The sequence below is a fragment of the Bacillus sp. CGMCC 1.16541 genome (genome assembly GCF_003184905.1).
Lineage (GTDB): Bacteria > Bacillota > Bacilli > Bacillales > Bacillaceae_H > Priestia.
In genome coordinates this window covers 1-57,671 of the sequence record NZ_KZ821209.1, presented here as the reverse complement: position 1 = coordinate 57,671, position 57,671 = coordinate 1, and the positions used below count along the sequence as shown (strand labels likewise).

Annotated in this window: 61 protein-coding genes, 1 pseudogene and 1 riboswitch; of the genes and pseudogenes, 21 read left to right on the top strand and 41 right to left on the bottom strand. The window is 36.9% G+C overall.

Translation table 11 applies throughout. From position 1 onward, the window contains the following. Nucleotides 1-176: 176 nt before the first annotated feature. Nucleotides 177-1,724 (bottom strand): AbgT family transporter, encoded by a 1,548-nt coding sequence (locus tag DIS06_RS03755; RefSeq protein WP_110111932.1) that lies wholly within the window; start codon nucleotides 1,722-1,724, stop codon nucleotides 177-179. Nucleotides 1,725-2,057: 333 nt separating this feature from the next. On the opposite strand from DIS06_RS03755, the gene DIS06_RS03750 reads away from it, so the two are divergent. Beyond that, nucleotides 2,058-3,830, top strand: a complete 1,773-nt coding sequence (locus DIS06_RS03750; protein WP_110111931.1) for a solute:sodium symporter family transporter — start codon at nucleotides 2,058-2,060, stop codon at nucleotides 3,828-3,830. A 61-nt stretch (nucleotides 3,831-3,891) separates the two neighbouring features. Here DIS06_RS03750 and DIS06_RS03745 read toward each other — a convergent pair whose 3' ends face one another. After that, nucleotides 3,892-4,650 carry an SDR family NAD(P)-dependent oxidoreductase gene (locus tag DIS06_RS03745; RefSeq protein WP_110111930.1) on the bottom strand — a complete coding sequence of 253 codons (759 nt, stop codon included), beginning with the start codon at nucleotides 4,648-4,650 and terminating at the stop codon, nucleotides 3,892-3,894. A 137-nt stretch (nucleotides 4,651-4,787) separates the two neighbouring features. Between DIS06_RS03745 and DIS06_RS03740 the strand changes: the two genes are divergently transcribed. Next, nucleotides 4,788-6,146 carry an MATE family efflux transporter gene (locus DIS06_RS03740; protein WP_110111929.1) on the top strand — a complete coding sequence of 453 codons (1,359 nt, stop codon included), beginning with the start codon at nucleotides 4,788-4,790 and terminating at the stop codon, nucleotides 6,144-6,146. Nucleotides 6,147-6,200: 54 nt separating this feature from the next. Here DIS06_RS03740 and DIS06_RS03735 read toward each other — a convergent pair whose 3' ends face one another. After that, nucleotides 6,201-6,485 (bottom strand): AbrB/MazE/SpoVT family DNA-binding domain-containing protein, encoded by a 285-nt coding sequence (locus tag DIS06_RS03735; protein ID WP_110111928.1) that lies wholly within the window; start codon nucleotides 6,483-6,485, stop codon nucleotides 6,201-6,203. A 347-nt stretch (nucleotides 6,486-6,832) separates the two neighbouring features. Between DIS06_RS03735 and DIS06_RS03730 the strand changes: the two genes are divergently transcribed. Continuing rightward, the gene (locus DIS06_RS03730; protein ID WP_110111927.1) at nucleotides 6,833-7,417 is read left to right on the top strand and encodes a biotin transporter BioY; all 585 of its coding nucleotides are present in this window, start codon (nucleotides 6,833-6,835) and stop codon (nucleotides 7,415-7,417) included. Between the two features lie 41 nt (nucleotides 7,418-7,458). Here the strand turns inward: DIS06_RS03730 and DIS06_RS03725 are convergent, their stop codons facing one another. After that, nucleotides 7,459-7,839, bottom strand: coding sequence for a replication termination protein (locus tag DIS06_RS03725; RefSeq protein WP_110111926.1), 381 nt, complete (start codon nucleotides 7,837-7,839; stop codon nucleotides 7,459-7,461). A gap of 215 nt (nucleotides 7,840-8,054) precedes the next feature. Here DIS06_RS03725 and DIS06_RS03720 point away from each other — a divergent pair, with 215 nt between their 5' ends. The 3 genes from DIS06_RS03720 (at nucleotide 8,055) to DIS06_RS03710 (ending at nucleotide 11,424) form a co-directional block, all read left to right on the top strand. Then, on the top strand, nucleotides 8,055-8,492 hold the full coding sequence (locus DIS06_RS03720; protein ID WP_110111925.1) for an Hsp20/alpha crystallin family protein: 438 nt from the start codon (nucleotides 8,055-8,057) through the stop codon (nucleotides 8,490-8,492). A 542-nt stretch (nucleotides 8,493-9,034) separates the two neighbouring features. After that, a complete protein-coding gene (locus DIS06_RS03715) occupies nucleotides 9,035-10,345 on the top strand; it encodes a YjiH family protein (RefSeq protein ID WP_481746839.1) in 1,311 nt (436 codons plus the stop codon). A gap of 116 nt (nucleotides 10,346-10,461) precedes the next feature. Continuing rightward, the gene (locus DIS06_RS03710) at nucleotides 10,462-11,424 is read left to right on the top strand and encodes a bile acid:sodium symporter family protein (protein WP_110111923.1); all 963 of its coding nucleotides are present in this window, start codon (nucleotides 10,462-10,464) and stop codon (nucleotides 11,422-11,424) included. Between the two features lie 43 nt (nucleotides 11,425-11,467). On the opposite strand, the gene DIS06_RS03705 is transcribed toward DIS06_RS03710, so the two are convergent. Continuing rightward, entirely contained in the window at nucleotides 11,468-12,673 is a 1,206-nt protein-coding gene (locus DIS06_RS03705; RefSeq protein WP_110111922.1) for an MFS transporter, read from the bottom strand. Nucleotides 12,674-12,956: 283 nt separating this feature from the next. On the opposite strand from DIS06_RS03705, the gene DIS06_RS03700 reads away from it, so the two are divergent. The 5 genes from DIS06_RS03700 to DIS06_RS03680 all read left to right on the top strand — a co-directional run bounded on the left by DIS06_RS03700 (nucleotide 12,957) and on the right by DIS06_RS03680 (nucleotide 18,712). After that, on the top strand, nucleotides 12,957-13,682 hold the full coding sequence (locus DIS06_RS03700; RefSeq protein ID WP_162595865.1) for a class I SAM-dependent methyltransferase: 726 nt from the start codon (nucleotides 12,957-12,959) through the stop codon (nucleotides 13,680-13,682). 69 nt (nucleotides 13,683-13,751) lie between these two features. After that, nucleotides 13,752-14,015: a hypothetical protein gene (locus tag DIS06_RS03695; RefSeq protein ID WP_110111920.1), complete on the top strand. Its 264-nt coding sequence runs from the start codon at nucleotides 13,752-13,754 to the stop codon at nucleotides 14,013-14,015. Between the two features lie 324 nt (nucleotides 14,016-14,339). Further along, nucleotides 14,340-16,772 carry a S8 family peptidase gene (locus DIS06_RS03690; RefSeq protein WP_110111919.1) on the top strand — a complete coding sequence of 811 codons (2,433 nt, stop codon included), beginning with the start codon at nucleotides 14,340-14,342 and terminating at the stop codon, nucleotides 16,770-16,772. Between the two features lie 184 nt (nucleotides 16,773-16,956). Next, complete coding sequence (locus DIS06_RS03685) at nucleotides 16,957-17,355, top strand: thiol-disulfide oxidoreductase DCC family protein (protein ID WP_110111918.1); 399 nt, start codon at nucleotides 16,957-16,959, stop codon at nucleotides 17,353-17,355. A gap of 70 nt (nucleotides 17,356-17,425) precedes the next feature. Next, a complete protein-coding gene (locus DIS06_RS03680) occupies nucleotides 17,426-18,712 on the top strand; it encodes an S-layer homology domain-containing protein (RefSeq protein WP_110111917.1) in 1,287 nt (428 codons plus the stop codon). 66 nt (nucleotides 18,713-18,778) lie between these two features. Here DIS06_RS03680 and proC read toward each other — a convergent pair whose 3' ends face one another. Genes proC through DIS06_RS03660 form a run of 4 tightly spaced genes read right to left on the bottom strand, consistent with a single transcriptional unit; the run spans nucleotide 18,779 to nucleotide 21,540 of the window. Then, entirely contained in the window at nucleotides 18,779-19,573 is a 795-nt protein-coding gene (gene proC / locus DIS06_RS03675; protein WP_110111950.1) for a pyrroline-5-carboxylate reductase, read from the bottom strand. A gap of 5 nt (nucleotides 19,574-19,578) precedes the next feature. Next, entirely contained in the window at nucleotides 19,579-20,241 is a 663-nt protein-coding gene (gene bshB2 / locus DIS06_RS03670) for a bacillithiol biosynthesis deacetylase BshB2 (RefSeq protein WP_110111916.1), read from the bottom strand. 18 nt (nucleotides 20,242-20,259) lie between these two features. Further along, complete coding sequence (locus DIS06_RS03665; RefSeq protein ID WP_110111915.1) at nucleotides 20,260-20,607, bottom strand: YojF family protein; 348 nt, start codon at nucleotides 20,605-20,607, stop codon at nucleotides 20,260-20,262. A gap of 45 nt (nucleotides 20,608-20,652) precedes the next feature. Beyond that, complete coding sequence (locus tag DIS06_RS03660; protein ID WP_110111914.1) at nucleotides 20,653-21,540, bottom strand: 5'-3' exonuclease; 888 nt, start codon at nucleotides 21,538-21,540, stop codon at nucleotides 20,653-20,655. A gap of 359 nt (nucleotides 21,541-21,899) precedes the next feature. On the opposite strand from DIS06_RS03660, the gene DIS06_RS03655 reads away from it, so the two are divergent. Beyond that, on the top strand, nucleotides 21,900-22,121 hold the full coding sequence (locus tag DIS06_RS03655; RefSeq protein WP_239421837.1) for a hypothetical protein: 222 nt from the start codon (nucleotides 21,900-21,902) through the stop codon (nucleotides 22,119-22,121). 81 nt (nucleotides 22,122-22,202) lie between these two features. Here DIS06_RS03655 and panE read toward each other — a convergent pair whose 3' ends face one another. Then, on the bottom strand, nucleotides 22,203-23,117 hold the full coding sequence (gene panE / locus DIS06_RS03650; RefSeq protein WP_110111912.1) for a 2-dehydropantoate 2-reductase: 915 nt from the start codon (nucleotides 23,115-23,117) through the stop codon (nucleotides 22,203-22,205). A 186-nt stretch (nucleotides 23,118-23,303) separates the two neighbouring features. On the opposite strand from panE, the gene DIS06_RS03645 reads away from it, so the two are divergent. Then, the gene (locus DIS06_RS03645; RefSeq protein ID WP_110111911.1) at nucleotides 23,304-24,227 is read left to right on the top strand and encodes a CobW family GTP-binding protein; all 924 of its coding nucleotides are present in this window, start codon (nucleotides 23,304-23,306) and stop codon (nucleotides 24,225-24,227) included. A 53-nt stretch (nucleotides 24,228-24,280) separates the two neighbouring features. Here DIS06_RS03645 and DIS06_RS20310 read toward each other — a convergent pair whose 3' ends face one another. Further along, nucleotides 24,281-24,436, bottom strand: coding sequence for a hypothetical protein (locus tag DIS06_RS20310; protein ID WP_204166744.1), 156 nt, complete (start codon nucleotides 24,434-24,436; stop codon nucleotides 24,281-24,283). A gap of 202 nt (nucleotides 24,437-24,638) precedes the next feature. On the opposite strand from DIS06_RS20310, the gene DIS06_RS03640 reads away from it, so the two are divergent. Beyond that, complete coding sequence (locus tag DIS06_RS03640) at nucleotides 24,639-24,965, top strand: MerR family transcriptional regulator (RefSeq protein WP_110111910.1); 327 nt, start codon at nucleotides 24,639-24,641, stop codon at nucleotides 24,963-24,965. An 85-nt stretch (nucleotides 24,966-25,050) separates the two neighbouring features. Beyond that, complete coding sequence (locus tag DIS06_RS03635) at nucleotides 25,051-25,386, top strand: hypothetical protein (protein WP_110111909.1); 336 nt, start codon at nucleotides 25,051-25,053, stop codon at nucleotides 25,384-25,386. Nucleotides 25,387-25,402: 16 nt separating this feature from the next. On the opposite strand, the gene rarD is transcribed toward DIS06_RS03635, so the two are convergent. The 15 genes and pseudogenes from rarD to DIS06_RS03560 form a co-directional block, all read right to left on the bottom strand. Then, nucleotides 25,403-26,332, bottom strand: coding sequence for an EamA family transporter RarD (gene rarD, locus DIS06_RS03630; protein ID WP_110111949.1), 930 nt, complete (start codon nucleotides 26,330-26,332; stop codon nucleotides 25,403-25,405). Nucleotides 26,333-26,657: 325 nt separating this feature from the next. Beyond that, entirely contained in the window at nucleotides 26,658-27,386 is a 729-nt protein-coding gene (locus DIS06_RS03625) for an ATPase (protein ID WP_110111908.1), read from the bottom strand. Continuing rightward, a complete protein-coding gene (locus tag DIS06_RS03620; protein WP_110111907.1) occupies nucleotides 27,373-27,960 on the bottom strand; it encodes a cob(I)yrinic acid a,c-diamide adenosyltransferase in 588 nt (195 codons plus the stop codon). The genes DIS06_RS03625 and DIS06_RS03620 overlap by 14 nt, the downstream gene beginning before the upstream one ends. After that, entirely contained in the window at nucleotides 27,957-28,382 is a 426-nt protein-coding gene (locus DIS06_RS03615) for a bifunctional adenosylcobinamide kinase/adenosylcobinamide-phosphate guanylyltransferase (RefSeq protein ID WP_110111948.1), read from the bottom strand. The genes DIS06_RS03620 and DIS06_RS03615 overlap by 4 nt, the downstream gene beginning before the upstream one ends. Then, complete coding sequence (locus tag DIS06_RS03610) at nucleotides 28,334-28,960, bottom strand: histidine phosphatase family protein (RefSeq protein ID WP_110111906.1); 627 nt, start codon at nucleotides 28,958-28,960, stop codon at nucleotides 28,334-28,336. The genes DIS06_RS03615 and DIS06_RS03610 overlap by 49 nt, the downstream gene beginning before the upstream one ends. Then, nucleotides 28,918-29,691: an adenosylcobinamide-GDP ribazoletransferase gene (locus DIS06_RS03605; protein WP_110111905.1), complete on the bottom strand. Its 774-nt coding sequence runs from the start codon at nucleotides 29,689-29,691 to the stop codon at nucleotides 28,918-28,920. The genes DIS06_RS03610 and DIS06_RS03605 overlap by 43 nt, the downstream gene beginning before the upstream one ends. Further along, complete coding sequence (locus tag DIS06_RS03600) at nucleotides 29,691-30,251, bottom strand: bifunctional adenosylcobinamide kinase/adenosylcobinamide-phosphate guanylyltransferase (RefSeq protein ID WP_110111904.1); 561 nt, start codon at nucleotides 30,249-30,251, stop codon at nucleotides 29,691-29,693. Before DIS06_RS03600 ends, DIS06_RS03605 begins: the two co-directional genes overlap by 1 nt. After that, complete coding sequence (cobD, locus tag DIS06_RS03595; RefSeq protein ID WP_110111903.1) at nucleotides 30,245-31,324, bottom strand: threonine-phosphate decarboxylase CobD; 1,080 nt, start codon at nucleotides 31,322-31,324, stop codon at nucleotides 30,245-30,247. Before cobD ends, DIS06_RS03600 begins: the two co-directional genes overlap by 7 nt. Further along, on the bottom strand, nucleotides 31,299-32,285 hold the full coding sequence (gene cbiB, locus DIS06_RS03590) for an adenosylcobinamide-phosphate synthase CbiB (protein ID WP_481746838.1): 987 nt from the start codon (nucleotides 32,283-32,285) through the stop codon (nucleotides 31,299-31,301). Before cbiB ends, cobD begins: the two co-directional genes overlap by 26 nt. Continuing rightward, nucleotides 32,285-32,986 (bottom strand): adenosylcobinamide amidohydrolase, encoded by a 702-nt coding sequence (locus tag DIS06_RS03585; RefSeq protein ID WP_239421835.1) that lies wholly within the window; start codon nucleotides 32,984-32,986, stop codon nucleotides 32,285-32,287. Before DIS06_RS03585 ends, cbiB begins: the two co-directional genes overlap by 1 nt. A 4-nt stretch (nucleotides 32,987-32,990) precedes the next feature. Further along, nucleotides 32,991-33,959, bottom strand: a complete 969-nt coding sequence (locus tag DIS06_RS03580; RefSeq protein ID WP_110111901.1) for a helical backbone metal receptor — start codon at nucleotides 33,957-33,959, stop codon at nucleotides 32,991-32,993. 280 nt (nucleotides 33,960-34,239) lie between these two features. Then, a riboswitch (cobalamin riboswitch) is annotated at nucleotides 34,240-34,430 on the bottom strand. A gap of 251 nt (nucleotides 34,431-34,681) precedes the next feature. Beyond that, nucleotides 34,682-35,002 carry a thioredoxin family protein gene (locus tag DIS06_RS03575; RefSeq protein ID WP_110111900.1) on the bottom strand — a complete coding sequence of 107 codons (321 nt, stop codon included), beginning with the start codon at nucleotides 35,000-35,002 and terminating at the stop codon, nucleotides 34,682-34,684. Between the two features lie 69 nt (nucleotides 35,003-35,071). Then, nucleotides 35,072-36,583: pseudogene (gntK, locus tag DIS06_RS03570) on the bottom strand (gluconokinase). A 212-nt stretch (nucleotides 36,584-36,795) separates the two neighbouring features. Next, a complete protein-coding gene (locus DIS06_RS03565; RefSeq protein WP_110111899.1) occupies nucleotides 36,796-37,491 on the bottom strand; it encodes a copper homeostasis protein CutC in 696 nt (231 codons plus the stop codon). Between the two features lie 335 nt (nucleotides 37,492-37,826). Continuing rightward, nucleotides 37,827-38,561, bottom strand: coding sequence for a polyadenylate binding domain-containing protein (locus DIS06_RS03560; protein WP_110111898.1), 735 nt, complete (start codon nucleotides 38,559-38,561; stop codon nucleotides 37,827-37,829). 965 nt (nucleotides 38,562-39,526) lie between these two features. On the opposite strand from DIS06_RS03560, the gene DIS06_RS03550 reads away from it, so the two are divergent. Further along, complete coding sequence (locus DIS06_RS03550; protein WP_110111896.1) at nucleotides 39,527-40,999, top strand: cryptochrome/photolyase family protein; 1,473 nt, start codon at nucleotides 39,527-39,529, stop codon at nucleotides 40,997-40,999. 136 nt (nucleotides 41,000-41,135) lie between these two features. Here the strand turns inward: DIS06_RS03550 and DIS06_RS03545 are convergent, their stop codons facing one another. After that, complete coding sequence (locus DIS06_RS03545; RefSeq protein WP_239421833.1) at nucleotides 41,136-41,840, bottom strand: DUF421 domain-containing protein; 705 nt, start codon at nucleotides 41,838-41,840, stop codon at nucleotides 41,136-41,138. A gap of 291 nt (nucleotides 41,841-42,131) precedes the next feature. Between DIS06_RS03545 and DIS06_RS03540 the strand changes: the two genes are divergently transcribed. Then, nucleotides 42,132-43,340 carry an ATP-binding protein gene (locus tag DIS06_RS03540; RefSeq protein ID WP_110111894.1) on the top strand — a complete coding sequence of 403 codons (1,209 nt, stop codon included), beginning with the start codon at nucleotides 42,132-42,134 and terminating at the stop codon, nucleotides 43,338-43,340. An 80-nt stretch (nucleotides 43,341-43,420) separates the two neighbouring features. Here DIS06_RS03540 and DIS06_RS03535 read toward each other — a convergent pair whose 3' ends face one another. Together DIS06_RS03535 and DIS06_RS20305 are read right to left on the bottom strand one after the other, a co-directional pair. Next, nucleotides 43,421-43,909 (bottom strand): metal-dependent hydrolase, encoded by a 489-nt coding sequence (locus tag DIS06_RS03535; protein WP_110111893.1) that lies wholly within the window; start codon nucleotides 43,907-43,909, stop codon nucleotides 43,421-43,423. Between the two features lie 205 nt (nucleotides 43,910-44,114). Then, nucleotides 44,115-44,282: a hypothetical protein gene (locus DIS06_RS20305; RefSeq protein WP_204166743.1), complete on the bottom strand. Its 168-nt coding sequence runs from the start codon at nucleotides 44,280-44,282 to the stop codon at nucleotides 44,115-44,117. 169 nt (nucleotides 44,283-44,451) lie between these two features. Here DIS06_RS20305 and DIS06_RS03530 point away from each other — a divergent pair, with 169 nt between their 5' ends. Together DIS06_RS03530 and DIS06_RS03525 are read left to right on the top strand one after the other, a co-directional pair. Further along, nucleotides 44,452-44,691 (top strand): hypothetical protein, encoded by a 240-nt coding sequence (locus DIS06_RS03530; RefSeq protein ID WP_110111892.1) that lies wholly within the window; start codon nucleotides 44,452-44,454, stop codon nucleotides 44,689-44,691. 278 nt (nucleotides 44,692-44,969) lie between these two features. Next, a complete protein-coding gene (locus DIS06_RS03525; protein WP_110111891.1) occupies nucleotides 44,970-45,395 on the top strand; it encodes a DUF2621 domain-containing protein in 426 nt (141 codons plus the stop codon). Between the two features lie 79 nt (nucleotides 45,396-45,474). Here the strand turns inward: DIS06_RS03525 and DIS06_RS03520 are convergent, their stop codons facing one another. The 4 genes from DIS06_RS03520 to DIS06_RS03505 form a co-directional block, all read right to left on the bottom strand. After that, nucleotides 45,475-45,957, bottom strand: coding sequence for a CcdC family protein (locus DIS06_RS03520; protein ID WP_110111890.1), 483 nt, complete (start codon nucleotides 45,955-45,957; stop codon nucleotides 45,475-45,477). A 147-nt stretch (nucleotides 45,958-46,104) separates the two neighbouring features. After that, nucleotides 46,105-46,662 carry a DUF2179 domain-containing protein gene (locus tag DIS06_RS03515; RefSeq protein WP_110111889.1) on the bottom strand — a complete coding sequence of 186 codons (558 nt, stop codon included), beginning with the start codon at nucleotides 46,660-46,662 and terminating at the stop codon, nucleotides 46,105-46,107. A gap of 120 nt (nucleotides 46,663-46,782) precedes the next feature. Continuing rightward, nucleotides 46,783-47,142 (bottom strand): response regulator, encoded by a 360-nt coding sequence (locus DIS06_RS03510; protein WP_110111888.1) that lies wholly within the window; start codon nucleotides 47,140-47,142, stop codon nucleotides 46,783-46,785. Between the two features lie 248 nt (nucleotides 47,143-47,390). Beyond that, nucleotides 47,391-48,098 carry a cytochrome c biogenesis CcdA family protein gene (locus DIS06_RS03505; RefSeq protein WP_110111887.1) on the bottom strand — a complete coding sequence of 236 codons (708 nt, stop codon included), beginning with the start codon at nucleotides 48,096-48,098 and terminating at the stop codon, nucleotides 47,391-47,393. Between the two features lie 119 nt (nucleotides 48,099-48,217). Here DIS06_RS03505 and DIS06_RS03500 point away from each other — a divergent pair, with 119 nt between their 5' ends. Then, nucleotides 48,218-48,388: an aspartyl-phosphate phosphatase Spo0E family protein gene (locus tag DIS06_RS03500; RefSeq protein ID WP_110111886.1), complete on the top strand. Its 171-nt coding sequence runs from the start codon at nucleotides 48,218-48,220 to the stop codon at nucleotides 48,386-48,388. 60 nt (nucleotides 48,389-48,448) lie between these two features. On the opposite strand, the gene DIS06_RS03495 is transcribed toward DIS06_RS03500, so the two are convergent. The 8 genes from DIS06_RS03495 to yneA form a co-directional block, all read right to left on the bottom strand. Then, entirely contained in the window at nucleotides 48,449-50,239 is a 1,791-nt protein-coding gene (locus DIS06_RS03495; protein WP_110111885.1) for an ABC transporter ATP-binding protein, read from the bottom strand. Beyond that, a complete protein-coding gene (locus DIS06_RS03490; protein WP_110111884.1) occupies nucleotides 50,236-51,993 on the bottom strand; it encodes an ABC transporter transmembrane domain-containing protein in 1,758 nt (585 codons plus the stop codon). Before DIS06_RS03490 ends, DIS06_RS03495 begins: the two co-directional genes overlap by 4 nt. Before the next feature lie 85 nt (nucleotides 51,994-52,078). Beyond that, entirely contained in the window at nucleotides 52,079-52,291 is a 213-nt protein-coding gene (locus DIS06_RS03485; RefSeq protein WP_110111883.1) for a YneF family protein, read from the bottom strand. Nucleotides 52,292-52,381: 90 nt separating this feature from the next. Next, the gene (gene sirA, locus DIS06_RS03480; protein ID WP_162595864.1) at nucleotides 52,382-52,822 is read right to left on the bottom strand and encodes a sporulation inhibitor of replication protein SirA; all 441 of its coding nucleotides are present in this window, start codon (nucleotides 52,820-52,822) and stop codon (nucleotides 52,382-52,384) included. A 334-nt stretch (nucleotides 52,823-53,156) separates the two neighbouring features. Further along, nucleotides 53,157-55,160: a transketolase gene (tkt, locus tag DIS06_RS03475; protein WP_110111881.1), complete on the bottom strand. Its 2,004-nt coding sequence runs from the start codon at nucleotides 55,158-55,160 to the stop codon at nucleotides 53,157-53,159. Nucleotides 55,161-55,336: 176 nt separating this feature from the next. Then, nucleotides 55,337-55,567 carry a DUF896 domain-containing protein gene (locus DIS06_RS03470; RefSeq protein ID WP_110111880.1) on the bottom strand — a complete coding sequence of 77 codons (231 nt, stop codon included), beginning with the start codon at nucleotides 55,565-55,567 and terminating at the stop codon, nucleotides 55,337-55,339. A 69-nt stretch (nucleotides 55,568-55,636) separates the two neighbouring features. Next, the gene (locus DIS06_RS03465) at nucleotides 55,637-56,287 is read right to left on the bottom strand and encodes a YneB family resolvase-like protein (RefSeq protein WP_110111879.1); all 651 of its coding nucleotides are present in this window, start codon (nucleotides 56,285-56,287) and stop codon (nucleotides 55,637-55,639) included. 13 nt (nucleotides 56,288-56,300) lie between these two features. Continuing rightward, nucleotides 56,301-56,639 carry a cell division suppressor protein YneA gene (gene yneA, locus DIS06_RS03460; protein WP_162595863.1) on the bottom strand — a complete coding sequence of 113 codons (339 nt, stop codon included), beginning with the start codon at nucleotides 56,637-56,639 and terminating at the stop codon, nucleotides 56,301-56,303. A 143-nt stretch (nucleotides 56,640-56,782) separates the two neighbouring features. On the opposite strand from yneA, the gene lexA reads away from it, so the two are divergent. Next, complete coding sequence (gene lexA / locus DIS06_RS03455) at nucleotides 56,783-57,406, top strand: transcriptional repressor LexA (protein WP_110111946.1); 624 nt, start codon at nucleotides 56,783-56,785, stop codon at nucleotides 57,404-57,406. Nucleotides 57,407-57,671 lie beyond the last annotated feature (265 nt).

The window sequence follows — 57,671 nt, the reverse complement described above, 5'->3', positions numbered from 1 at the left end:
ACCATTAGATAACAAAATGGTGAGGCAGGTTTTTGTACTTTTTTTATAGATGGTATATCTCATATTAGAATTATCGTTCCCTTGTAACGAGCAGCTCACCTCACGCTCCATGGAAAGAGAGCCATCTGAAGGGGAAGTTCCCAAACCTCGGCTCCTTTACACGTGACAATTCCCTTTTACAAACGAATATAATGTCCTGGACCTAACGGTAAACCGAGGAAGTACCAGATTGAGAACAAAATAGTCCAGAAAATAAAGTAAGCAATGGAGTACGGCAATAACGCTGAAATAAGTGTACCTACACCTAAATTTTTATCATATTTCTTCGCAAACGTAAGGACAATTCCAAAATAAGCAAGCATCGGTGTAATTGGATTTGTAATCGAATCACCAATTCGATACGCCATTTGAGTAAACGCTGGACTATAACCGACTAACATGAACATCGGAACGAAAATAGGACTTAAAATGGCCCACTTTGCTGATGAGCTAGCAATCAACAAATTAATGACACCACAAAGAACAATAAACCCTAGCAATAAAGGTAAGCCCGTTAAACCGATTGCTTGTAAAAGTTCGGCTCCTTTAATGGCAATGATTGACCCTAAGTTACTCCACTCAAAATAGGTAATCATTTGTGCGGAAATAAACGCTAATACAATGTAATAGCCCATTCCAGACATCGCTTTTGTTAAATGTTGCGACACATCTTTGTCTGATTTTAAGACATTTGCTCCAATTCCATATGCAAGTGCTGGAATAAAGAACGCAAAGAACATAATTGGAACAAGTCCATCCATAAATGGCGAATCTAACAATCCTCCATTTTCAGGATGACGCAATAGTGCATCTTTGGGTAATGTCGCAGCAAGCAACAACACAAGATAGACTGTAAAGGATACCCCCGCCCATTTAAGGCCCTTTTTCTCTCCGTTTGTTAAATCCGTTGTTTCTCCTTCTGTATTGACAGGACCTTCATATAAACCAAAGCGCGGTTCAACAATTTTTTTCGTCACAAATACCGTAACCGGAATTAATACAAAAGTTGAAGCAACTAAAAAGTAATAGTTCATCGCTGGGTTTGCTTTATATGACTTGTCAATAAACTGCGCACTTGATTCTGTAAAACCTGCAATCATTACATCGAGCATCGCTAAAATTAAATTAGCACTAAACCCTCCGGCAACCGCTGCATACGTCATAGTTAACCCAACAATTGGATGTTTACCAATTGATAAAAAAACTAATGCCGCAATTGGTGGTAGCACGATCATCGCTGCATCCGCGGCTGAATTACCTAACACTCCAATCAATACAATTGAAGGTAAAATAAGCTTTGTCGGTGCGATTGACACCATCTTCTTTAACAACGCGGATACAAGACCTGTTGATTCCGCGAGCCCTACCCCTAACATTACAACAAGTACTAATCCAAGTGGTGGAAAGGACATAAAGTTGTTAACCATCTCTGATAAAATTTTCACAAGTCCATCGCGACTTAGTAAGTTCACAGCTTCAATCTTTTCTTTTGTTGCGGGATTAATCGCTGACACTCCAAGCTTTCCTGCAATAAAAGAACTGATCAAAATAAGCACTGTTAAAATGAAGAAAAGTGTAATAACATCCGGAAGCTTATTTCCAGCTTTCTCAATAAAATCTAGAAAGTATTGAAAAATACTTCTCCTTTGCTTTGGCTTCGATATTTCTGTATTTGGTGTTGACATGATGATTCACGTCTCCTTTCTCTATATTGTTTGTATGATTTCTAACCCTCCCTATTTTCAGAATGTTTTACAAATATAATAAAGAATCAATTATTTGTAAAGGTATTTCCGATAATTTTTACACTATTTAAACAATAACTCTAGTTCTAATTCCTTATTTTTCTTTTACAAATGTTTACTCTATCAGTGGACGGGTACTTCATTTTCAGGAAGCACTAGTGACCTTAAACGTTTTCGGTATGTACCTATAAAAGAACAGTTTAGTCATTTGTATCGAAATATTCTTAATTAATAAATACTATCTCAAACCATTAACGAAAGTGAGGAAAAAGCATGAATTCAGTCAGCATTTGGTTCACTCTATTATCTTGTGCATGCTTCATGGGACTTGTAGGTTGGGTTTCTTATCAAAAAACAAAAGGTGAAGTAAACGATTCAACCGGATATTTCCTTGCTGGCCGAGGATTAACAGGAGGGTTTATTGCAGGATCTCTTTTGTTAACAAACTTGTCTGCTGAACAATTAATTGGATTAAACGGACAAGCGTATCGAACAAATTTATCAAATATGGCTTGGGAAGTAACGGCATTGTTCGCGATTGTCGTGATGGCGATTTATTTATTACCAAAATACTTAGGTGGAAGCTTTACCACCTTACCTGAATTTTTTAGTACTCGTTTTGATGAAGGAGTGCGACGTTACACAGTCATTTTATTTATGCTTGGATACATTTTCGTAACCATTCCCTCTATGCTTTACTCTGGTGCACTTGCCGTCTTGCAACTTTTTGATATTCCGAGCCTACTCGGAATTAGTTATACACAATCGGTTTGGCTCGTCATTTGGATCATTGGAATTATTGGCGCAATTTACGCCATCTGTGGAGGATTAAAAGCGGTGGCCGTGTCAGATACCATTAACGGAATCGGTTTACTCATTATCGGAATTCTTGTTCCCATTTTAGGTTTTATTGCTTTAGGAAATGGAAACTTAGTAGACGGCATGAAAACAATTGCAACGAATCATCCTGAAAAGCTAAATGGCATTGGAACCAAGCAAGACTCTGTTCCGATTGGCACGATTTTTACAGGAATGATTTTTGCTAACTTGTTTTATTGGGCGTCTAATCAATATGTCATTCAGCGCACATTAGGAGCAAAAAACTTAGCAGAAGGTCAAAAAGGGGTGCTCATTTCAGGATTTTATAAACTGTTAGTACCTGTTTTTATGATGATTCCTGGTGTCATTGCGTTTCATCTTTACGGAGATTCCTTACAAACCGTTGACTTGGCTTATCCCACTTTAATTGCTGATGTGTTACCAACGTATTTGTCAGGATTTTTCTTAGCTGTTCTATTAGGAGCCGTGTTTAGCTCATTTAATTCATTGTTAAATAGTGCAGCGACGATGTTTGCACTTGATATTTACAAATCACAAGTAAATCGTGATGCATCGGATAAACGCCTTATTTTAGTAAGTAAATATTTCGGCTCAGTGGTAGCTCTTATTACATTATTTATTTCACCCCTACTCATGCAAGCACCCGATGGTTTATGGGATTTAATTCGTAAGTTCACAGGATTTTTCAACATTCCAATTATCGCTATTTTACTCGTTGGTGTGTTCTCAAAGTTTGTTCCATCAATTGCAGCTAAAGTGGTCATTCTCTTTCATATTATTACGTATTACATGCTCGTATGGGGTACAAATCACTTATTTAATTTTACAGTCGACATTCATTTCATCCATCTTTATGCGATTCTCTTTTTTGTAGAAGTTGCCATTATGCTCTTAATTGGAAAAGTAAAGCCGAGATCTACCCCTTATGTTTTCAAAGCGAATCCATCTGTTAATATGACACCATGGAAATATACCTTACCAACAGCAATTGTGCTTTTAGCGCTTGTTGCACTTACGTACATTGTATTTTCCCCTATCGGTGTTGCTTATGAACGAGCCATTGTCTCACCGATGTTTGGTTATGCAGTAGGGGCACTTATTGTCCTAACAGGGGTACTCATTTATTTCTCTTTGAAACAATGGCATAAAAAATACGCAACACTTATTCAAAAACAATCCATTTCTTCAATAAAAGTGGTTTCCTAACAATAAAGCTATGTCAGTAAACTCTCCATCTGACATAGCTTCATTTTATAAAAAAGCCTTATTAAAAATTCATGCGAGATTGTCCACCATCTACATTTAAGCTCGCACCAACAACCCAAGATGCTTGTTCAGATGCGATAAACACAACTGCATTCGCGACTTCTTCTACCGTACCAAAGCGACCTGCTGGAATATTCTCTTTTACAAATTTCTTCATTTTCTCTGGATTCTCTTCGATTCGCTTTTGCCAATTCCCTGTTGCGTGCAAAATACTTCCTGGCGCTACACTATTGACACGAACACCAAATAAAATCATTTCATCGGCAAATGATTTTGTAAAACTAATGAGCGCTGCTTTTGCATTGTTATATGTTACTTTCCCTCCACTTTCACGGCCAAAAATAGACGTTACATTAACAATGCTACCGTAGCCTTTCTTTTTCATTTCTTCTCCAGCTAACTTACTTAAGTGAACCGCTGATATGTAGTTTAACTCCATTGCTTCAGAAAAAGTCGCCATGTCTGTTTCGAGTGCACTACTTCCATTACTTCCACCTGCATTATTGATTAGTATATCAATGCGACCAAATTCTGTTACGAAACGTTCAATGAGATTGATTCGTTCTTGTTCATTCGTTACATCTACTTCGTAAGTCGATACACCGTCTAACTGCTCACGCGCTTCTTGTAATGCTTCTTTTCCACGAGCTGCAATTGCTACATTCGCTCCTTCTTTTAAAAAAGCCGCTGCAATTCCTTTACCAATTCCTTTCGATCCACCTGTCACTAATACGTTTTTTCCTTTTAACTGTAAATCCATTTAATACCCCACCTTTCACACTTTATCTTACAATATTTTTTTCTTTACACAAAATAGGTTGTTACACAGGACAAATACATGTACTTCCGATATAATGCTACTTATTGTAAAAAAGATTTGAGATCGAGGGATAATCAATGAAACAAACATTCACAAAACAAGAAAAGGTAAAGCAATTCTTAATTATTCTAGTACCTATCTTAATTACACAGCTCGGTATGTTTTCAATGAACTTTTTTGACACGATGATGTCGAGTCGTGTAAGCGCAAATAACCTAGCAGGGGTAGCGATTGGGTCGAGTTTGTGGATGCCCGTTTTCACAGGGCTTAGCGGTATTTTAATGGGCATTACACCGATTGTGGCGCAACTAATTGGCGCAAACAATCGCAAGAACGTTCCATTTTCGGTTGTTCAAGGTATGTATGTTGGAGTTTTCATGTCACTCCTGATTTTAATTATTGGCTCTTTTGTGCTACAACCCATTTTAGATAAGATGAGTCTTGATCCTACAGTTGCGCTTATTGCTCGAGACTATTTAATCGCCTTATCAATTGGAATTGTTCCTCTGTTCATTTACACGGTTTTACGTAATTTTATTGATGCATTAGGTCAAACTCGTACAACGATGTTTATTACGTTACTTTCTTTACCAATTAATGTGTTGTTAAACTATGTATTTATCTTCGGAAAGCTTGGCGTTCCTCAATTTGGAGGCGTCGGTGCTGGCTATGCGACAGCCATTACCTACTGGTGCTTATTAATCATTACCCTTTGGATTATTGTCCGTCGAGAGCCGTTTTCGTCCTATCGTATTTTCAAAAGACTTTATACCGTTTCACTCTCTACTTGGAAAGAACTTTTACTGATTGGGGTTCCAATTGGATTAGCTATTTTCTTTGAAACAAGCATTTTCGCAGCCGTGACGCTGCTCATGAGTGCTTACGACACGATTACGATTGCGGCCCATCAAGTAGCCATTAATTTCGCTTCTTTTCTGTATATGATTCCTCTTAGCATCTCAATTGCACTCACCATTGTGGTCGGTTTCGAAGCTGGAGCAAAACGATTTAAAGATGCGCGTGAATATAGTTACATCGGTATTACTATGGCCATTGGAATTTCCTTTTTATGTGCCGCATGGCTCTACTTCTTCCGTACTGAAGTAGCTACCATGTACACATCTGATGCACAAGTACTCGCTCTTACAACACAATTTTTATTATATGCTATCTTTTTTCAGCTATCAGATGCCTTGCAAGCTCCTATACAAGGTGCCTTACGAGGATATAAAGATGTGAACACAACATTTGTGATGGCTCTTATCTCTTACTGGGTTATTGGCTTGCCCCTCGGTTATGCATTAGCAAATTATACATCACTCGCAGCATTTGGCTATTGGATTGGACTCATTGTCGGCTTAGCACTAGGAGCAATTGGTCTATGTTACCGTCTTATCATTGTTCAACGCCAAAATAGCAAGTTAGCAAACTCCTAATAAAAAGAGAGCCTCACAGCGATTTAATAGTCACCGTGAAGCTCTCTTTTGCTATTACTTACTCGTTTGTAAAGCTTGTTCTAATTCTTTTAAAAGCATTTCTGCTCCTTCTTTACTTAATACGACATTCCCGTTTCCTAAAGAAAAGTTGTCATGAGAAACTTCACCTGTTAACACACAAGCTCCGTACGGTGTGTACTTCTTTAAGATAATTTCCTCTCCATCCACATAAATTTCAATCGGATCACCTTTATCGAAACTTAGCATCGTTCTTAATTCTTTAGGAATTACGACACGACCTAATTCATCAATTCTTCTCACAATACCTGTTGATTTCACAGTTAACACTCCTTTAGTGATAAAAGCCTTTTTAACCAATATTTATCTCATGTTGTATCATACCAATCATTGATTATGTAATAAATAGTTCATAATCATCAAAAGAATGATGATTAATTCGCTCTACTCTTCATGTTTTTTATTCGAGTTTTTTTACAGTTTCGCAACAAAAAATCATACTTTTAACCCCTCATTTACCAATTCAGTAACAATCTTTCGTTCTTTCTTTTCAACCCATACATTTTAAAACTGTATTTACAAACAAATCTAATCATGTAAAAATAAATACAACACTAAATGTTAACCAAAATATATTTTTAGTTAACATTTGAGAAGGAGGTAGAAATATGAGAGGAAAAACGTACGAATTAGTTATTTGTTCAATGTTTATTGGATTTATGGCAGTAGGAGCCAACATCTCTCCTTATTTAACAATTGGAGGCGTTCCGATTACTTTACAGTTATTAGTCGCTTTATTAGCTGGAGGGATGTTAGGAAGTCGACTAGGCGCATTCGCTATGGCGGCTTATATGTTTACAGGCCTAGTTGGGGCACCAATATTTGCTCAATTTAAAGGAGGAGTGGGTTCATTACTAAGTCCCACATTCGGGTTTATTGTTTCATTTATTTTCGTCGCCTACATAAGTGGAAAGATAATTGAACAATCTCCAAATCCGAAAAAGCGACACTTTTTATTTGCAAGCTTTGCTGGTCTCTTCTTAAATTACATAATTGGAACAAATTATATGTATGTGGTTCTACGTTTTTGGGCGGAAGCACCTGAAGCATTTAATTATATAATGGCATGGTCATGGATGCTTTTGTATATACCATTAGATCTCCTGGTCGCCATAAGCTCTGCATTTATTCTGCCTCGATTACATACCGCTCTAAAACGATACGCACCGACTAACACATATCGGTCGGTTTAAGAAGGCAAAGAAACGCCATTCACATTTCGTGAAATGGCGTTTTATACTTGTCCAAAGTTATCACGAATCGCTTTTTGGATCATTGATTCACATCTTTCTAATTCGACTTTTAATTGTTTTTTATATACTTTTGCTTTTTCTTCTCCACCGTCTGCGAATTTATAATAAACCACTTCTTGAAGCTTCATTCCTTCTTTTTTCTTCTTTACTTGCTTTAATACACCATCTTCAATTAAATCGTGCAGTGCCTTATACACTTCTGAATGATTTGGTTTATAGCCAAATGGACGAAATTCATCACGTAATACATCGAGAAGGCGTAATCCGTATAAGCGTTCTTGCTCTGTCATTGTAATCATGTATAATTTTAAAAATGCTCGCTGTTTTAATAAGAATCCACTAGATGTTCGTTTTTCAGTCATTTTATTCATCCTTTCTAGTATTTTCAAAATGTTCTTTGTTCTAATTATACTTTATTCACACGCAAGACTCCTTCTTTCACGCTCGAAAATCCGTCTTTTTTCGCTTCCTCAATAAATAACCATGAATATATACCTAACTTCACCTTCTTTTTAGTTCAGAATCATCTTTTTACTTCATATTATAATGTAACGAATAAAAAGTGAGGTGAGCATAGATGAGCAAAAAACCACCTGAAATTGACTGGAGCTCAATTCACGATAAAGTGGAAGACATGCTAGGCGTTCACTTTTGGAATGACCTACAAGGTATGCTTCCAAAGCGGTTCCCAAACATTGACCTTTATCAAACAGATACAGAAGGCATTGTTGTCATTGAAATTCCCGGCTTACAATCTAGTCAAGACGTACGGATTAAGCTTGAATCTAGTACGTTAACCATCGATGGCCATATTCCTTATTCCTACCCTATTTCTAAACAACAATTACTAAATAGCGAACGTCACACCGGCTCGTTTCAACGCACCATTCGAATTCCATTTCCTTATATCGATGATCAAATATCTGCTAAATATAAAAATGGTTTACTTGAAATACGATTGCAAAAAGATGTGCAAGACCAAACCATTTCCATTGAATTTGATGAAGAAAATTAATTACCCATCATTAAGACGCTGAGACAATAGGAGGAAAAAAATCCTGTTTGACTTAGCTTGCAACAGCCTTTGTCTCTTCATCCAGCTCTACTAATGGATAGAGAGGCAAGGGCTGTTGCACATACACCTACTTTCTTGAGTTTGTTTCCACCTGTTCCACCCTCTTCATACTTCCTCCCTCTAAATTTGTAAGCGTTTCATTATTGAATCTAGGTTTGGATTAGTGTATAAATATATAAGAAACAAAATTATTTCACTATTATAAAAATTAAAATTTAACTTTTTATTTTTATTCACTATGAAAATATGTTATTTTTATAACGTTGTATTTTTAAACATACATCTATATACCGTTTAAAACGAACAAACGATACAAAATATGCATAAATTATACAAATATATTTTCAAGTTTTTTCTTTCATGATTACGTATGATTAAAAACAACGTTTAAATATGTAAAAAAATTCATAGCAATGGTTGAGGTGAGCATCTTGAAACAAGCGAAAGAACAGTCGTACTCGAAATCACATGTTTTAACATTTATGATTCCTTCTGTAATCGGTATTCTATTATTTATGATTCCTATCTCTTATAAAGGAGAAGTAACAATACCGGTTGCGATACTTGCTAAGGGTGTACAAAATGTATTAGCAGATCAATTACCAATGATTATGACTATCATTGTTGCACTCACAGCTTTATTAACTATACTTGCATCAGCAATCAAACCTGCTTTTATTAAAAACAGCTCGTTTTTATCTTCTTTATTACTCGTTAGTCCTGTTTGGGTGATTGCACGTATTTTAGGAACAATTTTTATCATTATGGCTCTTTTAAAGGTTGGACCAGAAGCTATTTGGTCTGAAAATACGGGCGGACTTTTATTGTATGACCTAATTCCGGTTTTGTTTTCTGTCTTCTTATTTGCCGGACTTTTACTACCATTATTATTAAACTTTGGATTACTGGAATTATGCGGATCCTTATTTACAAAATTCATGCGACCTATTTTCACTTTACCAGGTCGTTCATCAATTGATTGTTTAGCTTCTTGGTTAGGAGACGGAACAATCGGTGTCCTTCTGACAAGTAAACAATACGAAGATGGTTATTACACCAAACGTGAGGCAGCTGTGATTGGGACAACATTCTCCGTTGTATCGATTACGTTCAGTATCGTTATTTTAAGTTATATGAAATTAGAAGCATATATTCTTCCTTACTATTTAACCATTTTATTAGCTGGGTTTGTCGCAGCGATTATTATGCCACGTATCCCGCCTTTATCACGAAAAGCTGATACGTATTTTGAACAAGCGGCTACCAATGTAGCAGACGAAACAATCCCACAAGGACACAGTGCTTTTTCTTGGGGATTTAATCAAGCGGTTTATCGTGCCAAAAACAATACTGGTGTTAAAGCGTTTTTTCAAGACGGCGTTAAAAACATTTTAGATATGTGGATGGGCGTTGTCCCAATTGTTATGGCAATCGGGACAATAGCACTCGTTATCGCTGAGTACACACCGTTCTTCTCATGGTTAGGTACTCCTTTTGTTCCAATTCTATCTCTGTTGCAAGTTCCAGAAGCTGCGGATGCAGCGCAAACGATGGTTGTAGGATTTGCGGATATGTTCTTACCTGCTGTCATTGGAAGTGGCATCGAAAGCGAGTTAACACGCTTTGTGATTGCGTGTGTGTCGGTTACTCAGTTAATTTACATGTCAGAGGTTGGGGGCTTATTGTTAGGCTCTAAAATCCCCGTGAAGTTTACAGATTTAGTCATTATCTTTATTGAGCGTACATTAATTACATTGCCAATCGTTGTTATTGTTGCACATTTTTTATTCTAAGCAGAAAAAGAAGCTGATCAACTCTCAGCTTTTTTTTATTTCCTTTGAAATAATATTGAAATATTCAGAATTATATTTATAATGACAAGTATAACTTTTTTTAGGGGGACATACAGATGAAAACATTAGAGAGAATCAGTTCCTTCGCAGGAAATACTTTTGCTTTATGGGTGATTTTATTTGGAACCATTAGTTTTTTAGTTCCAAGCGGCTTTACATGGATTGGTCCACATATTTCACTTTTACTTGGAATCATCATGTTTGGCATGGGACTAACCTTATCATTAGATGACTTTAAGTCAATTTTAAAAATACCAAAAGCAGTATTCATTGGAGTCGTAGCACAATTTACAATTATGCCTTTAGCAGCCTTTGGTTTGGCTACTTTGTTTCAATTACCACCGGAAATTGCTGTTGGTGTTATTCTCGTTGGTTGTTGTCCTGGAGGTACTGCTTCAAATGTAATGACGTATTTAGCAAAAGGAAACACCGCTTTATCTGTAGCCATTACATCTGTTTCAACCTTATTAGCACCCATCTTAACACCTGCACTTATTTTATTATTTGCTAGTCAATGGCTACCTGTATCTGCTAGTTCCTTAGTCGTGTCGATTTTAAAAATGATTGTCCTTCCAATTGTATTAGGCATCATTGTACAATCTCTATTTAATAAACAAGTTCAAAAGAGCATCAACGTATTACCACTTGTATCTGTTGTTGGTATTGTTGCCGTAGCTTCAGCTGTTGTGGCACTGAACGCAGAAAAAATTGCTGAAACCGGATTAACCATTTTTGCTATCGTTGTGTTGCATAATGTTATTGGACTACTTTTAGGTTATTTATTGGCCAAAATGCTTAAGTTAGATCACCGTGATCAAAAAGCAATATCAATTGAAGTTGGTATGCAAAACTCTGGATTAGGTGCTGCATTAGCCGTCGCTCACTTCTCTCCACTCGCTGCTGTCCCAAGCGCCATTTTTAGCGTATGGCATAACATTTCAGGACCTCTTATTGCGACATGGTGGGGAAAACGAAAAGAATCATTAGAAACAACTAACCATACAACTATTTCTAAATAAAAAAGACGCAAGGAAAGCTCTTATTTGCTCTCCTTGCGCCTTTTTATGTTGCGTTTACTTTTACCTCTTCACGCTTACGTCCCCAACTATAAGCTAAACCGAAGCTTAATAATAGAACAAGTGCGCCTAACATGTATGGAAATTCAACATTCACATCAAATAATACACCCGCTAAGGCTGGACCCGCAATGTTCCCAAGGCTCATGTACGCATTGTTCATACCAGCTACAAACCCTTGTTCATTCCCCGCCATTTTCGAAAGAAGTGTATTAACTGCCGGACGTAACAACGATGTCATAATAAAGAATAAAACTGTTGTCACAAATACACCGATATAGCTTCCAGCTAGGATCGCTAAAATAAATCCTAAAGAAGATCCTAAAAGGGTAACATATACAACCACTTTTTCTCCAAACTTATTAATCATTGCATTAACGGCAATCCCTTGAATAAACACACCGATTAAACTTGTCACCGTAATGACAATGGCAATATCTTTTGCTGTAAAGTTATGTTTAAGGTCTACATATAATCCAAAAATCGCTTCAAAGTTTGCTAAACCAAAGCTCATTGCAAATACAAGATACAATAACACTGCATATGGAGCTTTCGTTGAGCGTACAATTTGCTTTCCAATCGATTCTCTTTTTTTGTTAGATTGTCGAGCTGATAATTGCTGTTCTTTGCTTAAAGTCTCCGGAATAAACAAAATAGACATAACCGTTGAAAATGCAGCTACAGCTGAAGATACATAAAACGGCGCTCTCGTTCCGAATTCAGCTAGGAACCCTCCGATTCCAGGACCAATTACAAATCCTAACGACATGGCAGCACCTAGTAGCCCCATTCCTTTACCACGCTTTTCTTCTGTTGTAATATCCGCTACATACGCCATCATTGGTGGAATAATAAAGGCAGCAGATGCACCCCCAATTAAACGTGATACATATAGATGCCACATCTCCGTTCCAAATGCAAAAATGATTTGCGATAACGAAAAGCCAGCAATCCCTCCAATAATAATGAGGCGACGCCCATACTTATCAGAAAGCTCACCCGCTAATGGTGAAAACAAGAACTGTGTTAACCCAAAAGCAGCTACAAGTAACCCTAATGTTTGACCACTCGCTCCGAACTCTTCAATATAAGCAGGCATAATTGGAATAATCAGACCAATCCCTGTCATAACGATAAACATATTCACCATTAACAAAATGAGCGGTCCCGTTTTATTTTGTAGTTCTTTCATTTATAGTCCCCCTATCTATCTCTATCTTTTGACTAAATATTCCTCACGTTTTCATGCAAACATTAAAAGTGAGCAGCACAAATGTAGCCTAGACCACGATGACCTTATGCTACAGAAATGACATTATTTGATTATATCCTTCATTACTATAAGGGTTAGTAAGTTGTTTATGCAACAAAAAAATCTCGATACCCGAAACTTTTTTAGTATACGCCGTTGAACAAATTCATCACTTTTTTCATACGTTAAAGATAGAAATGAATGAGAAGTAGGAGGAATTGTTTTGACATTTACGTATACTGATTTTCTTGCACTGTTTGGTGTTGGTGGCGCTCACCCAGGTGGATTAACTTTAACAAAATGGTTATTAGAAGAACATCAACTCTCGAAAGAAGCCTCCATTTTAGATGTTGGCTGCGGAACAGGCCAAACATCTAGCTACATTGCAACTGAATATGAATGCAACGTAACGCCATGTGACCAAAACCCCGTTATGATTCAAAAAGCAAATGAACGCTTCGCAACCCTCTCTTTGCCTTTAGCCGCGTTAAATGAGAATGCAGAATGTTTGTCTTTCCATAATCATTCATTTGACTTTGTCTTATCTGAATCTGTTTCCATTTTCTCCAATCTCGATTGTTCATTAAAAGAATACGCACGTGTGCTAAAACCAGATGGTATACTTTTAGCCATTGAAATGGTAAGAGATGAGGCAATGAGCAAAGACGATTGTGAGCAACTAAAAGCTTTCTATGGATTTCCTCAATTGTTAACAGAAACAGAATGGGTTGAAAAACTGAAACAATCTGGTTTTAACGATATTGCTATATTAACTCCCCCTTCCATCGAAGTCGACGAACACGAAGTAGAAGACGGAACTGAATTTTATTTATCTAGTGACGTTCCAGATGAATTGTATGATATTTTAGATCAACATGAACACTACACCATGAAATTCGCTCACTTATTAGGTTATCGCATATTTTCTTGTAATGTAAAAGAAAACTAGATACTCGTCCATACACGTCCATCCCCTCGCTCATAGAGTAATAAGGTAAAGAAAAGGGGGAACACACAAATGGCAAACTATCATCAACTATGTAATCGCTACAGAGGACGGGTTGTTCGTATTACAGACCGTGGAGGACGCGTACACGTTGGACGTATCTCAAATGTTTCTAGCAGTCATGTTTATATTCAACCTTTAACACGCGGACGTGGACCAAGAGGATTCGGTTACTTTGGTTACCGGTACGGTTATGGATATGGGTATGGGCCAGCATATGGAGTTGGATTAGGATTCATTACAGGCGTCGCTTTATCTGCATTATTCTTTATTTAACTCCACTTCTTCACTAATCCTAATCACCTATATGTTCAAAAACAAAAGTCTCTCATTTAGAAAAAGAGGGACTTTTTACATTTATTTTTTACAATATTATACATAAAATACACATTTTTATATATAAATACTTATTTTTCACCCGATATAAAAACACATCTATCGACTCAAGGTTTTTGTACTATAATATAGAATATTCTTACTATTCTAATAAAATTTACCTCAATAAAAGGGTAAAGATGTGCGTACGAAATCAGGGGGTGCCACATACATATTTGCGCATATCTCATCAATTACTAATTTGAATGGAGTGTAAAAAGATAGATGAAAAATTTCAAAGTTCGTTCTGCATTAAGTACCGTCGCTTTTACCGTCGCTTTATCTACATTTGCAGTTGGAGGAGCATCGGCTACAACTAATCAACCTGTTGTACAGCCTTCTGTTGCTAAAATTCATGGTGATTTTAATTTAACATCATCACAAAACGTAAAGGTCATTGTTGAATTAACAGAAGAATCAATTGTTGAAGCGAAACAAAAAGGCAAAAAACAGTCAAAAAGCAACATTAAAAAAGCACGTGATGAAGTAAAAGGGAAGTTAGCTTCGTCATCTAAAACAGCAAAAGTAAAAAAAGAATACGATCATGTTTTCTCGGGATTCTCTGCTGAACTACCAGCCAATGAAATTAGTAAGCTAGCAGCACTTCCTGGTGTACGAGCTGTCTACCCTGATGTGGCTTATCGTACGACAGAAGTACAATCTAGAGAGTTAACACCAGAAGAATTTAGTCCACAAATGGATAAAAGTGCTCCTTTCATCGGTTCAGACCGAGCGTGGGAATCTGGTTATACAGGAAAAGGTGTAAAAGTCGCTGTCATTGATACAGGTGTTGATTATACACACCCTGACCTTGATCAAGCATTTGGTAGCTACAAAGGATGGGATTTTGTTGACAACGACAACGACCCGCAAGAAACACCTAAAGGAGACCCACGCGGTGCTGAAACGACTCACGGTACACACGTAGCTGGAACTGTTGCAGCAAACGGAAACATTAAAGGTGTTGCACCTGATGCGACTCTTCTTGCTTATCGTGTTCTAGGTCCTGGAGGAAGTGGTTCGACTGAAAATGTTGTAGCTGCCATTGACCGTGCTGTTGAAGATGACGCAGATGTCATGAACTTATCACTTGGAAACTCATTAAACAATCCAGATTGGGCAACAAGCTTAGCTCTTGATCGTGCAATGGCAGATGGTGTTGTCGCTGTCACATCAAACGGAAATAGCGGACCGAAAAACTGGACCGTCGGTTCTCCAGGTACATCTCGCGAAGCCATTTCAGTCGGAGCGACACAGCTTCCTTACGACGTGTATGAATCAACATTAAAAGTCGGTGATGTAAGCTATGCATCTGCATCAGTCATGGGCTTCACAAGTGCGGATGAATTGCTAGCGTTAAACGGCGAAGGCTTAGCATTCACATTTACAGGTCTAGGTAAGCCTGCAGATTTTAACGGCAAAGATGTAAAAGACAAAGTAGCTGTGATTCAACGTGGTGACATCCCGTTTGTTGAAAAAGTAGATAATGCAAAAAACGCTGGTGCAAAAGCGGTTGTCATTTTTAATAACGTAGATGACACAGCGAATCCAATTCCTGTTATTCCTGGAACATCCTTGCCAACGTTAAAACTTACAAAAGCAGAGGGTGACCAATTAGCTGCTGCTTTAAAAGCAGAGAACCTAACCGGAACAATCACATCGAAGTTCTCAAAAGAAGTGGGTGAAACTGTTGCAAACTTCTCATCTCGCGGTCCTGTTCTTGATACGTGGATGATTAAACCTGACGTATCTGCACCTGGTGTTGATATCGTAAGTACAGTTCCTACCTTTAATCCAGCAAACCCACATGGCTACGGTTCAAAGCAAGGAACAAGTATGGCATCTCCTCACGTAGCAGGTGCAGCAGCACTTGTGTTACAAGCGAATCCAAACTGGAGTGTAGAAGATGTAAAAGCAGCATTAATGAATACAGCTGATAAACTAGTGAACGAAAAGGGCAACGTATACCCACACAACACACAAGGTGCTGGTAGTATCCGTGTTGTTGAAGCCATCCAAGCTACAACACTTGTGACACCAGGAAGTCATTCATATGGCACGTTCTACAAAGATAAAGGAAAACAAAATGCAAAACAATCATTTGAAGTTAAAAATCTATCAAAAGAAACTAAAACCTATGAGGTCAATGTAGCGTTTACAGGCGAAAATGCAAATAAAGGCATTCGTGTAAAACCAACAAAGAATTTGAAAGTAAATGCGAACAAAAAAGGTAAGGTAAACTTAGACATTCAAGTTGAAGCAAGTCAATTACCTCCTGGTCATTATGAAGGTGTAATTACCCTTACAAACAAACAAGAGGTTATTGAAGTACCGACGATTTTATTTGTAAAAGAACCTGACTATCCTCGTGTTACATCATTTGGCGTCACTGATAATGAAGATGGCACATATGCATTTGATGTGTACTTACCGGGCGGTGCAGAAACATTAGAATTTGCAGTATACAATGAAACATTAAGCGCAGTAATCGGAACTGCTGGAACGTATACAAACGTAGGAAAAGAGTTTCAAACATTTACTTGGGATGGACAAGTGAATGGCAAGCCACTACAACCTGGCAAATACCGACTTGTTGCATTTGCTGATAAAGCAAATAAAACTGATTTTACTATAAGTGACGTAATTGAAATCAAATAATATAAGGATACGAACAAGCCGCCTATTATGAACAGGCGGCTTGTTCGTTACTCTGACAATATCTCTATACTCCCCACTCACATCGTTCTCCTTTCACTCTTTAAAGCCTTTGTTATATAATTGTATAAATAACGCTTTCATTTATCATCGAGACTTTAACTTTCTACAAAGGTGCGTGCTTAAAATGTCAACACAAATCATTTTATTCGATGGTGTTTGCAATTTATGTGAGCATAGCGTTCAATTCATTATCAAACATGATCGTCATGCTTTGTTTTCTTTTGCTTCTCTACAATCAGACATAGGTGAACAATTACTCGAAGAGCGCGGACTGTCTGCTCAACGCATTCAAAGTGTTGTCTATCTAACTGATAACCATGTCTATACTTCATCTACCGCTGCTTTAAAAATCGCTCGTCATTTAGACGGTGGCTGGAAATGGTTTTATTTTCTCATCATCATCCCTAAGCCAATTCGAGACTTTTTCTATCGCTTTATCGCGAAAAATCGGTACAAATGGTTCGGTAAAAAAGACTCTTGCATGTTACCAAACCCTCAAAACAAAAAAAGGTTTCTTAACTAAGATGGCGAATATATCTCCTTGACAGTGAATACGATGAACTTGGATGTCCATTTGAAGGGAGATATGTAATTTGTTAAAAAAATTAACCCTATGTATCATTACTTTCGTTTTATTGCTTTGTGTGGCTTCACCTTCTTTTGCTACAAATCAAAAAGTGAACTATGTTGCGTTAGGTGACTCTCTTGCTGAAGGTTTACTATTTGATAAGACGTTCGGTAAAAGCTATACCGAGCTTATTAGCGAGCATCTACTACAACAAAAAAAGCTGAACCATTTTTCAAAAGAATTTGCTGTTTCAGGTTATAAAACAAGTGATTTGCTAAAAGACTTACAAGAAAACAAAGTAAAAAATGATAGTTCTTTGCACGATACGATTAAACAAGCAAACTTACTCACCATACATATTGGTGCAAACGACTTTTTGTCAGAAATTAAATTAAATCCAGAAACACAAACCATTGAATTTGATCAAGCAAAAGCTCCTGTCATCATTGCACAAGTACAATCAAATCTTACTGCTATTTTAAAAGAAATTCGCAAATTGAATCCACAAGCTAACGTGATCGTTTTAGGTTATTACTATCCATTTGTTCACCTAGACGCACCTGACCAAGAAGTAATGGTTCGTACTGCATTAACGTTACTTAACGCCCACATTCAACAAGTATCAGTCGAAAATGGTGCACGATTTATTTCACTTGATCAAGTTTTCTCAGAAAACCCTAAACAATACTTACCAAACCCTACAAATCCACATCCTAACAATGAAGGATATGCTGTCATTGCCAAAGCAATTATTAGTCAATTAGAACAACCACCAACACAAACGTATAAAGATGTCTCACCTTCGCATTGGGCTTTTAAAGAAATTAGTATGCTAACGGAAACAGAAATTTTGACAGAAACAAAACCACATCTCTTTAGCCCAGAAACTGCTATTACTCGTGCAGATGCAGCGAAAGCATTACTAAAATCAGCTATGGTTGATCAAGCAGTACCAACAAACCCTAACTTCAAAGATATTCCTACTTCTCATGACGCTTATTATGCAATTGCAAAGCTAACAGAAGCAGGAATATTCAATAAAGCAGACTATTTCAATCCAGACAAACCGTTAACCCGTGCTCAAATGGCGAAAATTTTAACACGTATGTTTGACCTTCATACAACAGAAACTCATTTATTTAAAGATATCCCAACCGATTTTTGGGCAAAACCTTACATTGATATACTCGCTACATTAAAGATTACAACAGGTTATGACGATCAAACATATCGACCAAACAAATTTACAACACGTGCTCAATTTGCAGCTTTTCTCGTACGTACAATGGAAGCGAAAGTAAACGTTCGTTAAGCTGTTCAGCAAGTACACAAAGGGGACAGCACTACACTGCCCCCCTTTGTGTTGATTATCAATGAGTTACTTACCCATTGCTTTTTTATTTGTTGCATCGATTGCTTTTCCCATCATTTCTGCAAACAGATATTCCTTCATCACTTTTAAGCCTTCTGCCGTTGCTCCACCTGGAGTTGTCACTTGCTCACGTAATTCAGCTGGGTTTCCTTCCCGCTTTAACAGCAAGGATGAACCATATACCATCTGAATGACAAGTTGCTTCGCTACACTTTCATCGACTCCATATTGCTTCTCTTTACTGATTAATGCTTCAGTAAAAGAATAGAAAAAAGCAGGTGCACTCCCTGTAATCGCAGTTAAATGATGTACTACCTCTTCTGTGCATAGTTGTGATTGTCCAATACCATTTAAAATAGCTACTAATACTTCTTTATGCATATCCGTTACATGCTGTCCGATTGCGTAAAGAGACATCGATTCTCCAATCATCGCAGCTGTATTTGGCATAATCCAAGCAACAGGTGTTCCTTTAGGAAGTCGCTCTTCCATATAAGAGGGTCCAATTCCAGCAGCAACCGTTACAACGAGCTGCCCTGTCACATGATGAGATAACTCTGTTAAAAGCTCACCATGTGCTTGCGGCGGCATAGCGAGTACAACCACATCGACGTTTTTCACTTCATCACGCCAATTTTTCGCCACAACAATTCCATACTTATCCGAAACTTCCGCTAATCGTTGCACATTTCCATTGTTCGTCACAATGATTGAGTCTTTATTTGCCGGAACTAACCCAGCAATAATAGCTTGAGCCATGCGCCCCGCACCAATAAATAATAAACGTGGCTTCTTCGTCATTTCATTCAATTCCATTTATAGGTCCAAAACTCTTCTTTTTCTAAAAGACGAGTCATGAACGGATTACCTTCAATTCGAGTTAGATCAATTGTTCCTAACATCCCCTCTGTTTGAGAGCGATGCGCTTTTAAAGCTGCAATTTTCGTTTCGCGTACTTCACGAATATCAATCACGACATCTGGCTCACCAATATACTCAATACGATCATTGGAAAAAGCATGACAAAGTACAACTGGACGTTTATCTTCTGGCATACGTTCCACAGCTCGCAACGTTGCAGCTCCCGTTGCATTATGATCAGGGTGTACAGCAAACCCAGGATAATGAGTGATAATATATGTTGGTTGTACCTCATCAATAATTGCACCAATTTGGTCTGCAAACTCTTCAATATCAAGAAACTCTAACGTTTTGTCTCTCAATCCTAACATTCGCAAGTCTTGAATATTGAGCACTTCACATACATCTTGTAATTCTTGTTTACGAATTTGAGGTAATGTTTCTCGATTAGCAAATAACGGGCGACCCATATTACGCCCCATCTCTCCTAATGTTCCACAAGCATATGTTACCTTTGTGCCTTTTTGACGCGCTAATGCAATGGTTCCCGCTGCACCGAACGCTTCATCATCGGGATGCGGAAATACGATTAATACATGTCCTTCCATTTTAAAATCTCCTTCCAATTATGCGAATGGTGTTTCACTAATTTGTAGTGCAACTGCTAAACGCCCCTCAAAGTCATGCCCTGCTAATAATAGCTGACCTTGGTCATTGATTTCCCAATCTGTTAAGCCTTCTGCATATACCCAGCCTATTGGCATTTCAAGGCCTACACGATATGGACTATCTCCTGTAATTTTACCTTGTTTAATATGTACTTTTGCATTACGTATAAAAGCACCTACTGTCATGACTTTCTCGTTAAAATGAGACGCATATGCACCATTTGTCGTTTCTAAATGCACATAGACTTCTTTATTAAAAAAGTTTGTTAAATGTTGTTGAACTGATTTTTTTTCAATCGGTTGCAAAGGTCTTACCCCTTTCCACTTTAATGCTAACTATTGTACAAGAAATTACAAAGGAAGCATAATATTTAGTTCTAAACGTCGCAATTCTTCGACCCACTTTTGACGCTCATAGAAAAACTGTAGCTCTTCCCACTTTATATTATCTAGCAAATCAATACTCGTTTCAATCTCAACAAGCTGTTTACTCAAATAAGCGAGTTCTTCTCCTTCTACGAGCTTCTTTTTATAGCGTTTAAAAGTTGTATCTAATTCATGCAGTTCTTCATAAAGGTTCTTAATAGATCCATACTGTTGAATAAGCGGTAATGCTGCTTTTTCACCAACCCCTGGAACACCAGGAATATTATCACTTTTATCACCTAGTAATGCTTTTACATCAATCCATTGTGAAGGTGAAATATCGTACTCACGCTTAAAGTCATCCATTGTATAGACAACTTCTCCCTTTCGTTTCATCGCAATAATTTGTGACACGTGAGGAGTTAATAACTGTAACAGATCACGATCATTACTATAAATCAAACAATCTTGCTCCTGCTCTTTGCTCCATCTGGCCGAAAATACACCAATAATATCATCCGCTTCATAAAAGTTGACTGACATTTGAGGAATCCCGACTTTATCAAAAACCTCTTTTAATGTTTCATATTGCTGAATAAGGGGCTCTGGCAACTCACCTCTTGTCCCCTTATAATCTGCATAAAGACCTTTTCGCTTCGTTTCGTCTCGCTTTACATCCCAAGCAACAACAACGTGTGTCACTTCGTACTGCTTTGTTAACTGAAGAATCTTCTGCAACGTGACTTTTAACGCATTTACGTATAACCCTTGACTATTTCGTGATAAATCGGCTTCTTCTCGACCATATGATGTGGCAAAATAACATCTACTTAATAAGTTAAATCCATCTATTAATAATAATGTTTCTTTCAACTTGTCAAACTCCTTCTTTAGTTATTGATTCAAAACATGTCCTATTTAAAACACGACACGAGAAGGGGGAAATCATCCTACTTAGTACAACATAGAATGATGAACTCCTTTTCATATCGTTTGTAAACTTATTATAAACATGTTAAATTCTTGTTAGCACTTTTCTATTTCTGTTTCCGAATAGCTGATAATACTATAAAATAAACATATTATAAACGATAAACATTATAAATAAAAAACAAAGACTATAAACCAGTGTAGGTGTTAAAGTGAAAAAACGAACCATATGTGTGATTATTAAGACTTTAGCCATTGCTCTTTTCTCTATCCTTCTGTTCGTTATACTAAAGGGCAACAGTATGTCTGATAAAGTCATTATCGCTAGTTGCGCTGTCGCTTTTCTGTTATTTGTATTAAGTGACTTTTTCTTCGAGACAAAACCATTGCTATTAAAAGGGCTTCAATTGTATATGTCCGTCATGCTATTTATCATTGGTATTTTCGAAATGCATCATATTGTCAGCTCAATTTGTGCTCTTTCCATCATTCTTCTTCCTCGTTTCATTAACCAATTAAAGTAAAAAGCTGTGCCAAAGTAAGAGAAACGACTCCATTTGGCACAGCTCACTTTACAAAGTATGAATAGATCGCAACACTTATTTTTATTTCCCTACTTCATACACTTTTAAATTATGATAAATAATATTCAACAATGGTGTATGTATGTGATGTTGTTTAGCAACTTGAACTAAATACCCCTGTAAATGATCTCCCTCAATAGAAAAACCTTTTTCCATATCGCGCTGCATAGATGACTTCATTTTATACGTCATTTTTTCTACTGTATTCATATGTTTTTCCACAATGTCCTCCGCGAGCGGCGCACCGATAACACGCATAACTTCTACCACTTCATTAAACACTTGTTCAATCATTTCTTTACCATGGCCTGTTTCCCGAATTGGACCGATGGGCGCTCTCATCAACGTCGTCACACCAGATAAAACGGTAATGAACAAATATTTATGCCACATATCTCTAGAGATAAATGTACTTAAACGAAAAGAAGCCTTCGTTCCTTGGAATACGTCGTTCAGTTTCTGAATTCGGTTTGTTTTTTCATTAGAAAACTCTCCAAATACCAATTCGTGAATCGGACTCGTTTGAATAACTTCTCCTGCTTCATTTAATGTCGTTTCAATGAAGCATAAACCACCAATCACACGTTCTTCTCCAAAGTACTCCTGCAATACTTTTACATGATTAATACCATTTAAAAGCGGTACAATGAGTGTATTTTCGCCCACAAAAGGTTCAACATCTTTCATCGATTCCTTTAAATGATAAGCTTTCGTAGAAAATAGCACAACGTCAAAGGGCTCCACTCGATCTTGGGCTGTAATCGTGTTTGGTTGAAACGTTACATCACCATGAATACTTTTAATGACAAGCCCACCTTCAGCGAGCTGCTTTTGCCTTTTCTTTCGAACTAAAAATGTAACATCTTCCCCTTTTTCAAGTAAACGACCACCAAAATAACCCCCAACAGCTCCAGCGCCTAATACTAAAATACGCACACCTTTCCCCCCTAACAATTTCTTTCACTTTATTTTATCATATTCGTCGTTTATCTTACCGATAATTGCTTATCAAAGTGAAACCTATGAAAGAACTTGCTATAATACATATGTTGATAGAAAAAATGAGTGATGGTATCATAAATCGTAATTATTATTATTTTTAAAATTGAACGGAGTGTACATATGAAAAAAACAGAAGTCTATATTTTATCAGGGTTTTTAGGTAGCGGAAAAACAACGTTACTCAAAAATATCTTACAACAAGAACGTGACGAGAATCGAAAAATCGCTGTTATTATGAATGAATTGGGACAAGTATCCATTGATTCAAATGTGGTGGAAGAGGACACACCCTTAAAAGAATTATTGAACGGCTGCGTATGCTGTACAATTCAAGGTCAGTTTGAGACTCATCTCCACTCACTTCTACAAGAGCATGAATTAGATGCTATCTATGTTGAAACAACTGGTGTAGCTCACCCTATCGAAGTATTAGATGCATGCATGTCGCCACTTTTTGCACATGAAATTATTGTAAAAGCCATTGTGACACTTATTGATGCAAAAAGGTGGAAGGACCGTCATTCATTAAATCTTCAATTACAAAAACTTTTACAAGAACAAGTTCGTCATGCTGATATTATTTTGTTAAATAAGACAGACGAATTATCTGAAAGCGAAAAGGCATCTCTATTGTTTGAAGTTCAATCGATTAATAGTGATGCAACGAGTTTATTAACGAGTCACGCAAATGTAAACATCGATTTATTAAGAACTGCTCAATTAAAAAAGAAAGAAGCTCACGAACAAACACATGTTGATCATCACTTACATTTAAAAACGTTTGTTCACGAATTCAAAACACCTATTGATGTCGATGCGTTTGAAAATTGGCTTCGAAATATGCCGGATACCATCTACCGCATTAAAGGCTACATGCGCTTTACTCACTCTCAAGAAACTTATCTCTTTCAATATTCATACGGCATGCCACTTTATATGAAAGAATTAATGAAATTCCCGAATGTCCTTGTGTTTATTGGGGAAAACCTAAATCACACTGAAATGAAAGAACAACTTCAACAGTTAGAGAGCCAATCTAACTAATGAGTAAATTAGACTGGTCGATAAAAAGGTGATACCAAATTGGCACCACCTTTTTATCGACCATTTTGCACTCTTCTTAAAATTTCATGAGCGTGTTGGCCAGCTATATGACTTAATGTTTCCCATTTTTCATCTCGTTTTAAATCTAATTCAATAATTTGTTTAGCTAACTCGATGATTTGCTGTTGTTCACTTTTAGATAAACCCACGTTCATTCTTCCCTTCCACTCATCATTTTCTTTTACTATATCAAATTATCATTCAGTTTCACGTTTTATGTAAGGAGTTCTAACAATAATATTCTTATTACTCACATCATTATGTTAGAATATGTAACATATATAATCTTTTTTTCATTACAATCGTTTATACTAAGTGAAACAGATGATTTCTCTCAAGGAGTGAGGAAGAATGACGACTAATGAATCTTCATATCGTGATAAGAAAGTCATGTCCATTGGAATTGTGAAAGAGTTAACTGGATTATCAGAAAGACAAATTCGTTACTATGAAAAACGACAGCTCCTTTTTCCTGATCGAACAAACACTGGTATCCGCAAATATTCATTCTCTGATGTAGAACGGTTAATGGATATTGCTGACCAAATAGAAGAAGGTGTGCAAACACACGAAATTCGTTCAGAGTTAGCCAAACGCGACGAACTTCAAAAAACAAAGGATATTCGAAATAAAATGTTAAAAGGTCAATTAAACGCCCACTTTCAAAAAAAATATTAATGACATTCAGTTAAACCCTTCAAACCTTCTATATATGTAGAACAAAATCATGTAACATAGAAGAAGTAAAGAAGGTGAATGCGTAATGAACGTCATTTTAGACTATAAGTGGCTCTTTTTTATCGGAAGCGAACTATTCTTTTTCTTTTGTACTGCAGGATTTTTATTATTACGTTATTGGTTTCAACTTCATCAGCTAAGCATAATACCTGTCATTCTTTTCTTTCTAGGAGAAGCTTGTTTAGTGGCATTAGGAATCTATGATTATATTGCAACAGGCTCTTTTAATGTGTTTCAACTCATTATTTTACTCTTCGTCATATACGCTGTTACAGCTGGCAAACAAGAGTTACTAAAGTTAGATGAGCGCATAAAGCGAGAAGTTGCTAAGAGGAAAAATCAAAAAAGCCCTCTCGAGTAACGAGAAGGCTTCTGTCTTACATGCCAACGGAACGGCTTTTACGTAATCGTGGTTGATGAGATACCATGAAGCGCGTCTTAGATAAAGCAAATACAATTGAACCACCCCAAATAAACAGAAACGCAATCATATGTATCTTTGTAAAGTGCTCATGAAAAACAAAGACTCCTAAAAAGAGTGTAATCGTCGGTGCAATATATTGTAAGAATCCAACCATTGATAACGGAATTAACTTCGCACCTTTTGCAAAGTATAAAAGCGGCATTGCTGTAGCCACACCTCCGCCAATTAACAGCAGTGTATCTACGATTGATACTGTACCAAAACTGGATGTCCCTTTCCCCATTAACACGAGGAAGTAAATCAACGCAATAGGTGTCACCATCATCGTTTCAAATGTTAATCCAATCTTTGCATCCATATTCATTAACTTTTTAGCTAGTCCGTAAATTCCAAAACTTAACGCTAATAAAAGAGAAACCCACGGAAACTGTCCATACTGCAACGTTAAAAATAAAACACCCATACCGGCTAACGCAACAGACACTCCTTGCCAAAAATTCAACTTTTCTTTTAACACAACAATACCAAGCAAAATACTAACAAGCGGATTAATGTAATAACCTAAACTTGCTTCAATTAGATGATTGTTATTTACCGCCCAAATATAAATAAACCAATTAAGACTAATTAACACAGACGCAGCGAATAAAGCCATTGCTTGCTTTGGCTTTTTAACTAGTTCTTTAAATGTTTCCTTAAAATCATGAAGTTGACGACTTGTATATAGCAGCAGCAGCATAAACACAAATGACCAAATCACGCGGTGGGCCAAAATTTCATCTGCAGGTACTTGATCTAACAGCTTCCAATATAGAGGAAAGACTCCCCACATAACATAGGCACTTGCTGTATAGATGATTCCTGTTTGTTGCCCTTGATGCATCGGCTCCTGTTTCATATACCGGACCTCTTTTCTCTCTATCTCTTTTAACCATCTCTCATTATATGACGACCATTCTTGGTTTTACAATCATTTTATTTCAGAAACCGAAATTTTTTCGTAAAACTTATTTTACTCGAACAGATTGTAAGCGGCCGTGAAAACTCTCCATAGGATCATCACTTTAAAAAAACGTTCTCGACAAACAATCTTCACCAACAGAACATCCTATCATACAAAAAACACCTTAAATGTCAGAGTAGGTATCTAACATTTAAGGTGCATTTCACTAACATCACAAACAAAAAGAACGATAATGTTCGGTCATTTAATTTCCATTTGACCTTAACGGATAGAAGCGATTTTGAAACGAATCACTTAACGCTTGTTCACATGTTTCATGATAAGAAATAAGCACACAAGTTGCAGGTCCTGCTGATTGGTGAAGAGGAAGTGAAGAGGAATACACTTGTTTCTCTCTTTCATTTAGATCATGTAGTACATTTAATTCATGCTGAATTCCTTTTGACCCAATCGGTAAAATTTCATATACACCTTCATAATGTAGCAACTCATTAAATTGCTGTAACGAAATTATGTCGTGCTGCCGCAAGATTACATCTTGTCCTACTAGAGGATAACCAATTACCGCCAACTTTGCTTCCATCGGTGTTTGACCAATTCGTTTGGTTGCTTTTTTTACGGTTCCTACGACTGTAAAACTAGCAGCTGATTGGACAAGGTGAAAGTTTGTTTCACTACTTCCAATCAATTGAATCGAACCAAGATGAAGCTCCTCCCGAATTTGATGCAATGCCGTTTCATATTGCACCCATGCGTTTGAGTCATTAAAATTTGCAACGACTACACAGATTGGCACTCCTCCCACACTTAACACTTCCATCATCGCTACTCGCAAACTATAATAAGCAACCATTTCATATGTGACTTGAATCGTATCTGTTTCTTTCTCCCCAATTGCTCCTATATTATCTACAGCAAATACGAGTTCATCATTATCACTTAAAGGCGCAAAGAGCACATCACGCTTGCTCATCATTTTTCTTAGGAGACGAACGGAACACTTTTGCACTGCGAATATATTCTACATCACTTACTTGGGCACGCGCATTGGCTACACGAGCTGCCGCAAACAGATAATCAGAGAGTCGATTTAAGTACTGAAGCACCGCTTCATTAATTTTATGTTGTTGTGATACTGTCACTACTAACCTCTCTGCTCTTCTTGTAATTGTACGACATATATGCAGCGTCGTTGCAGCGGGTGTACCTCCTGGTAAAATAAAGCGCTCAATCGGAGGAGCTTCTTGCATATATTCATCAATACGAGCTTCTAATACTTTAATCATCTCATCATTGACTTTATAAGGATGATCTTCACGCGCAAATGCTAAGTCACTGCCACAATCAAACAACTCATGCTGAATGGTCACAAGTTCTTGTTTCATATCTTGACACAACTTGTCATCTAGTTGATAAATAGCTTGACCGACAAAACTGTTTAATTCGTCAATCGTCCCATATGCTTCAACACGACTATCATCTTTATGTACACGTCCTCCAATTAAGCTTGTTTTCCCTTTATCACCTGTTTTAGTGTAAATGTTCATTCTTTTTCCCCTTTCAATCGATTTAATAGACCATACCAAATATGATCCACTACATTGGCTTGTTGAACGATATATTGATATACATACCCACAAGCATCTCGCCAAGCTCGATCTTGTGCGTTTATTGGTACAATCCCTTTCCCAATTTCTGTACCAATCACAATGACTTGAGACTTAGAGACTTCCCATTGTTGCCAATCGGTTACCATTTGTTGAAATGTTCGACAAACTTCCTCAATCGTCATCCCTACTTCTATACATTCCTTAATATATTGCTCAATTCCTTCTATCACGATCACGTTACCTTCAGAATATGTCGGTAGCGCATCTCCTTCATAAGCCGAGAACCAACTGGCATCACAATAATGCGCTCTCACCCATTTTCTTTTTCCGTTAAACGCACCTCCGAATACGAAATGCATGAGCGTCTCTCCTTTGCTGTTTGTTCAGTATGAAAAAATGTACATCCTTCCCCAAATCGAAACGACCAGTCCCAAAAATGAGGGCGTGCTTGCACAAATGTTGAAGCTAACAAACGAAGTGGACCTCCATGTGTTACAATCACAGCATGCTTGTACTCTTTTTCTATTAATAAATCAACGATTTCATCCCAAGCTACCCAAATTCTCCTTGAAAACTCGTAAAACGATTCTCCTTCCCATGGAGAAACAGTAAATGGATCATCCAACCAATTTCGATAGTGGACAATGTCTTTTAACTCTTCATACGTTTTAAGTTCCCAATGACCAAAGTTCATCTCACGCCAATGAAAGGATAAAATGGAAGATGTTCCGGGAAATAATAAATTGGCTGTTTCTACACATCTTGTTAAATCACTACTAACGATGAAATCAGGCGGATTAATGATCAACTTTGATTTTTTTAACTTATCAATTCCATCGATACAAAGTGATACGTCACTCCATCCTACATATCGTTTTTCTTTATTCGCATTCGTTAACCCATGACGAATACATGTAATAGCCAAAGAGTGAGCCATAAAAATGTCTCTCCCCCTTCAATTGATGATCCAATTATATCTCCTGTTATTCCTCCAAAATGCGTGCGTAAAAAGTGAATAAACCAAAAAACAAACATGCTAAACGCAACGAAAACAAACTTATTTTCAACCATGACGAGTAAGAGTGCAAGCAATAATAGGCTCATACATACATAAAAGAAAATGGTATGCTTCGTCACACCACGTTGAAAGTAAGCTGCCAATCCTGTTTCTTTCACCGGCTTTTCCGTCATTAACAACCAACCAGCTAGGAAGCGAGGTAACGCAAAGATAGCCATCATATCCCACAGTGTAACGTCAAAATAAACAAGCAGTTCATGAATGCTCATCCACCGTAAACTGAGTAAACCGATGAATGATAAGATGGCAAAAGAACCGACATGAGGATCACTTAATATGGCTACCTTTTTTTCTTTTGACTGTCTAGAAAAATACGCATCACTCACATCCATATAACCATCCATATGAAGACCACCCGTCAACACAATAGGAAATAAAACTACAAGCAATGCAATTACACTCGTGCTAATGGTCACTTCATCTCGCATATTTACTAAATGAAATAGTAAAAAACCAAGTATCCCACCTAACAAAGGAAGATAAAAAACAGAATGCGCCGTTCGACGTTCTGTCCATTGTACCGTTTTCGCAGCAGGTACAATTGTAAAAAACTGAATTGCCATTCTTAACGAAATAAGTACCTCTCTCATTAAAAAAGACCCTCTCCCTTTTTATAACAAGTTATTCCCGCTTCTACTGATAAAGCAATTTCCGATTGTGCTACAATGTGTTGATGAAGCCCACCTAATAGTTTCATATATACATATGTTGCTCCATTCACCACTCCTGCCTCAAACAAGTCATTCGACACAACGACTAATTTAGCAACACGTTTATTTAATTGAACAATAGTATCTAGCATATTCTCAACAAGTTCACCTTGCTCTTGCTCATTGTCCCAATTCATATGTTCAACAAACAATTCATTCGCTAACCAATTTGTTAAACAGTCAAGTAATACCACGTCATCTACTTGAAACTCACCTAACAAACTTCCTATTTCTGTCGATTGTTCGTATGTCATCCATTGAACTTGAGCTTCGTCTCGATCACATTGATGACGGTTCACTCGTTCTTTCATCTCACCATCTGTTATACGACTTGTCGCAAGATAAATACATCGATTAGGAGGTATTTCCCCTTCAATCACAAACTGCTCAGCCACTCTTGATTTGCCACTTCTTACACCTCCGCTAATAAAAATTAGCACTTGACCGGCAGTCCTTTCTTTATGACTTCTATGAGTCTTTCATTCTCCAATCGAGTTTTAATTGCCAATCTAATATATCGTCCATCAAGTCCGTTAAAATTTTCAGTGTGTCGCGCAATAATTCCTTCCGACGCTAAATATCGCAACCATTCCCTTCCTGTCCAATCATTAGGAACTTCACACAAATAATAATTGGTAGCAGACGGTGAATAGGTCAAGTTTAATTGGTCTAACTGATTAAACACCCACTCTCTCTCACGCGAAACCATTACAATTGTGTCTTCTACAAAAACCTTTTGATTTAGACAAGCTATCCCTACTTTTTGAGCAACGCCATTCACACTCCAATGCGGTTGCTTTTCTTTTAATTGAGTAATCATCCTCTTTGACGCGAGAACATACCCTAAACGAATACCAGCAATGCTATACATCTTGGTCATTGAACGAACGATAATGATTGGGTATTGTTCCATCAATGAGACAAACGAAACGGCTTGATTAACAAAATCAATAAATGCTTCGTCGATGACAACGACCGTGTTATGCTCTTTTGCCTTCTCTAGTACCTGTTCCCACTCTGAGTGTTCGTACATAACCCCGGTTGGATTATTAGGGTGACAAATCCATAGTAAATCAACGCTTTCAACCAAAGATAGTACGTTGTCTAGATTCCACTGCCAATGGCGAGATTCATCTAGCTGAACACTTATCACTTCACACTCATAAGCTCGTGACGCTTGCTCGTATTCAACAAATGTTGGCTCAATGATTCCTACTTTTTTTCGAGCGAACGAAGAAGCAATTAAAAAGAAAGCTTCTGCTGCACCATTTGTAACAAGCACTTCTTGTGAAGATACATTTGAGTGACACGCTACTTTCTCAGTTAACTCCGTGACATCAGGATCTGGATACATAAATGCATCACATTTCAGCTCATTCCATAATTGCTCCAAAGAAGCAGGTACACCTAACGGATTCGTATTCACACTAAAGTCTAGTAAATTTGTTTGTTTCGTTGTATGTAATGCTTGTAATAGCTTGTCAGGGTTAGCCCCATGTGTTGGTAAATACAATCAATATCCCCCCTATCACTAAAAATAACAGTGTATAAGCTAAAACCGTTCTTCTCATCATGCGGACAGTCTCGTCAATATCTGCAATTGTTAATGTTCGGAACGGATCGCCCATTTTAGCTCGATTTGACACCACGCCTTTATATGTATTACGGCCGCCTAATTGAACACCTAATAACGCAGCAATGACACTTTCACCAAAGCCACTGTTCGGACTAGGATGTTTTCGAGCATCACGCTTTACAATTCGCCACACATGAGCAAAAGAATAATCACTATACTTGAGATTCGCTAAAACCATGACAATTGCTGTCAATCGACTCGGAATATAATTTAGCAAGTCATCGGTTTTCGCGCTAAAATAACCAAACTGTGCATACTTTTCATTTTTGTAGCCCACCATTGAATCACACGTATTGATTGCTCGATAAAACAACGCTAACGGAGAACCCCCAATAAATGCATAAAACAACGGAGCGGTCACACCATCACTTGTATTCTCGGCTACTGTTTCAACCGTTGCCCTTACAACTTCGCTTTCTGACAGTTGATCTGTATCTCTCCCCACTATCATGCTCACTTCATAACGAGCTGCTTCTATCTCTTTCCTTTTCAGTGGATGTTCTACTTTGGCAGCTGCTTGAGCTAACGAAGTAGACGCAACTGTTGTCGAAATGATGATGGCTTCTACAATGATCCCTAGCGCAAGATGAAGCTGATAACAACCATACACAAGCAAACTTACAAAGATAAGTGCCCACACTCCCATTGAGAGTACAATAATAAGCCCTTTTTCTTTTTTAAACTTTCCTTTATTTAAATGTTTATCTAATAGTGCGATCCACGATCCAAACCACCGAACAGGATGAGGCCAATGTTCGGGGTCTCCGATGAGTGAATCAAGTATGAGGGCCAAAACAACTGCAATAAGGTGGACAGCGATAAATGTTGCCATTGCTATCACCTTTTTATCCTTTCATGTAATGCATCTCTTAAGCTTACTTTCACTAACTTAGCAATTCCTTGACCTAAAGCTGTCATTGAGCCTGCATATTCGTGTCGTGTTCCTTTTTGATTAGCAGCTACACAAATACTGTCTGTTGATGTTCCTGTTGCCACACTATTTGTATGAGAATCTCGTATATTTAAAGCAGCTAAAGTTTTTGTTTTTGCTTCAGTGGCAGCAATAAACACTTGTAAAAAAGCTGCTTCACTTAGATATCCGTCTATAAAGAAAAACATATTAATTGTTCCTGGACTCATAGGAAATGGCGTTAACCCATCTGATGTAATATCAACAGCATTCCCTACCCCTGCTGTTATAATCGATGAGATGATTAAATCATCAGATTGATAGGTATAAACGACACACTCCTTCAAGTAAACAGCAGTCATTAACCCCACTACATTCTCATGTGGCAATTTATGCTGCTTAAGGTATTGTCGATACTCAGTAATAGGATCATCAAAGCAATAATCTTTATGAACAAATCGATTGTAAAACGTATCTGTTCGCCCAACTCCTGCGTCAAGTATTCCTGAATGGTAGAAAGTAAATCGTTGACTCGTTTCCATCCTCAACAAATGATCTTGTTCAATAAATGTCAGATTTAAAAAAGGACCTATTCCTTTTTTAATCGTTACCGGAATATGGCCCTTCATCTCCTTATTTGTACACCTCCGGATAAACAGCTTTAGCTAACTCTTGTAAACCTTCTACTAAACGAGGACCTGAGCGCGTTACTGTATCTGAGTTAACGTCAACAACTGCTTTTTCTTTCACTGCCGTTACATCTTTCCACGCTGGTCGATTCATGACTTGCTCAGTTGCATTTTCTGTGTAATAACCATAGGTCGTGATAATGACATCCGGATTTAGTTGCACTGCTTTTTCTTCAGAAACCTTCACCCAACCTTCTTCACTATCTGCGATGTTTTGTGCGCCAATAATGGAAAGCATTTCATCCATGAATGTCCCTTTGCCTGTTGTATAAATATCAGGTGCTGGTGACACTTCAACCCACACAGATTTCTGGTTTTCTTTTGCAATTGTTTGGCCTTTTTGTGAAATCGCTTTTACTTCACTTTCCATCGTTTGAATTAATTCATTTGCTTCTTCAACTTGTCCTGTTAACGTACCAATATCAGTAATAGTTTCATAGACACTTTCAAAATTCGTTGCATCTTTTACAACAAATAGTGGAATACCCGCACTTTCAATTTGTTGAAAGGCTTCTGGTGAGGTTCCCATGCTCGATGCATGAGCTAACACTAAATCTGGATTTAACGAAATAATTTTTTCTGCATTAAAGTTCATGTCACCAACTTTTTCTTTCTTAGTTGCTTCTTCTGGATAATTATCAAAGTTCGTAACACCAGCAATTTCTTCATCTAATCCTAATTCGAATAAAATTTCTGTATTGCTTGGCATTAATGAAACAATTTGTTTTGGCTCTTTTTCAAGTGTAACTTCCTCATCTCTTGCATCTGTTAGCGTTAGTGGGAAATCACCTTTTGTTGCTTCTTGTTCTGTTTTTGTCTCTTCGTTACTTTGTTGCTTTTGCTCCGTGTCACCACAAGCAGCAAGAGAAACGATTGCTAACGCAGCAACGAAAGAAAGTAGCCATTTTTTCATCTTTTTTCCCCCTTCATATTTTCGTAATGAAGTGGCCATTCCACACGCATTAAAAAGAGGCTGCCTATATGAAAACAAGCATCTTTCTCTTATCAACATCTCGCGTACAAAAAAAGGCCTGAAGCATGCGATGTTCATAAGTGATAAGCTTGATACAAATAGACAACCTCTATTCACTCGTAAGTCGTTTTTTTATTATGTAAAATCAATCCATACTTGTAACTTAACAGATAGATTGTAGGACGACTTTTCGCTATATGCTTCACCTCTCCGCGAAGGTGGAACAACCAACAATAAGGCAGGTCTCCTGACTTACGCTTAAAAACAATCAAACTATTCCCTTCCCATCCTTACGACAGTGGCTTGTATAGTTGATCTCACGCTTTACAGTGGCGGGACCGCGTTGGACTTTCACCAAACTTCCCTTTTCACCCAATCATACTCGTTGGGACCTTATTGCATTACTATGTAATTATAATTGCTATAAGTATACATGACGGATAGCAATAAATCTATACTACTTTTTTAAAGAAAAAGATTTCACGTCAGACGTTCTAACAAAATACTTTTCGACTCGTTGCATTCGTAGTACATTATTAACATCATATGTACCTTAGTTAGCATATGATACAACTAGGGGTGAATGAGTGGGGCTTGGCATGATGCCAAGCTTTTTTTATAAAAGTAAAACCACTTCACATAGTGCAAAGTGGCTTCATCATTCACTTTTGAAAATCATTTAAAAATTCACGGACAGCTTCTGGTGTTTTTGCATTAGCACTGTGAAGGTGGGCTAATTTTTCACCATTTTTATAAACGAGTAGTGATGGAATTCCCATTACATTGTTTTCATCTGAAATGTTTTCGAATTCGTCACGGTCAACCTTAAACCATTGTTTGTCATTGTTTTCATCAATAATTTCATTAATGAACATGTCTAAACGTTTACAGTCTGGACACCATGTTGTCGTGAAAATCCCTACACTTACCTCATCTGATTTAATTTGCTCATAAAACTGCTGCTCTGATGTAATTTGTTTCATCTTATAACCCTCCATTTATACAATCACATTCATTATAATAAACTTTCATTTTTTATGCTTTTTATTTGCTTACTGTAACGAAGTAATGTCTTGATAGTGAGGCTTTAACACTTCCATTAAGTTGATATACACAGGCAACATTTTTATATATATTTTTGCATGCTCAACGATGGGATGATGCTCATTTGTACCTCCAACCATCTCACTGACAACATCGAAAGAATCAATCATTTTCAATCCATATAACCCCAAAACGACCGCTCCTAAACATGAGCTCTCAAAGCTCTCTGGAATGGTTACTTTCGTATTAAAGATATCAGCCATCATTTGTCGCCAAAGCGCTGAGCGAGCAAAACCTCCTGAAGCTTTCACTTCTACCGCTTTTCCACTCACCTCTTCTAACGGTTGTAAAACGGTATAAAGGTTGTACATAATTCCTTCTAAAACAGCACGAATCATGTGTTCTTTTTTATGATGAAGTGATAGCCCAATAAACGAACCTCTTGCATCTGCATCCCATAAAGGGGCACGCTCTCCGGATAAGTAGGGATGAAAAAGCAATCCTCTGGAACCAGGAGGAACAGTATCTGCCATTTGTATCATCAAATCATAAACACTCATCCCTAACCTACTCGCTATTTCTTCCTCACTATGAGCAAACTCTTCTCTTGCCCATCGTAAGATCATTCCACCGCTATTAACAGAACCACCTATCACCCAATGTCGATCGGTTAACGCATAGCAAAACGTTCTTTCCTTCGTATCAATAAAAGGTGTATTAGTCACTGTTCGGATCGCACCACTTGTACCGACTGTAACAGCTACGACACCTTTTTTAATTGCATTAAGCCCTAAGTTGGAAAGAACCCCATCACTCGCACCTACTACAAAAGGAGTATCAATTAACAGCCCCAATGTTTCAGCAATTGAAGGCTTTAATCCTGTTACAGAATGAGTGGTTGATACGACCTTTGATAATTGCTCAACCTGAATATTTGCTACTTTTAATGTTTCTTCATCCCAATTTAATAATTCTAAGTTTAACATCCCCGTTGCTGAAGCAATTGAGTAGTCAACAATGTATTCACCAAATAGCTTATAAAACACATACTCCTTGATTGAAATAAATTTATGTACTCGTTTTACTAACTCCCTTTTCTCCTCGTTTAGCTAAATTAATTTCACAAGCGGTGACATAGGGTGAATCGGAGTGCCAGTGCGGCGATAAATAAAGTGAGCAAGCTCTGTTTCTTTTAGCTGTTTAGCGTAACGTATAGCTCGCTTATCGGCCCAAGTAATACAATTAGTTAGCGGTCGTCCTTCACAGTCAACAGCGATTAAACTATGCATAGCCGCACTAAATGATACAAACTTTACGTTCTCTCGTTTCACTTGTTCTTTTCGAATAACTTGCTTAATTGTCGATAAAACGGCTGCAAAAATCTCATCTGGTTTTTGCTCTGCTGTTAATGCATCTGGTGTATAGAGCGGATATTCTACATGATGCATTTGTTTTACTTGACCATCTATTGTAAAAAGCACCGCTTTTGTACTTGTTGTTCCAATATCTACACCGATCATATAAGACATAGTGATTACCTCAACCTTCCTTCATACGTCCAATGAACCCTTCTTTTATATAAGGTTATCCGAAAGGAGAGAATTCCACCCATCTTGGCTGTTTTTTTTCAAATCAACGTCTTTATCAACCATTTTCTGTATAATAAAACACCCCTTACCTTTTTATCTTAGGCAAGAGGTATCACATAAAACTCTTTTTGTATCACTTTCAGTTATTCATTAAACTTACTCAAAATCCTTTTAGCTTTTTCTATACTTTTTGGGTCTAGTGGCTGTGTATATTGACAATTAACACGCACACCTGCACCAATACTCACTTCTTTCACATCTGTGACAGATAGAAACGCTTGCAAGTTTTCTGGCTTTAACCCTTTCATTCCTAATAATTGAAGGTTTGTATCTTTCATCCTTCTTTTCACTTTTTTAATTTGAGGGATTCCATTTAAAGCACTTTTATCAGCACCAGACGTACAAACTCTTGTAATTTGATCATATTTTAAGATGGTTTCTAGACTTTTTTCTTGATCTTTTACGTGATCAAACGATTGATTAAACGTAATATCTAACCCTTTAGATGTATGTAATAAAATGTGCAACACGCGCTCATCAATCTCTTTATCTTTATTTAAACAACCTATCACAATTCCATCTATACCTAGTTCTTTAACAATTTCAATATCTTTAATCATGGTTTGCACATCGTACTCATTATAGTGAAATGATTGGTTATGAGGTCGAATGACAACGTGAATCGGAATCCCTACTTGTTTTTTCACTTGTTCGATTAAACCGTAACTTGGTGTGAGCCCTCCTGATTCAATCCCGACGACAAGTCGAATACGATCTGCTCCACTCTCTTCCGCAATTTGTGCATCTCCTAATGTAGTGGCCATTATTTCTAATACCATTAACAACACCCTTTCATCTTTGAAGCACGATTTGTTCATTCATTTTCCCAATCATTATAGCGATAAAACACGAAAGATACCATGTACATATTTACCATCCTAAGTAAGAATTCTACTTGTTATTAAGAGTGTGAGAAATCATACCTAATCAGATCTCTTTTATATAAAAACATGCTAAGGTCTATGTGCTCATGAGAAAAATAAAGAGGGTGACGTAAAAAAGACAAATCAGGTTGTTCAAATTGTTACGAAACAAAAAAGAACATGTTAACAAAATAGCCGTTGCCTGTTTTGCATTTATTTTAGTAGGCAATGGCTATTTTATAATCTATCAGTTATCCAAATAAGCGCTTTCGCTTATTCTTCTTATTATTCGATTGCATTTGACTGTTCATCCATTCTTGTGGAGTCATCATCGGCATTTGACTTTGTATCATTTCTTGACCGTTCATCATCGGCATTTGACCCGGCATCATTTCTTGACCATTCATCATCGGCATTTGGCCCGGCATCATTTCTTGACCGTTCATCATCGGCATTTGACCCGGCATCATTTCTTGACCATTCATCATCGGCATTTGGCCCGGCATCATTTCTTGACCGTTCATCATCGGCATTTGGCCCGGCATCATTTCTTGACCGTTCATCATCGGCATTTGACCCGGCATCATTTCTTGACCATTCATCATCGGCATTTGGCCCGGCATCATTTCTTGACCGTTCATCATCGGCATTTGGCCCTGCATCATTTCTTGACCATTGATCATCGGCATTTGGCCCGGCATCATTTCTTGACCGTTCATCATCGGCATTTGACCTGACATCATTTCTTGACCGTTCATCATCGGCATTTGGCCTGGTAGCATCCCTGGCCCGCCCATCATTGGCATTTGACCTGACATCATCCCCGGTCCACCCATCATCGGCATTTGACCCGGCATCATCCCTGGCCCACCCATCATCGGCATTTGATCCGGCATCGTCCCCGGTCCACCCATCATCGGCATTTGACCGCCACAACTTGGACACCGCTGGTCAAGATGATTCATTTGTTGAAAATGTCTATTCATTTTAGAGTTCCTCCCCATTATTCATACAATGTACGATATNGGCATTTGACCTGACATCATTTCTTGACCGTTCATCATCGGCATTTGGCCTGGTAGCATCCCTGGCCCGCCCATCATTGGCATTTGACCTGACATCATTTCTTGACCGTTCATCATCGGCATTTGGCCTGGTAGCATCCCTGGCCCGCCCATCATTGGCATTTGACCTGACATCATTTCTTGACCGTTCATCATCGGCATTTGGCCTGGTAGCATCCCTGGCCCGCCCATCATTGGCATTTGACCTGACATCATTTCTTGACCGTTCATCATCGGCATTTGGCCTGGTAGCATCCCTGGCCCGCCCATCATTGGCATTTGACCTGACATCATTTCTTGACCGTTCATCATCGGCATTTGGCCTGGTAGCATCCCTGGCCCGCCCATCATTGGCATTTGACCTGACATCATTTCTTGACCGTTCATCATCGGCATTTGGCCTGGTAGCATCCCTGGCCCGCCCATCATTGGCATTTGACCTGACATCATTTCTTGACCGTTCATCATCGGCATTTGGCCTGGTAGCATCCCTGGCCCGCCCATCATTGGCATTTGACCTGACATCATCCCCGGTCCACCCATCATCGGCATTTGACCCGGCATCATCCCTGGCCCACCCATCATCGGCATTTGATCCGGCATCGTCCCCGGTCCACCCATCATCGGCATTTGACCGCCACAACTTGGACACCGCTGGTCAAGATGATTCATTTGTTGAAAATGTCTATTCATTTTAGAGTTCCTCCCCATTATTCATACAATGTACGATATTCATACCGTTTTTAATTAGGAATTCGTCCGAGATAAAATAGGCTATCCTTACTCATTTGCAAGCCTATTAAAAGTTGTACCGTTTAAAAGACTTTTTTATAATGAGCAAATATAATAACCGTTTACGTAAACTAGCTAAGAAAGGAATACTCTATATGAAGGATGTCATCATTGTATGGTTAAGAAAAGACTTACGTCTTATTGATAACCCTGCATTATTTCAGGCAATAAATGACGGGATTGCTATTCCCGTCTATATTTACGACGAACACTATGAAAATGAATGGCCATTAGGGAGCGCAAGCAAATGGTGGCTTCATCAAGCTCTCACTGACATCGAAGCTTCTATTAAGAAATTAGGAGGAAAACTAATCATAAGAAGTGGAGATACGAAGAAGGAACTTAGTCGTTTAATAAATGAACTCAAACCAACCGCTCTTTATTGGAACAGACGTTATGAATCACACGCGTTACAATACGATCAAGACGTAGAAAAAATGGTTTACTCTCAAAAGATCCATGTTAAAACGTTTAACGCTCATCTTTTACGTGAACCATGGGAGATTAAACAAAAAAATGGGAGCCCTTATAAAGTGTTTACAGCTTATTATAAAGCTTCTCAAAAGCAAAACATTCGTCATTCCGTAGGCAAAATCACTCACTTCCCTCCTAGTAAACTAGTTATCTCTACAAAGTCTGTTGATGATTTAAAATTACTTCCTACGATTGACTGGACAAGCACAATGAAGGCAACATGGGATGCAACTGAAAAAGGAGGAATTGAGTGCTTTAAACACTTTTTAACTAAAAAGCTAAGGGACTATGAACTCGGACGAGATTTCCCTTTTAAGTCTATTCATTCCGCTCTTTCACCTTATTTTGCATTTGGTCAATTATCACCACGCGTACTTTATCATTACTTGTTCAAAAAAGGAGAACAAATACAATCTCCATCCTTTAGACGTCAAATTGAAATGTTTACTCGTCAACTTGTATGGCGTGACTTTGCTTATCATCTACTTTATCACTTTCCATCTACAACAAATGAGCCGTTGAATCCGATGTTTTCAAATTTCAAATGGGAGAAGAATGAGTCTCAGCTTAACGATTGGAAACAAGGACAAACTGGCTATCCACTTGTAGATGCTGGAATGAGAGAGTTATGGAAGACAGGCTTTATGCATAATCGGGTGCGTATGGTCGCAGCTTCGTTTCTTGTTAAACATTTGCTCATTCATTGGCAAGAAGGCGCTAACTGGTTCTGGGACACACTCGTTGATGCAGATTTAGCAAATAATACATTAGGATGGCAATGGGTTGCAGGATCAGGTGCAGATGCAGCACCTTATTTTCGAATTTTTAATCCAATCACTCAATCTGAAAAATTTGATGAAGAAGGTGCTTATATTAAAAAGTGGATACCCGAACTAAAAGACATTCCAACAAAGTACATTCATAAACCTTGGGAAGCTCCTAACGATGTGTTAGAGAAAGCAAATGTTATTCTAGGATCTACTTATCCCTTTCCAATTGTTGAGCATAAAGAAGCGAGAGCTAAAGCACTTGAACGATACAATGAAATGAAAAACGAATATACAAACAAAAAGGAAGAGATAAGTACATCGTAAAGTTAAGTAAAGACTACATGTAACACCTCTTCCTTCATCAATCCGTGAACCTGACTTTATTTTATAGATAAAGAAAGTGTCAAGATGAGTTGAATTGGGTACCCCCTCCCCTTTTGACTCACTTTCCTTTTTATTGTTAATGAGTAAATGGAGGCACCATAACCCCTTTTAATTGCTTCAGGCTAATATGTAAGTGTTTTGTGTCATCCATCCCGCAATAGAAAACATCTTCTACTCGCTTTACATGTAGAGATTGCAATTGAGCGTGTAACCATTCTTCCGTTACATGAAAATAATTGAGTACATCTTTGTCCACTTTTCCATCAACAACAGCTGGTAGTTCTATCCCCCCCCTTATTCTAGGCGATACCACTTGACCTACGTTCTTCTTTTTCACGGACATTTCTCCACTCGCCTCGATAATCGCTAACTCTACATCTTCCAAAAAGTAAATTTCATGTCCTCTCAACATCTGCAGCAAATTATCAATTGAATATTCAATCTTCACCATCTGTTCGACAATGAATTGACCTTGATAAATCACAACTGTTGGTTCGAACGTTAACTTATTTCCAACTGAGCGATTTTTAATCTTTAATTTAGCTACAGTCGTTTGTAAAAGAGCAATAGCTATAATGGCGACAGCAGTATGAATATGATCAATGTTCGGGTCAGCTATATCTGCTCCCACAACCGCTCCAATTGTCATAACAATTAAAAAATCAAATACAGGCAGTTCTGCAACTGAACGCTTCCCCATCAACAATGTCACAAAAAGAAGTAACGGTAAGATGGTGACAATCCTTCCAATTACTTTTAACGAATCTAACGCAATTTCCACCTTTTTCACCTCGTTCATCCATATTGTGAGCGAGTCACACAAATATATGAATACGTGTACCTTTTGTTTATTATTTATCCCTTTCTAAATTTTATTTACATGACATTATACAGCCGTATAAAGACATTTTAAGTCATCATTCATGGATTCTAGACCGATATTTACTAATTTGATGGATGTTGATTTTTATTGAAACTTACTATATTTTTCATATAAAGGTAATGGTTTCAGTGATAGAATTGATTACATAGAACGAAAATTTTCACATCTAACTTTAAATGGGGTGAGCCAATGTCATTTTGTCAATCTTGTGGATCTTACGAAACGTATAATTTCTGTCGCTTTTGCGGACAACCTATGAAAACATCTACTACCCATAATGAAAGCCATCCATTAATGGAATTAGAAAATCACCCTTCAACAAACACAAGACATGTTATTAAAATGGTGGATATCCATGAGCTTATACTCCAACATACTCACGATCTCGTTTGTGTGATTGACATGAACGGTATATATCAATATGCTTCTCCTTCTTATGATAAGCAACTGTGTATTAATCATCAGTCTCTTATTGGTACATACGCTTTTTCTACTATTTATGAGGAAGATCGAGTACACGTGGAGAAAGTATTAGAAGCGATGTTAAAAACGAAAACAGCAGCTTCATTTGAATATAGAAAAGTCCATACAAATGGCTCTTTAGTATTGTTAGAGGGGAAGGGAATGCCTGTACTAAACAAAGAAGGAGACGTAGAAAGTCTCGTTTTTATTTCAAGAGATGTAACTGAACAACGAAAGATAGAAGCCATCATTTTAAACTCTAAAAAACTATCTGTCATTGGAGAGTTAGCAGCAAGTGTAGCCCATGAAATCCGAAACCCTTTAACAAGCATTAAAGGATTTATTCAGCTATTAAAAGAAAAGCATACCGCCCAAGATGACCATTACTATCATCTTATTATGGAAGAAGAGTTAAATCAGATTGAACAAATTGTAAAAGAGTTTATGAGTTTAGCAAAACAAGAAGCAACTCCATTTAAACAACTGAACATCATTCAACTTTTACAAGACGTCGTTTGCTCCTTTCAAGTTCAAGATCATTTTCACCATATAACATTTATAACAGAATTCGAGGCACAACAAGAATTACTTATTGAAGGACAGTATCATAAATTAAAACAAGTGTTCATTCATATTATGAAGAATTCAATTGAAGCGATCCAATCAAGTGGGCACATTACGATTAAAGTTGAAGAAACTCAAGAGAATGAAGTCATCATTTCAATTAGTGACGACGGTTGTGGAATTGATATTGAAAGAGTCAATCGAATCGGAGAGCCTTTTTATACAACAAAAGAACGCGGCGTAGGTTTAGGCCTAACTATTAGCAATAAAGTAATTAATGAACATTTTGGCACATTCAAAGTCACTAGTAAACGATTTGAAGGCACCACTGTCAAAGTGGCACTTCCACAAAAGCAAACAATGAGACAATGACAACTTCCGCCTCGTAAGTTGTGTACTAAATAAAAAACTCTCGCCTCTTTTATACAAAATGGGCAAGAGTTTTTTAGCGTTTACGATAATAATTGCATGTATAACTGATACTCATATAAAAAATAAATAAGAGCAGCAATCCCTATGTAAAAAAGAATGGTTTCTTGTGTCCCTCCCGTTTCATACGTTAATGGTGATCGTAACTTCTTTTTAAATAAAGGTGAAAACAATGGCACACCTCTCTTAGAAAAGAAATCTCCTACAATATGAAACGCATATCCTACCGCAATTCCTAATGTGAAGTTACTCGGATATTTTTGATAAAGAAGTACAAATAAAAAACAAGCTAATACTGAATGCGTAATGCCTCGATGCCCAAAAGCCGTTTTAATTAGCTTTGACAATCCAAATGACCGCCTTCCGATAAATGAATTCGGCTCATCAATATCAGGAATTAACGCTCCTATTGCAATTCCAATTACATAAGGAAAGGTAAACGAAATATCTGTTGTTGTTGCAATTCCTGCTCCGGCAGCAACTGATGTCACAATATGTGTACGATACTGCACATATGCCACCTTCTTTCCACTAAATACACACATACGTTCGCCTAGAACTTCACTATAAAATAAAATGGCAAAAATGTCAAAGAGCTCTTTTTAAAGAAACAATTGCTTTTATCGATTTGCTAAAAGATTACTCTCTAAAATTTAGTCGATTGAAAAGTAATCACTCTCTATTACATGATTGTCCCAACCAAGCTTACAAAATTATCTATTGAAAAGATAGGCCAATAAAGCCAATAACCATAATAAAAAAGCTAATCAGTGTTCGAATGGCATTTTGTTTGGCCTTTCCATCACGTTGAAAAAGTGAATAACATAACGTACTTGCGTAAACTAAAAATGCTAAAAATCCTAATAATGTCACATATGTAAACATTGCAAACCTCCACCTTTATTTACCCTATTTTACTTTATCATATCAACTAATGAGCTGCATCGAAAAAGTAAAAGTTCGTTGCTTATTTCTAGTCTGCTTCTGTATACCCTCTATCAATACGTTTAAAATTCACCTCTATTCTTAATACTAGTAATAAGGAGGGATTTTTATGCATAATCGACAAGTAGAAGATATCTTTGATTTTTACGGTTTAACACCTACCTACCTTCAATTTCGTTATCGCTTTGAAGTATTTGGACTGTTTGATTCCATTACAACAGACGTGTTAGAAGATTTTTTAACAAACTATTCGATTGAAGAATTAACATTTGAAGAATTTCATTTTTTATTCCTTTCTTTTAAACATATTCACTCTCAACTACCTTTTGCTGACTATTCCGCTCACTGATTTACTCGACAGACGACACATAATTTTCAAAAAAAGATGTGTGCGTCTGTTTTCGAAAACGTACATCGTAATGAATGTATTGATTGGCTTTTTCTTTCATCATAACTATCATATGAGACTGCAACCGTTGTGACAGTTTCACTCCCTGCTCGATTCTTTTAAAAAGAAAAACTAACATTTTTACTAAAGCGTAACAATTTATCTTGATTTCTCTTTAATTCCATAAAATGATAAGATAGAATAGTTTTAAAGAGTTACATATACATAGAGGTGAACGTATGTTAAGCGGTTGGTTTTTATGGTTTATTTTATTTTGGGTAGTCTTTTTAGTTAGTATGTTTGCAATTGGTGGATTTTTTATGTTTCGTAAATTTTTAAAACGCTTTCCAAAAGAAGATGGTATGTCTGAACTAGATTGGCAAGATTACTACTTACAGAAAACACGACATTTATGGCCAAATGATCAAAAACAATTATTAGAAGAGCTAGTAGAGCCAGTACCAGAATTATTTCGAGATGTAGCTCGCCAAAAAATTGCGGGGAGAATTGGACAGTTAGCTGTCGAAGAAAAAGCAAAGAAAATAACACAAGATTTAGTGGTACGTGGTTATATTCTAGCCACACCTAAACGTGATCATAAGTTCTTATTAAAAACACTCCACAAGAAACAAATTGATGTGGCACCTTATCATCATTTATTTTAATATTACCTACAAAAAAAAAGAACCATTAACCACGACCTTTTGCTTAAAAAAGTTGTGGTTAATGGTTCCTTTCATTCCTTTACACCAGTGGATTCCACTTATGTGAATGAAGTTGTCGCTCTATTTTTTTATAAGAATAATACATGGCGACTCTCCATGGTACAATCATCCCGAACGCTAACACCCAGAACATTCCACCAAGTTGTCCTACATCAATCGTTGCGCTTAAATATAACTTAGCCATAATGCGAATGATAAGTAAACCAATTAAAATAAACACAAATGCTTTTGAACGCTTTAAATAAATTTGATTTTCTTTCACTTCAAAGTTTGATGTTTTGATTAAAAATAGCGAAAAAATCATTCCAACAAGCAGCGCTTCAAGGACCTCAGCGGTAGTTAGGCGAAACATTGGATGAATGAACATTAACGCTCCTGTACTCATAAAAATAGGTGGTAATATAATTTTTTTAGCGTTAACTGGCTTTTTAGCCGCTTTCATACGAATAAAAAGCATCAATAAAGCCATAAAAATTGCCATAATGGTTGAAGCAATAGCCACTGAAACCCATCCTTTTCCTCATAATAAATGAATCCGCTTTAATTCCTAGAAAAAATAGGAGGACCTCACACGAGTAGAAGCTCTATCAAGGAACCTACCTATTATATTATTATAGTTTAATTAGCACAAAATGAAAATATTTGTCCTTTATTCTGACTGTGATGAAGGTACTTTTGAATGTTTCTTCGGCTTTTGCTTCTTTAACGATTTCAAGAGGAAACCACCTTTAAACTTACGTGGCTCATATGAAATGATAAACGCTTTTGGTTCATATTCTTCAATAAAAGATAACAACTCTTCTTCTCGACTTCGTTTTGTTAAAATATCTAATCGATATCGAGCACTATCTCTTCCTTCTCCATGATAAACGGTAACTCCGAACCCTTCTTGTCGTAACCGATTAATTAACTCTTCATTTTTCGTCATTAAATTCACTAAAAATGTTGTATAACCAATGGCTAGTCTTGATTCAATATAACTACCCAGAATGATTCCAATTCCAAATCCTACTGCGTACACAACCATCGCTAATGTACTTTGATCACCCGAAAACACTAATGATAACCCAAATACATATATAAGAGCTTCTAAAAAACCAAAAACAGAAGCGTACATGCTCATTCCTTTAACAAGAAAAATCGTTCTTAACGTTAAAATAGGTACATAAATTAGTTGCAAAAGTAAAATAAGTAAAATCTCTTCCAAGAAGTACACCTCTTTTTCTAAATTAAATCATGACGGTTACATTGTAACACTACCATTCTTTCAAAGAAATAGGGTTTTTTTACAAATAAAAAGCTGTTTAAGAATTTACTCTTAAACAGCTTATCTTAATACTCTATTAACAGCATCAAGGACTCTTATTTCATCAAATGGCTTGACAATAAAATCTTTTGCACCCGCCTCAATCGCCTCTACAACCATTTTTTGTTGGCCCATTGCTGAACACATCACAATTTTAGCAGATGGATCTTCTTGTTTTATTTGTTTTACAGCTTCAATTCCACTCATTTCAGGCATTGTTACATCCATTGTCACCAGGTCAGGTTGTAACGTACGATATAACTCAATAGCTTCATTTCCGTTTTCAGCTTCACCAATTACTACATGATTAGCATTACTTAAAATCGTTGTTAACGTCATTCTCATGAATCTTGCATCATCTACAATTAGTATTCTTGCCAACTTTTAGCCCTCCGCCTATATTTAATTCTGAACTAACGATATAAATAGGACTTTTTACTTATTTTTTACTTTATCAATCTTTAAAATATTTTTCAAGAAAAACATTCCGACAAGAATCGATTTAAAGAATTGAATACAAAAAAAGAGCTGTTATGTATCCAATTCTTTAAACATAAACGACTAGATAATTATTTTGAAAGATTGTTTATCTGTAGAGTAACAGAACTGCTCTCTTGAACCTATTTCGATTAAAATCCAGTAAAGCCACCAAATAAGCTGCTAGTATAAATAATAATTTTTGTCATCCAATCAAAATAAAGAACAACACCCATCCCAATCATGGCATAACCGCCAATCTTTACTATTTTCACATTATGTTTCTTAATCCATTTTACCTTCCCAATAAAGAATGACATGAGAAAGAAAGGAATTGAAAAGCCTAGCGAATAAGCAATCATGTATAACATACCGGAACCAGGATTTGTAGCAGCTAATGCAATAACTGACACAAGTATAGGGCCTGTACACGGTGTCCAACCAGCTGCAAATGCCATTCCAATTAACGATGACCCTACTAGGCCTGATGGCTTCGTAGAAAAAGTAAGTTTGCGGTCTGTCATTAAAAACTTGGGTTTAAATAAACCAATGACCACTAGTCCAAAAAAGATAATGAGAATAGCTCCTATTTGACGAATAAGGTCTTGATAATCAATAAACCAACTTCCAATTAACGAAGTTCCAAATCCAATCGCAATAAAAATACTTGAAAAGCCTAATAAGAAAAACGTCGTATGTAGTAAGCTTTTTCGTTGTAACATACCATTTTCTTCTTTTAAGTCACTCACTGATACACCTGTGATATAAGATAAAAATGCAGGATATAACGGGAGGCAACAAGGAGAAATAAATGATAAAAAACCTGCTCCAAAAGCCAACAATAAATTAACATCGTCCACAAACATTCATCTCCTTTATAAATAGTTGTCATATGACCTTATTTTCTGTTGATATCCTTTCAAAAAGTTCCATTATCTTGTATAATTAGGAAAAAGATAGGTAAAAAGGGGAACACACTGTGCTTAGACAAGATTTACTACGACAAATTGAAAAAAAACGTGAAGAACTTATCTCTATTGCAAGTCAAAATGGCTTAAATTCTCTTTCAGCTATTAAACATAGCCAAGAGCTAGACCACTTACTAAATATCTACAATCAAACTCCCTCACGCAAGGCAAACAACCTCTAAATACCTAGAGGTTGTTTTTTCTATTTTAGCATACTTTTCCTATCATAGTATGTAAATCGGTTACATTTCTGAAACTTCTTCCACCTCTTGATCGATACCGTTTTGTAGTAAATACATTTTATAGTACAAACCTTTTTGCTTAAGAAGCTCATGATGATTTCCTTGTTCCATAATTTTGCCCTTATGTAAAACAAGGATGTTATCTGCATTTTGAATAGTAGATAAGCGATGTGCAATGGCGATGGTAGTGCGTCCTCTTCTCATTTTATCTAATGCTATTTGGATTGCTTCTTCTGTTTCTGTATCAATGTGAGCAGTCGCTTCATCTAACACTAAAATTTTGGGATCTCTTGCAATAGTTCGTGCAAATGCGAGAAGCTGTCGTTGTCCGCTCGATAGCGTTGCTCCTCTTTCTACTAAAATTTCGTCGTACTGGTGAGGTAGCATGTTGATAAATGAATGTGCTTGTACGAATTGAGCAGCTTTTTCTACTTCTTGGCGACTAATTTGTTGGTTGTGTAACGTTATATTGTGGTGAACGGTATTGGCAAACAGAAACGGATCTTGTAACACAAGTCCCATATGCTTTCTAATTTCTTGATTGGAGTATGTTTTAATTGACTGTCCATCAATTAAAATATCACCCTTTTGGAGTTCATAGAATCGAAGCAATAGATTAATAATTGAACTTTTTCCACTTCCTGTATGACCAACTAATGCGACGGTTTCTCCTTGCTTAACGGTAAATGAAATATCTTTTAATACATTTCTCTCTCCATCATATGAAAACGTAACGTCTTTAAACTCCACTTCTCCCATATTTATTTTACCATCAGCATTGTTACTACCATTTGGCGCGACTTCTTTTTCATCTAACACCTGAAAGACACGCGAAGCAGCAATAATAGCCTGCTGATAAATGGATAAGCGCATCATCATTTGATTAACAGGCTCAAAAAAGCGATCTAAGTAACTAACAAACGCATAGAGAACACCAATTTCAATTGGACTGTTGATAGCAGTAATCCCAAAATAATTTAATACCATCATAATGGATAGTACGTATAACACATCCACAGCTGGACGTAATAAGAGACCATCTAACTTGATGTTTTTAATGCCAGCTTCATAATGTTCTCGATTGATTTCTTCAAACTCTTTACGTAATCTTCGTTCTTGACGAAACACTTGTATGATAGCCATACCTTGTAACGATTCATTAAGCTTCGCATTTAATTGACTCAGCTTTTCTCTCATTCTTTTATAATAGATTGAACTAAAATGACGATACGTTTTCATTAAAGCATACAAACAAGGCAATAGTACTAAACAGAAGAGTGCTAGCTTTACATCTAATATAAACATAGCTATAAAGATACCAATAAGTAGAACTCCATTTTGTAAAAAGGTAGAAATCACTTCAACGAACATATCTTTTATAGCTTCTGTATCATTGGTAATTCTAGAAATAAGGCTCCCTGTCGGTGTTTGATCAAAATATTTCATCCCTAAATGCTCTACTTTTGCGAACATTTCCACGCGCATTTCTTGAATAATTATTAACGCTATTTCCTGAAATTTTAATGACTGTAGATATTGAATGACCACTTTTGAGATTGTTAGAAAAACGTACGTAATGGCTAATAAAATTAATGGTTGTGTGTCTAAATTTCGTGGTGTTAAATAATCATCAATAAAAATTTTAATTAGTATGGGACCAATAATATCGGCTGCTGTTGTTAAGACGAGCAACGCAAACGCGAAAATAAATGCTTTTCTATGAGGATTCAGATAAGACAAAAGTCGTTTCACTATCTGGTTTTGCTTTGAATTAGATAGATGTTCATTCATTCTTTTGCCCCCCCGTGCTCTACCAATGTCTCAAGTTGTTGTCTCATAAACATGTCCTTATACCAACCGTCACATTGAATTAACTCACTATGTGAACCTTTCTGTATAATTTGACCTTGCTCTAATACAACAATTAAGTCTGCATGTTGAATTGCACTTAAACGATGAGACGTAATAATCGTTGTTCGATCTTTACGATTACTCTTTAACGATTGCAAAATGAGCTCTTCTGTCTTTGCATCAACAGCTGATAGAGAGTCGTCAAGCATGAGTAACTCTGGGTTTAATAATAAAGCACGCGCAATGGATATACGCTGTTTTTGTCCTCCGGATAAAGAAACGCCTTTTTCACCTACAATGGTTTCATACCCCTGTGCAAATTCCATAATATCTTCATGTACATTGGCAATCTTTGCTGCAAAGTAAATATCACTTAGTTTAGCATCTGGCTTTGCAAATGCAATGTTGTCCGCTACCGTGGCAGAAAATAAAAAGTGATCTTGAGGAACATAGCCAATGCTTGAACGTAGTGCTTCTACAGAATATTCATGAATGAAATTTGAGCCAAATGTAATTTCCCCCTGCTGTAAAACAAACTCACGGATAAACAGTTTTAGCAATGTCGTTTTTCCAGCACCCGTTTTTCCTACTACTCCTAATGTTTGTCCTTTCTCTAACCTAAATGATATGTCTCTAAGCGCCACATCATCATGACCTGGATAAGAAAAACAATGGATATTTACATCTAAAGCTCCTATAGGCGGTGTTTGCACTGCATTTACTAGTTCATTAATTTCTTCTTTTTCATCTAATAACGAGGCTACACGATCGTAAGAAGCTTTTCCTCTTTCAACGATATTGAATAACCAACCGAATGCGAGCATCGGCCAAATTAATAAACCTAAATACGTTGTAAATGTTACTAGCTCTCCTAAAGTTAATGTATTTTGAATTACCATCCTAGATCCAAATCCAATGGCCAATAAAAACGAAAAGCTTACAATTAGTGAAATAGTTGGGTCAAATAAGGAATCTACCTTTGCAACAGCCATATTCTTTTTCACAACATCCTTAGAGTACAGTTGAAATTCAGCAATATCTTGCTTTTCTTCTCCAAATGTTTTAATAACTTTTATACCACTTACACTCTCTTGTACCTTATCATTAAGAGATGAGAACGATTCTTGTGCTGCATGGAAACGTTTATGTAATAACTTTCCATAATAACTAGTCGATAAAGCCATAAAAGGCATTGGCAATAAGCTTATTAACGTTAACTTCCAACTGATTGTAAAAGCCATTGTAATAAGAACAAACCCACCGGTCATGACAGAATCTACTAATGTTAAGACACCTACCCCTGCTGTTTGCTGAATAGCTTGCAAATCATTTGTCGCATGGGCCATTAAATTCCCTGTTCGTTTTCGCTGGTAAAACGATTGTGGCATTTTTGTAAAGTGTTCATATAAATTATTTCGTAATTGTCTTGCCAGTTTGACAGACGTACCAAAAATCATAATTCGCCATATGTATCGAGCGATATACGTTACAGTTAGAACCGTCAATAATACGAAAGAAATGCGCCATAAAAAGTCAGTCGTAATGGAGTTACTTTGTATCTTGTCCACAACATAACCAATGACCTTAGGCGGAATTAAACCCAATGCGGCTACTAGAGCCAACAATAGAACACCTATTAGGTAGGATCGTTTTTCTTGTTTAAAAAACCACCATAAATCTTTAAAAACACTCATAAATCCTCCTTTTTTTATTTATTCTGACATCTCAAAATATAATGAAAGACACCCTGCGATTTGAGAGTGCCTGTCCAATGAACGGTTATTTAATTTGACTGTTCATGGCTTTCATCATTTGATTGATTTTCTTTTGCGATGGTTTCATACCCATTTGCATCATCATCATTTTTAACATCTGTTCGTTAATAGGTGGATTTTTCTTTAGATAGCTCATCATATACTTACGAGCAATGAAAAATCCTAGCGCGACTCCAGCAAGTAATGCTAGAACACCGACTAGAATAAGTTGCCACATATTACTATTTCCTCCTTCATGTTGTCTACATTACAGTGTACTAAACCACTCGTTATTATACAATATTTCCTTTTCAATTTCTTTAAATATTTATACAAAATTCCTTTTTTTAATGGGTCTTAACCATCCATACTGCTTAGAATCAAAATCAACGGCCAAAAAATACTTATCATACTTTCTTAAAACTTCAAAAAAAGCGGTATCAGCGTCCACAGAACCATCTGCTTTTATAACAATTGCTTGTTCCTTTGCTTGCAACGTTGCTCGGCTTTTTTTATCTGGAAGTAGAAGGCTACACTTATTTTGATTCATATGAAAGTGATCTTTTCCCGAAAAAGTTTGCTCTAAAGCTGATTTGATGGACTGAAGAGGAATTGATTTTGTGATATATTTTACCTGTTTTTCTATGTATTCATGCTCATCAGAATGATTGGTTTTATACGCTAGGAATAAATCATAAAGAAACGATTCTCTTCTAAAATAATGCATGGCTACTTCCTCTTGCAATAAAAACACGTAAAATGTTCTCATCATCTCGCTCCCTTCCCCATCTATATATCATCCTTAGCTAGCTTCCTATACGATTATTATAACTTGTCGATAAAAAAATACTTGTCTATTTACGGAAAAATCATCCACTTTTTTTGTCGAATTTTACAAAGGCTATCTAAAAATGATAAGGTGCTATTCGCTTTTGTGGCTAACAGCAATCTTTTTTATACAGTTGCGCAAATACAACCGGTAAGATTTACATAGTAAAATCCCTTGCTTATCTAACCTTTGTTTTCGGATAGTGTATGCAAGGGATTTTACAAAAAATGCGAAACAGAGAGATTTTCACTCTATTTCACATCTTATTTTTCGTTTAGTTCATTAATGCTTTTACTTTTGCTACTACGTTTTCTACAGTGAATCCGTACTCTTTCATAATAACTTCACCTGGAGCTGATGCACCAAAGCCGTCAATAGCTAAAATAGCACCTTCGTCTCCAACATAACGCTCCCAACCTAACGGATTCGCCATCTCAATTGCTAAGCGTTTCTTAATAGATTTAGGAATTACACTGTTTTTATATTCAGCTGATTGTTTTTCAAAACGATCCCATGCTGGCATACTTACAACAGATACGTGAATACCTTCTGTTGCAAGAGCTTTTTGTGCCTCAACAGCTAAGCTTACTTCAGAGCCTGTTGCTAAAATTAATGCATCAGCTTCTTCTTTATCTGCTTTTGATACAACATACGCACCTTTTGATACGCCATCATAAGCATTCTCTTTCGTACCTTCAAGCGTTGGTAAGTTTTGACGCGTTAGAACAAGCGCTGTTGGTGTATCCGTTGACTCAATCGCTAAACGCCATGCTGCGGCTGTTTCATTAGCATCAGCAGGACGCATAACCGAAAGACCAGGCATTGCACGTAAAGATGGTAACTGCTCAATTGGCTCATGTGTTGGACCATCTTCACCAACTGCGATACTGTCATGCGTAAACACATACGTTACAGGTAGCTTCATTAATGCTGCTAAACGAATAGCTGGACGAAGGTAATCTGAGAATACGAAGAACGTACCACCAAATACTTTTAAACCTCCGTGAAGCGCCATTCCGTTTAAAGCTGCTCCCATAGCAAATTCACGTACACCGAACCAAATATTGCGGCCACTGTAATCTTCTGCTGTGAAATCGCCAGAACCTTTAATCATTGTTTTGTTTGATCCAGCTAAATCTGCTGATCCACCAAAGAAGTGAGGAACTGCTTGTGCCACTGCATTTAGTGCTTCACCAGAAGATGCACGACTTGCTAAACTGCTACCTACTTCATATGCTGGTAATGATGTTTCCCAACCTTCTGGAAGCTTGTTAGCTGTTGCTACTTCAAATTGTGCTGCTAATTCTGGATAGTTTTCTTTATATTGTGCAAATAATTCGTTCCACTCTTTTTCTTTCTTTTGACCATTTTCAACAATTGTTTGGTTAAAGTGATCATATACTTCATTTGGTACATGGAAGTCTTGTTCAAATGTCCAAGCATATGCTTCTTTTGTTAATTTTAGTTCATCAGCCCCAAGCGGTGCACCATGAACACCTGAAGTACCAGCGCGGTTTGGTGAACCATAACCAATGACTGTTTTTACTTCAATTAAAGTCGGACGACTTACGTCTGACTTCGCTTCTTCAAGCGCCTTAGCAATTTCTTCTAAGTTGTTTCCATCTTCTACACGGACTACTTGCCACCCATAAGCTTTAAAACGATCTTCTACACTTTCAGAGAATGAGCGATCAAGATCTCCATCTAATGAAATATCGTTTGAATCATAAAGCACAACTAAACGTCCTAATTTGAGGTGAGCCGCTAATGATGCTGCTTCAGCTGATACACCTTCCATTAAGTCACCATCCCCACAAATGCTATATGTAAAGTGGTCGACAATGTTAAAGTTGTCTTTATTATAAGTAGCAGCTAAATGACGCTCTGCCATCGCCATCCCAACTGCTGTTGCGACACCTTGTCCTAATGGTCCTGTTGTCGCTTCAACACCTGGTGTGTGTCCATATTCAGGGTGTCCTGGTGTTTTACTTCCCCATTGACGGAACCCTTTTAAATCATCCATTGATACATCATAGCCAGCTAAGTGTAACAAGCTATATAGTAAAGCGGAACCATGTCCTGCTGATAATACAAAACGGTCTCTGTTAAACCATTCTGGGTTTTTAGGATTATGGTTCATAAATTGTGTCCATAAAGAATAAGCCATCGGTGCAGCACCCATTGGCATTCCTGGATGTCCTGAATTCGCTTTCTCAATTGCATCAATTGATAATGTACGAATTGTTGCAATTGAAAGGTCTTCAATACGTTGTGTCATATCTCTTCATTCCTTTCAAAACTATGTATATATGTAATCATACTAATGATTGATTCATTTGTACAATAGTTCACTTAAATTAATTAACACTTTTACATTTTTCGTGATATAAAACAAAAATATACAAAAAAACTACAGGTACTTTGTGTCTTCCCCATAGCTTTTATTGAAACATCTTAATGTAGTCGTTTTTTCTTACTATCTTTTAGCTTCTTTGGTGTCACATCATTCCCTTTTTCATCAACAACTTTAATCGTATGAAGATGATTTGTCATTGACTGTCGGAATGTTTTTAAATATTCTTGACGAAGCTCTTGTTGTTCCATTTTCTCTTCCGCTGTTAAACCTTCTGCTTTTGACTTTTTCGAAAGAGCATTAATACGTGCAATTTTATCTTGTGAAAGCATAATGCGATAACTCCTTATTTGTACAGATAATATGTAGTCATCTTACTAAAAGGATGTTTATTTAGCAAGTTATTCACTTTCTTTTCCTTCAAAATACTCTTGATAACGTCTATGAACAGTGGCTTTTGATATATTATAACCAAATCCCTTCAAAGTCGCTGCTATCTCTGCAAAGGTCAGCTTATTATGTCGAAGGCGAACGATTTCTTCAATAGGAGCTTCCTTACGATCACGTCCAGAATTGAGGTGTTGGTTTTTTAAGTTTCGTTCTGGTTTATACCCATTCTGTACAGCTCGTTTCATGCCTCGCTTAATTTTTGCATTATGTAATTTACGTTGATATTCTTCTACAATGCTGATAATCTCTAAAACCATCGAATCTGATTCTGATAATTGTAACTCTCCTTGATGACTAATAGTAAAAATGCTTGTTTTCTCTTTTTGTAAACAATGTAAAATGGCAATTCGTGCATGCCCTCGCCCTAGCCTTGTTTCATCTTGTACTAGTAAGATGTTTATATCTTCGTCCTTTAAGAGTTGCAACACTTCAAGAATACCATCTCGATCTACTTCGTAACCGCTCGCTTTTTCTTCAATCACTCTCTCAATCGTAAAAGAGTACTTTTCTGCTAATTGTAGCAACTCTTCTTTTTGGCGTATAAGAGATGTTTCTTGTGTATCTTTTTCTGTGCTTACTCGACAATAAATTATTGCTTTCATTTTCTCACAACCTTTATTTTTCCTTTAATGCATATGTAGAATCATAGTTCACTTTTTCTTTTAATACAGGTATGTATAATTGTTCTCCTGGAGTAAGATTCTCTACTTTCATCCTATTCAATTCATTCATTTCTTCCACCCACTGTATAAACTCAGAATATGAGAATTCATGGTGCTTCTCATATTCTACTGCTAGTCCCCACAATGTATCACCATGTGAAATAGTGACTGTTGTATAATCATTTAAATCGACGCTTTTATCACTCATTACAAACATCAATGTACATGTTAATGCTCCTATTATAATAAAAAATCCACTATAATGTTTAATAGATTCCACGTAGTGTTTCATTACCATAGCCCCCTATCAGAATATATGTTCTCATTTTATTTCGAACACTTGTTTTGTGTCAAGAGTATTTTCGAACTTATGTTTGTATTTTCTATATAGCCATGTTATAATAAAATCACCGAATAGCTAATATGGGGTGTTATATTATGAAGCTATCAAAACGACAACAAGATATATTGAATTTTATAAAGCAAGAAGTAAAAGTAAAAGGATATCCACCTTCTGTGCGAGAGATTGGTGAAGCAGTTGGATTAGCTTCAAGTTCAACTGTGCACGGACATCTAGCAAGACTAGAGAGCAAAGGTCTGATTCGCAGAGATCCAACAAAGCCAAGAGCGATCGAGATTTTGGATTTAGATGAGAGTGCAACAGTTCCAAGAAGTAATGTTGTAAATATTCCAGTTATCGGGAAAGTAACAGCTGGTTTACCTATTACAGCGATTGAAAATGTAGAAGAATATTTTCCTCTTCCTGATAAATATGTAGCACCAGATGATCAAGTATTCATGCTTGAAATTATGGGTGATAGTATGATTGAAGCAGGAATTCTAGATGGTGATATGGTCATTGTTCGCCAACAAAACACAGCAAACAATGGTGATATTGTTGTAGCCATGACAGAAGAAGATGAAGCGACTGTTAAGCGCTTCTTTAAAGAGTCTACATTCATTCGCTTACAACCAGAAAACTCTACAATGGAGCCTATTATCTTACACAACGTCACGATTCTCGGAAAAGTCATTGGTGTATATCGTAATATTCATTAATTAACAAAAGCCCAAGTTGTTTATATGCGACTTGGGCTTTTGTTAATGAGTAAATGTAAATCAATAGTGGAATGTATACAAGAAGCTTACGTCATCATTAATAACGCCTTTGTTGTTTGAATTATTTTACTTTTCACCTTCATCTTCACACACCTATCTAAACATGATATGATACTTTAGATTTTGTAAATAAGAACCATCTATGTAACTGTAATCAACGGTTGTAAAATACTCAATAACAACGGTTTTAAATTCCTCAAAAATA

Bases quoted from the DNA above. Each gene is read 5' to 3' on its own strand.
- DIS06_RS03720 (WP_110111925.1), top strand. From the start codon at position 8,055: ATGAGCAAAAAACCACCTGAAATTGACTGGAGCTCAATTCACGATAAA.
- sirA (WP_162595864.1), bottom strand. From the start codon at position 52,822: ATGAGAACATTTTACGTGTTTTTATTGCAAGAGGAAGTAGCCATGCAT.
- DIS06_RS03465 (WP_110111879.1), bottom strand. From the start codon at position 56,287: ATGAAAGCAATAATTTATTGTCGAGTAAGCACAGAAAAAGATACACAA.
- DIS06_RS03565 (WP_110111899.1), bottom strand. From the start codon at position 37,491: ATGGTATTAGAAATAATGGCCACTACATTAGGAGATGCACAAATTGCG.
- DIS06_RS03490 (WP_110111884.1), bottom strand. From the start codon at position 51,993: ATGAGTGTTTTTAAAGATTTATGGTGGTTTTTTAAACAAGAAAAACGA.
- DIS06_RS03690 (WP_110111919.1), top strand. From the start codon at position 14,340: ATGAAAAATTTCAAAGTTCGTTCTGCATTAAGTACCGTCGCTTTTACC.
- DIS06_RS03655 (WP_239421837.1), top strand. From the start codon at position 21,900: ATGTCTGATAAAGTCATTATCGCTAGTTGCGCTGTCGCTTTTCTGTTA.
- yneA (WP_162595863.1), bottom strand. From the start codon at position 56,639: ATGAAACACTACGTGGAATCTATTAAACATTATAGTGGATTTTTTATT.
- DIS06_RS03725 (WP_110111926.1), bottom strand. From the start codon at position 7,839: ATGACTGAAAAACGAACATCTAGTGGATTCTTATTAAAACAGCGAGCA.
- DIS06_RS03730 (WP_110111927.1), top strand. From the start codon at position 6,833: ATGAGAGGAAAAACGTACGAATTAGTTATTTGTTCAATGTTTATTGGA.
- rarD (WP_110111949.1), bottom strand. From the start codon at position 26,332: ATGCATCAAGGGCAACAAACAGGAATCATCTATACAGCAAGTGCCTAT.
- DIS06_RS03625 (WP_110111908.1), bottom strand. From the start codon at position 27,386: ATGAGCAAGCGTGATGTGCTCTTTGCGCCTTTAAGTGATAATGATGAA.
- DIS06_RS03550 (WP_110111896.1), top strand. From the start codon at position 39,527: ATGAAGGATGTCATCATTGTATGGTTAAGAAAAGACTTACGTCTTATT.
- DIS06_RS03755 (WP_110111932.1), bottom strand. From the start codon at position 1,724: ATGTCAACACCAAATACAGAAATATCGAAGCCAAAGCAAAGGAGAAGT.
- DIS06_RS03715 (WP_481746839.1), top strand. From the start codon at position 9,035: ATGATTCCTTCTGTAATCGGTATTCTATTATTTATGATTCCTATCTCT.
- DIS06_RS03705 (WP_110111922.1), bottom strand. From the start codon at position 12,673: ATGAAAGAACTACAAAATAAAACGGGACCGCTCATTTTGTTAATGGTG.
- DIS06_RS03575 (WP_110111900.1), bottom strand. From the start codon at position 35,002: ATGAAACAAATTACATCAGAGCAGCAGTTTTATGAGCAAATTAAATCA.
- tkt (WP_110111881.1), bottom strand. From the start codon at position 55,160: ATGACACAACGTATTGAAGACCTTTCAATTGCAACAATTCGTACATTA.
- DIS06_RS03615 (WP_110111948.1), bottom strand. From the start codon at position 28,382: ATGCATTTCGTATTCGGAGGTGCGTTTAACGGAAAAAGAAAATGGGTG.
- DIS06_RS03495 (WP_110111885.1), bottom strand. From the start codon at position 50,239: ATGAATGAACATCTATCTAATTCAAAGCAAAACCAGATAGTGAAACGA.
- DIS06_RS03580 (WP_110111901.1), bottom strand. From the start codon at position 33,959: ATGAAAAAATGGCTACTTTCTTTCGTTGCTGCGTTAGCAATCGTTTCT.
- DIS06_RS03540 (WP_110111894.1), top strand. From the start codon at position 42,132: ATGTCATTTTGTCAATCTTGTGGATCTTACGAAACGTATAATTTCTGT.
- DIS06_RS03635 (WP_110111909.1), top strand. From the start codon at position 25,051: ATGAACGTCATTTTAGACTATAAGTGGCTCTTTTTTATCGGAAGCGAA.
- DIS06_RS20305 (WP_204166743.1), bottom strand. From the start codon at position 44,282: ATGTTTACATATGTGACATTATTAGGATTTTTAGCATTTTTAGTTTAC.
- DIS06_RS03695 (WP_110111920.1), top strand. From the start codon at position 13,752: ATGGCAAACTATCATCAACTATGTAATCGCTACAGAGGACGGGTTGTT.
- DIS06_RS03620 (WP_110111907.1), bottom strand. From the start codon at position 27,960: ATGAACATTTACACTAAAACAGGTGATAAAGGGAAAACAAGCTTAATT.
- DIS06_RS03640 (WP_110111910.1), top strand. From the start codon at position 24,639: ATGACGACTAATGAATCTTCATATCGTGATAAGAAAGTCATGTCCATT.
- DIS06_RS03745 (WP_110111930.1), bottom strand. From the start codon at position 4,650: ATGGATTTACAGTTAAAAGGAAAAAACGTATTAGTGACAGGTGGATCG.
- DIS06_RS03685 (WP_110111918.1), top strand. From the start codon at position 16,957: ATGTCAACACAAATCATTTTATTCGATGGTGTTTGCAATTTATGTGAG.
- DIS06_RS03485 (WP_110111883.1), bottom strand. From the start codon at position 52,291: ATGTGGCAACTTATTCTAGTCGGTGTTCTAGCATTACTTGCTGGAGTC.
- DIS06_RS03470 (WP_110111880.1), bottom strand. From the start codon at position 55,567: ATGCTTTCACAAGATAAAATTGCACGTATTAATGCTCTTTCGAAAAAG.
- DIS06_RS03585 (WP_239421835.1), bottom strand. From the start codon at position 32,986: ATGAAGGGCCATATTCCGGTAACGATTAAAAAAGGAATAGGTCCTTTT.
- DIS06_RS03750 (WP_110111931.1), top strand. From the start codon at position 2,058: ATGAATTCAGTCAGCATTTGGTTCACTCTATTATCTTGTGCATGCTTC.
- DIS06_RS03560 (WP_110111898.1), bottom strand. From the start codon at position 38,561: ATGAATAGACATTTTCAACAAATGAATCATCTTGACCAGCGGTGTCCA.
- proC (WP_110111950.1), bottom strand. From the start codon at position 19,573: ATGACGAAGAAGCCACGTTTATTATTTATTGGTGCGGGGCGCATGGCT.
- DIS06_RS03610 (WP_110111906.1), bottom strand. From the start codon at position 28,960: ATGGCTCACTCTTTGGCTATTACATGTATTCGTCATGGGTTAACGAAT.
- DIS06_RS03605 (WP_110111905.1), bottom strand. From the start codon at position 29,691: ATGAGAGAGGTACTTATTTCGTTAAGAATGGCAATTCAGTTTTTTACA.
- DIS06_RS03525 (WP_110111891.1), top strand. From the start codon at position 44,970: ATGTTAAGCGGTTGGTTTTTATGGTTTATTTTATTTTGGGTAGTCTTT.
- DIS06_RS03710 (WP_110111923.1), top strand. From the start codon at position 10,462: ATGAAAACATTAGAGAGAATCAGTTCCTTCGCAGGAAATACTTTTGCT.
- DIS06_RS03645 (WP_110111911.1), top strand. From the start codon at position 23,304: ATGAAAAAAACAGAAGTCTATATTTTATCAGGGTTTTTAGGTAGCGGA.
- DIS06_RS03740 (WP_110111929.1), top strand. From the start codon at position 4,788: ATGAAACAAACATTCACAAAACAAGAAAAGGTAAAGCAATTCTTAATT.
- bshB2 (WP_110111916.1), bottom strand. From the start codon at position 20,241: ATGGAAGGACATGTATTAATCGTATTTCCGCATCCCGATGATGAAGCG.
- DIS06_RS03530 (WP_110111892.1), top strand. From the start codon at position 44,452: ATGCATAATCGACAAGTAGAAGATATCTTTGATTTTTACGGTTTAACA.